General features: G+C 43.8%; 45 protein-coding genes and 1 pseudogene (2 of these 46 running past the window's edge). 22 read left to right on the top strand and 24 right to left on the bottom strand.

The annotated features are described in order from the left end of the window. From C5745_RS10150 to C5745_RS10110, 9 genes are all read right to left on the bottom strand, one after another. Positions 1-1,021, bottom strand: the 5' end (the start) of a protein-coding gene (locus C5745_RS10150) for a SusC/RagA family TonB-linked outer membrane protein (RefSeq protein WP_165793067.1). The gene continues 2,294 nt to the left of window position 1, outside the view; the window shows 1,021 of its 3,315 coding nt (coding positions 1-1,021); it begins with the start codon at positions 1,019-1,021; the stop codon falls past the left edge of the window. A 245-nt stretch (positions 1,022-1,266) separates the two neighbouring features. Next, complete coding sequence (locus tag C5745_RS10145) at positions 1,267-2,268, bottom strand: FecR family protein (RefSeq protein ID WP_105716880.1); 1,002 nt, start codon at positions 2,266-2,268, stop codon at positions 1,267-1,269. A gap of 57 nt (positions 2,269-2,325) precedes the next feature. Further along, positions 2,326-2,937: an RNA polymerase sigma factor gene (locus C5745_RS10140; RefSeq protein WP_105716879.1), complete on the bottom strand. Its 612-nt coding sequence runs from the start codon at positions 2,935-2,937 to the stop codon at positions 2,326-2,328. 257 nt (positions 2,938-3,194) lie between these two features. Further along, positions 3,195-4,334, bottom strand: a complete 1,140-nt coding sequence (locus tag C5745_RS10135) for a glycoside hydrolase family 88/105 protein (protein ID WP_105716878.1) — start codon at positions 4,332-4,334, stop codon at positions 3,195-3,197. Positions 4,335-4,420: 86 nt separating this feature from the next. After that, positions 4,421-5,716 carry a discoidin domain-containing protein gene (locus C5745_RS10130; protein ID WP_105716877.1) on the bottom strand — a complete coding sequence of 432 codons (1,296 nt, stop codon included), beginning with the start codon at positions 5,714-5,716 and terminating at the stop codon, positions 4,421-4,423. Between the two features lie 20 nt (positions 5,717-5,736). After that, a complete protein-coding gene (locus tag C5745_RS10125) occupies positions 5,737-7,326 on the bottom strand; it encodes a glycoside hydrolase family 76 protein (RefSeq protein ID WP_165793066.1) in 1,590 nt (529 codons plus the stop codon). Positions 7,327-7,372: 46 nt separating this feature from the next. Continuing rightward, positions 7,373-9,160, bottom strand: a complete 1,788-nt coding sequence (locus C5745_RS10120; protein ID WP_105716875.1) for a RagB/SusD family nutrient uptake outer membrane protein — start codon at positions 9,158-9,160, stop codon at positions 7,373-7,375. A gap of 11 nt (positions 9,161-9,171) precedes the next feature. Next, positions 9,172-12,309 (bottom strand): SusC/RagA family TonB-linked outer membrane protein, encoded by a 3,138-nt coding sequence (locus tag C5745_RS10115; protein ID WP_105716874.1) that lies wholly within the window; start codon positions 12,307-12,309, stop codon positions 9,172-9,174. Between the two features lie 148 nt (positions 12,310-12,457). Further along, complete coding sequence (locus C5745_RS10110) at positions 12,458-14,419, bottom strand: glycoside hydrolase family 97 protein (RefSeq protein WP_105716873.1); 1,962 nt, start codon at positions 14,417-14,419, stop codon at positions 12,458-12,460. A gap of 218 nt (positions 14,420-14,637) precedes the next feature. Between C5745_RS10110 and C5745_RS10105 the strand changes: the two genes are divergently transcribed. Then, positions 14,638-18,732 carry a hybrid sensor histidine kinase/response regulator transcription factor gene (locus C5745_RS10105; RefSeq protein WP_105716872.1) on the top strand — a complete coding sequence of 1,365 codons (4,095 nt, stop codon included), beginning with the start codon at positions 14,638-14,640 and terminating at the stop codon, positions 18,730-18,732. A gap of 86 nt (positions 18,733-18,818) precedes the next feature. Here C5745_RS10105 and C5745_RS20235 read toward each other — a convergent pair whose 3' ends face one another. From C5745_RS20235 to C5745_RS20480, 5 genes are all read right to left on the bottom strand, one after another. Beyond that, positions 18,819-18,983 (bottom strand): hypothetical protein, encoded by a 165-nt coding sequence (locus C5745_RS20235; protein WP_165793065.1) that lies wholly within the window; start codon positions 18,981-18,983, stop codon positions 18,819-18,821. Continuing rightward, on the bottom strand, positions 18,976-19,170 hold the full coding sequence (locus tag C5745_RS10100) for a hypothetical protein (RefSeq protein WP_105716871.1): 195 nt from the start codon (positions 19,168-19,170) through the stop codon (positions 18,976-18,978). Before C5745_RS10100 ends, C5745_RS20235 begins: the two co-directional genes overlap by 8 nt. After that, positions 19,167-19,580: a DUF5675 family protein gene (locus C5745_RS10095; protein WP_105716870.1), complete on the bottom strand. Its 414-nt coding sequence runs from the start codon at positions 19,578-19,580 to the stop codon at positions 19,167-19,169. The genes C5745_RS10100 and C5745_RS10095 overlap by 4 nt, the downstream gene beginning before the upstream one ends. Before the next feature lies 1 nt (position 19,581). Continuing rightward, positions 19,582-20,205: a fibronectin type III domain-containing protein gene (locus C5745_RS10090; RefSeq protein WP_105716869.1), complete on the bottom strand. Its 624-nt coding sequence runs from the start codon at positions 20,203-20,205 to the stop codon at positions 19,582-19,584. 301 nt (positions 20,206-20,506) lie between these two features. Beyond that, positions 20,507-20,746: a hypothetical protein gene (locus C5745_RS20480; RefSeq protein ID WP_105716868.1), complete on the bottom strand. Its 240-nt coding sequence runs from the start codon at positions 20,744-20,746 to the stop codon at positions 20,507-20,509. A 132-nt stretch (positions 20,747-20,878) separates the two neighbouring features. On the opposite strand from C5745_RS20480, the gene C5745_RS10080 reads away from it, so the two are divergent. The 8 genes and pseudogenes from C5745_RS10080 to C5745_RS20810 form a co-directional block, all read left to right on the top strand. Next, positions 20,879-21,478 carry an RNA polymerase sigma factor gene (locus C5745_RS10080; RefSeq protein ID WP_105716867.1) on the top strand — a complete coding sequence of 200 codons (600 nt, stop codon included), beginning with the start codon at positions 20,879-20,881 and terminating at the stop codon, positions 21,476-21,478. A 94-nt stretch (positions 21,479-21,572) separates the two neighbouring features. Beyond that, complete coding sequence (locus C5745_RS10075) at positions 21,573-22,817, top strand: FecR family protein (protein WP_105716866.1); 1,245 nt, start codon at positions 21,573-21,575, stop codon at positions 22,815-22,817. 157 nt (positions 22,818-22,974) lie between these two features. Next, the gene (locus C5745_RS10070; RefSeq protein ID WP_165793063.1) at positions 22,975-26,595 is read left to right on the top strand and encodes a SusC/RagA family TonB-linked outer membrane protein; all 3,621 of its coding nucleotides are present in this window, start codon (positions 22,975-22,977) and stop codon (positions 26,593-26,595) included. Positions 26,596-26,605: 10 nt separating this feature from the next. Then, complete coding sequence (locus C5745_RS10065; RefSeq protein WP_105716864.1) at positions 26,606-27,979, top strand: RagB/SusD family nutrient uptake outer membrane protein; 1,374 nt, start codon at positions 26,606-26,608, stop codon at positions 27,977-27,979. Between the two features lie 120 nt (positions 27,980-28,099). Next, on the top strand, positions 28,100-29,044 hold the full coding sequence (locus C5745_RS10060; protein ID WP_105716863.1) for an ABC transporter ATP-binding protein: 945 nt from the start codon (positions 28,100-28,102) through the stop codon (positions 29,042-29,044). Between the two features lie 15 nt (positions 29,045-29,059). Next, positions 29,060-31,357: a Gldg family protein gene (locus tag C5745_RS10055; RefSeq protein WP_105716862.1), complete on the top strand. Its 2,298-nt coding sequence runs from the start codon at positions 29,060-29,062 to the stop codon at positions 31,355-31,357. 2 nt (positions 31,358-31,359) lie between these two features. Next, complete coding sequence (locus C5745_RS10050) at positions 31,360-32,700, top strand: MutS-related protein (RefSeq protein ID WP_105716929.1); 1,341 nt, start codon at positions 31,360-31,362, stop codon at positions 32,698-32,700. Next, positions 32,697-32,894: pseudogene (locus C5745_RS20810) on the top strand (MutS-related protein); the annotation flags it as partial. The gene C5745_RS10050 and the pseudogene C5745_RS20810, both read left to right, overlap by 4 nt. A gap of 9 nt (positions 32,895-32,903) precedes the next feature. Here C5745_RS20810 and C5745_RS20620 read toward each other — a convergent pair. Beyond that, positions 32,904-33,098 carry a hypothetical protein gene (locus tag C5745_RS20620; protein ID WP_243403305.1) on the bottom strand — a complete coding sequence of 65 codons (195 nt, stop codon included), beginning with the start codon at positions 33,096-33,098 and terminating at the stop codon, positions 32,904-32,906. Positions 33,099-33,137: 39 nt separating this feature from the next. On the opposite strand from C5745_RS20620, the gene C5745_RS10045 reads away from it, so the two are divergent. Continuing rightward, positions 33,138-34,043: a MutS-related protein gene (locus C5745_RS10045; RefSeq protein ID WP_243403304.1), complete on the top strand. Its 906-nt coding sequence runs from the start codon at positions 33,138-33,140 to the stop codon at positions 34,041-34,043. A gap of 2 nt (positions 34,044-34,045) precedes the next feature. Further along, positions 34,046-36,880: a M16 family metallopeptidase gene (locus C5745_RS10040; protein ID WP_105716860.1), complete on the top strand. Its 2,835-nt coding sequence runs from the start codon at positions 34,046-34,048 to the stop codon at positions 36,878-36,880. A 108-nt stretch (positions 36,881-36,988) separates the two neighbouring features. Here C5745_RS10040 and C5745_RS10035 read toward each other — a convergent pair whose 3' ends face one another. Together C5745_RS10035 and C5745_RS10030 are read right to left on the bottom strand one after the other, a co-directional pair. Continuing rightward, on the bottom strand, positions 36,989-37,291 hold the full coding sequence (locus C5745_RS10035; RefSeq protein ID WP_105716859.1) for a hypothetical protein: 303 nt from the start codon (positions 37,289-37,291) through the stop codon (positions 36,989-36,991). A gap of 105 nt (positions 37,292-37,396) precedes the next feature. Next, positions 37,397-38,350 carry a hypothetical protein gene (locus C5745_RS10030; protein ID WP_105716858.1) on the bottom strand — a complete coding sequence of 318 codons (954 nt, stop codon included), beginning with the start codon at positions 38,348-38,350 and terminating at the stop codon, positions 37,397-37,399. A gap of 223 nt (positions 38,351-38,573) precedes the next feature. On the opposite strand from C5745_RS10030, the gene C5745_RS10025 reads away from it, so the two are divergent. After that, entirely contained in the window at positions 38,574-38,966 is a 393-nt protein-coding gene (locus C5745_RS10025; RefSeq protein WP_105716857.1) for a hypothetical protein, read from the top strand. A gap of 95 nt (positions 38,967-39,061) precedes the next feature. Continuing rightward, a complete protein-coding gene (locus C5745_RS10020; RefSeq protein WP_105716856.1) occupies positions 39,062-40,054 on the top strand; it encodes an AraC family transcriptional regulator in 993 nt (330 codons plus the stop codon). A gap of 34 nt (positions 40,055-40,088) precedes the next feature. Here the strand turns inward: C5745_RS10020 and C5745_RS10015 are convergent, their stop codons facing one another. Next, positions 40,089-40,700, bottom strand: coding sequence for a hypothetical protein (locus C5745_RS10015; protein ID WP_207795769.1), 612 nt, complete (start codon positions 40,698-40,700; stop codon positions 40,089-40,091). Positions 40,701-41,114: 414 nt separating this feature from the next. Between C5745_RS10015 and C5745_RS10010 the strand changes: the two genes are divergently transcribed. Next, a complete protein-coding gene (locus C5745_RS10010) occupies positions 41,115-41,516 on the top strand; it encodes a hypothetical protein (RefSeq protein ID WP_105716854.1) in 402 nt (133 codons plus the stop codon). An 80-nt stretch (positions 41,517-41,596) separates the two neighbouring features. Here the strand turns inward: C5745_RS10010 and C5745_RS10005 are convergent, their stop codons facing one another. The 3 genes from C5745_RS10005 to C5745_RS09995 are packed head-to-tail and all read right to left on the bottom strand — an operon-like array spanning position 41,597 to position 47,684. Next, positions 41,597-42,928 carry a RagB/SusD family nutrient uptake outer membrane protein gene (locus C5745_RS10005; protein WP_105716853.1) on the bottom strand — a complete coding sequence of 444 codons (1,332 nt, stop codon included), beginning with the start codon at positions 42,926-42,928 and terminating at the stop codon, positions 41,597-41,599. A 5-nt stretch (positions 42,929-42,933) separates the two neighbouring features. Then, positions 42,934-46,116: a SusC/RagA family TonB-linked outer membrane protein gene (locus tag C5745_RS10000; protein WP_105716852.1), complete on the bottom strand. Its 3,183-nt coding sequence runs from the start codon at positions 46,114-46,116 to the stop codon at positions 42,934-42,936. A gap of 2 nt (positions 46,117-46,118) precedes the next feature. Further along, the gene (locus tag C5745_RS09995; RefSeq protein ID WP_105716851.1) at positions 46,119-47,684 is read right to left on the bottom strand and encodes a TlpA family protein disulfide reductase; all 1,566 of its coding nucleotides are present in this window, start codon (positions 47,682-47,684) and stop codon (positions 46,119-46,121) included. 28 nt (positions 47,685-47,712) lie between these two features. Between C5745_RS09995 and C5745_RS09990 the strand changes: the two genes are divergently transcribed. The 7 genes from C5745_RS09990 to C5745_RS09960 all read left to right on the top strand — a co-directional run bounded on the left by C5745_RS09990 (position 47,713) and on the right by C5745_RS09960 (position 53,355). Continuing rightward, entirely contained in the window at positions 47,713-48,024 is a 312-nt protein-coding gene (locus C5745_RS09990) for a hypothetical protein (protein ID WP_105716850.1), read from the top strand. Between the two features lie 530 nt (positions 48,025-48,554). Then, a complete protein-coding gene (locus tag C5745_RS09985) occupies positions 48,555-49,076 on the top strand; it encodes a helix-turn-helix domain-containing protein (protein WP_105716849.1) in 522 nt (173 codons plus the stop codon). A gap of 167 nt (positions 49,077-49,243) precedes the next feature. Beyond that, positions 49,244-49,813, top strand: coding sequence for a hypothetical protein (locus C5745_RS09980; protein ID WP_133166336.1), 570 nt, complete (start codon positions 49,244-49,246; stop codon positions 49,811-49,813). After that, positions 49,800-51,146, top strand: coding sequence for a DGQHR domain-containing protein (locus C5745_RS09975; protein ID WP_105716847.1), 1,347 nt, complete (start codon positions 49,800-49,802; stop codon positions 51,144-51,146). The genes C5745_RS09980 and C5745_RS09975 overlap by 14 nt, the downstream gene beginning before the upstream one ends. A 73-nt stretch (positions 51,147-51,219) precedes the next feature. Continuing rightward, the gene (locus C5745_RS09970; RefSeq protein WP_105716846.1) at positions 51,220-52,656 is read left to right on the top strand and encodes a DEAD/DEAH box helicase family protein; all 1,437 of its coding nucleotides are present in this window, start codon (positions 51,220-51,222) and stop codon (positions 52,654-52,656) included. Then, positions 52,653-52,865 carry a hypothetical protein gene (locus tag C5745_RS09965; RefSeq protein ID WP_105716845.1) on the top strand — a complete coding sequence of 71 codons (213 nt, stop codon included), beginning with the start codon at positions 52,653-52,655 and terminating at the stop codon, positions 52,863-52,865. Before C5745_RS09970 ends, C5745_RS09965 begins: the two co-directional genes overlap by 4 nt. A 28-nt stretch (positions 52,866-52,893) precedes the next feature. After that, positions 52,894-53,355 carry an AAA family ATPase gene (locus C5745_RS09960; RefSeq protein WP_165793062.1) on the top strand — a complete coding sequence of 154 codons (462 nt, stop codon included), beginning with the start codon at positions 52,894-52,896 and terminating at the stop codon, positions 53,353-53,355. A gap of 40 nt (positions 53,356-53,395) precedes the next feature. On the opposite strand, the gene C5745_RS09955 is transcribed toward C5745_RS09960, so the two are convergent. After that, positions 53,396-54,199, bottom strand: a complete 804-nt coding sequence (locus C5745_RS09955) for an IS3 family transposase (protein WP_207795768.1) — start codon at positions 54,197-54,199, stop codon at positions 53,396-53,398. A gap of 20 nt (positions 54,200-54,219) precedes the next feature. Beyond that, the gene (locus C5745_RS20475; RefSeq protein WP_207795767.1) at positions 54,220-54,486 is read right to left on the bottom strand and encodes a transposase; all 267 of its coding nucleotides are present in this window, start codon (positions 54,484-54,486) and stop codon (positions 54,220-54,222) included. 159 nt (positions 54,487-54,645) lie between these two features. Between C5745_RS20475 and C5745_RS20470 the strand changes: the two genes are divergently transcribed. Continuing rightward, positions 54,646-54,822, top strand: coding sequence for a hypothetical protein (locus tag C5745_RS20470; RefSeq protein WP_207795766.1), 177 nt, complete (start codon positions 54,646-54,648; stop codon positions 54,820-54,822). 403 nt (positions 54,823-55,225) lie between these two features. On the opposite strand, the gene C5745_RS09945 is transcribed toward C5745_RS20470, so the two are convergent. Then, positions 55,226-57,671 carry the 3' portion of a hypothetical protein gene (locus C5745_RS09945; RefSeq protein ID WP_105716842.1) on the bottom strand. 356 nt of this gene lie beyond the right edge of the window, so only the last 2,446 of its 2,802 coding nucleotides appear in the window; the start codon falls outside the window, past its right edge; the stop codon is at positions 55,226-55,228.

The raw sequence follows: 57,671 nt of genomic DNA, 5'->3' as shown, positions 1-57,671 counted from the left end.
CCGGCACTACTGTCGGTGCCGCAAGTCCTTCGTTGTAATTGAATTGGATCTTGGGCTTGCCGGACGTTCCCTTCTTAGTCGTTACCAAGATAACCCCGTTTGCGGCCCTCGCTCCGTAAATAGCTGCCGAGGCATCTTTCAGCACCGTGATGTTTTCAATATCCTGTGGGTTGAGACGTTCCCATTCCCGATTGGGCACTCCATCGACTACAACCAGGGGCGAATTATTGCCCAATGTGTTATTTCCACGGATCGATATACCCGAGCTGCTGCCCGGCTCGCCCGACGGTGTCAACGCTACCAGTCCCGGGATACGCCCCGCAATGGCATCAGACGGGTTTATTGCCGGAGCAGCGACAACCTTTTGGCTTTCCAAGGTACTGACAGACCCCGTGACGAGTGCGCGTTGCTGCGTGCCGTAGCCCACCACCACCACCTGATCCAGCTCACTTCCTTCGAGCGACATCGTGATATCCATCGTTAAGGTTCTTCCCTCCTGAACCACGACACTCTTACGCTGCGTGCCGTAGGCGATATACGAGATTTCCAGCGTATAGTTTCCGGGCGGGACGCTCATCGAGAACTTACCGTCCACATCTGTTCCGGTATTCTGGTTGGTCTCTACAACTTTCAGCGTTGCGCCTATCAGCACTTCCCCGCTAACGTCTTTGACCTGCCCGAGGATACGTCCGGGTCGCTGTTTCTTCTTCAGCACGATGAAACTGGATTTTTCCTCAAAGGTGACCTCGGTGCCCTTAAATGCATCCTGTAAGATCTGCCCGACAGGGCCTGCATCTCCCTTATGGACAAGCTTCGCAGGAATACCAGCCAGGTTCAGTGCCTCCCTATCGTAGACAAACCTGATTTTTTGGCTTTCCAGATCCCTTATGATCTCTGATGCATTTCGAACTTCCCTTGCAATCCGGACACGTTTTTCGAGAAACTGGGCATTCGAAGTCTTTGCATAGAGCGTTCCAAACACCGCAGTAGTCATACAAAACACAATCGTAGATAATCTCATGACTTTCCTAAGATTCGTTGATATTTTTAACGTCATTATTATATTCTATAACCTGATTCCAATCTGGACAAACAAGTGTATATTTGTATTTGGAATCAGTAATTGTTTCACTACAAATTACTTTATACATGCTGGAGACACGCTTCCAACGTTTTCCAGCTACCTCATTCCTGCCGGTAGCGCATCGCAACTGCCTACCGGTTTTTTTATTATTGATTCCTGGGCACATATGCCCCCGCACTTGTCTAGAACATGATCACCTGCCCTCCTTCCTTTCTAATCTGGTTATTGTTCACCGAACTTACGGCCTCGACGATGTCGTCGAAAGGCACCTTCCGGTCTATCATCAGCGTATAGCGCTGTTTCTCAATCGCCTTATTTCCGGCAGTCAGCGTCACGCCATAGCTATTTTTCAGCACCAATGCGAGTTCCACGAACGATGCCTGATCCAGGAAGGTGATTCCCTCCCTCCACGAGCTACTTTGCTCCTGCTCCGTCCTGCCCAGATCAAGCCGATGATCTTCCTTGCCGATCTTGATGAATTCTCCGGCGCCCAAAATATATACTTGATTTCCGTGCTGTACAGAGACCTGCACCTTTCCGCTCGAAACGGATATCAGTTCGTACGGCAGTTCGTTATACGCTTTTACCGCAAAGCTGGTCCCCAGCACCTTGGTAGTAGCGAAACCCGAGTTCACCACAAAGGGCTTTAACGTATCCCGTTTCACATCAAAGTGTACCTCGCCATAGTCGAGGTAAATTTTCCGTTCGGCCGATTTATGGAAGGCCTTCTCAAACCGCACCTTCGTGCCGCCGTTCAGCCACAGCACGGTACTGTCTGCCAGCGTGACCTGTTTGACCTGCCCTTGCCCCGCCTCTACCACGACCTCCTCGACAACCTGCTGCCGGGTGTCGCCTGGACTCGGCATATTCCACTGACGGGCCAGGTAGAAAGCAAAAAAGACGCCTACCAGCACCGCAGCGACTCTCGCTAGCCGGACAAGCTGCCGCGGCCACCGGCGACCGTTGGCTGTCTCCTGCTGATCTTCCGCAGGCTGGGTAGAATCTATCGCATTCAGAATCTGTTGATGGATGCTGTTTCTAATTTCTTTCTGTTGATGGGTATTCCAATCGGGAAGTTTGTCTTCAAACGCTTGATACCATTTGTTTATCAACCTGACCTCCTGGTCAGTTGCGTTACCAGCGCGATATTTGCGCAATAATTCCTGAAATTCCTTACTAGTCACTTATGCTTCTTTTACTACTAAGACCAAAAAAAGCCGTGAAACTACTTCAAGAAAAGGTTAATTGTATATTAAAATTTCATTAAGGGCATACAGGAATAAAATCACATATTGGGGGTGGTGATTTTCAAATCTTCGTGGAAGATTGTCTTTCAGTCTTCGCCTTGCTTCCGTAAGTAGGTTGTTTACGGTTTGGTCAGCAAGATTCAATGATTGGGCGATCATGGGTATACTTTGATTATCCAACCGGAGCAGAAAAGTTTCCCGCATATTCTTCGGCATTTTGGCCAGCTCTTCTTCCAGAATTCCTTCCGTCTCCTCGTAAGAGAGTCCTAATTCAGGCCGGTCAACCACGGATTCCATGATAAGGAAAGCTCGCTCTAAAGCACTTTTCAATACGTTTTCAGATTGGAAATAATCCATTATTCGATTTTTCAGGACCGCATTTAGATATGCGGGTACTGTCCCTGCAATGGTTATCGATTGCCGTCCCTCCCAGAGCTTTACAAAGACGTCCTGTACCATATCCTTCGCTACATCTTCGTCTTCTACGCGTCGCCATGCCTGTGCATATAACTTGTGCCAGGTCGACAGATATATACGATCGAAGGCTTTCCGATTACTTTGCGTCTTAACTTCTATCCACCAGTTCTTTACTTGCGCCTGATCCATGACTTTTAAATATCGTCCAAATTTAGGGGTATAATATTAACACAATATTAAATCGTGCCAAAGATAGCATGACAGGATTATGATACGGCAAGAAATCCAAATGCAAAAACTCCCGAGGCTTACACCCCGGGAGCTCAAACAAAAAAAAATACAAAAGAAACTTACCAATTACGTCGTCGCCTTCGCCGCCGGCCTTCCAGCAAACGGCTGGTGAGTTTACTCACCGCAGAACAGTTCCAACTACATAACCAGTCGTCCTATTGCTTTTCCTCCGGCAACAGCGCACTTGCACACCACAGCAGCGCCGCTTGTCCGTGAAAATCACCGACCAATCTTCTACGATTAAGATAATGTTCCTTTGTAGAACCGATATTAGTGCCGATACAAACATCTCTTAGATCGCCATTGTCGTTAATATATGGCATGAGCGCCAGCCAAGCCTTTCGCACCACAGGTACATATTCATGCCTGTCGAGCCACCCTTCTTTTACACCAACAATCATAGCATACGTAAACATGGCCGATCCCGAGGTTTCTGTCCAGGAACCTTCAGGCTCGTCGACAAGTTGTCCCCAGAGTCCCTCCTTATTCACATAAGATTTTAGCGTACGCATCATATGTTGATAGCTAGACAGTATACGCGGATAGTGTTTATTATCTTTAGGAAGGTTCTTCAGCAGTTCCGTCATACCTGCAGCCATCCAGCCGTTACCTCTTCCCCAAAAAAATGGTGCCTGTTTGGCATGGTAAAATAGACCGTTCGGTTTTTGGATAGAATCCAGGTATACCGTCATTTCATAGGCCGCACGATCGATGTACTTCCTATCCTTTGTTGCAAGGTATGCATGGCTTTGAATTGCAGTGATCATATACATATCGTCTATCCAGAATCTGGTCTGCCAGCTGAGTCCCCTATCCAATAATGCGCAGTGTTTAATACTATCGCTTGCAGACGATTTAGGGAGCTGCCACTGCCGATCAGCGAAATCGATTCCGATATGGTAATAAAGCGGATTGTCGGTTAGCATATAGAGTCGCAATGGAATAACGCCAAAAACCGTATTATCAACGTGATTGGGCTTCTGCATGAGTTCCTTTCTCTTTCCCAAAAGTGGAAAGAACCGTTTTTCCAGATCCATCAGCAACGCTGTGTTGTTCGTTTTTTCGCTGAACACCAGCGCTCCTAACCAGGTGCAGGTCTCTGGATATACAATGTAAGGTGGCTCGCCGGGGATCTCGTCAAAATGTCTGTAATCGCTGGCCAGATAATTTTTTACAAGCTTCTCGCCTATCAACACGGGGTCTGCATAAGCGGGTAAATCGTCCCATACGCCATTTTGTGCATAAGTCTGTATACTCAAAAACAGTATACATATTTTTAGAATTGTCCTTTTCATACTATCTATTCGCTACGTCATAAGGCCATTGGCAAAAAGTGCCAATGGCCTATATTACTCATTTATTTTAATATGCAATCCACATACTATTCACTCGCGCCGTATACGCGCATACGATTAATACTTGCATTATCGCCTCTGTTGCTTTCGGTTACCGTGATACGGATGTAACGAACTTTCTGCTTCGCAAAAGCTACAAAACGCTTATCGTCCGATGCCGGTGCAGATCCCCAGTTTAGCTCACCCACGTGCGTAAAAGTACCGCCATTTTGGCTCACTTCAATGAAGCCTTTGCGCAAATCCGTATTTGTTGTTCTCCTGTTAATCATGATTTCGGTAATCATCTGTTCTGCTTTCATATCCACTAGAATCCAGTGTGGTAGCTTTTCCGAACCACCTTCCCATTTGCTGTGCCAAAAAGGTGAAGCTCCATCAACCAAGATTGCTCCCGGTGTGCCCTGTGATTGATTGAAAGAAGATGCAGTAACGGTCCATCCCGTGTAACTAAGTTCCGCTTCGATGAAGAAGGTCACGGTAGACTGTACTGGATTAGCATCTTTGGATGAAATAGTAATCTCCACCTCACCCCGGCCTTTTGCCGTTACGACACCCCCCTCGTCTACCGTCGCAATATCGGGGCGGTTACTTTCATAACGGAGTTCGACCCCGGCTGCTATAGCTGGCAATATGGTTAGTTCTCTCCTTAATTGATACGTGCCTCCCATTGGTACAATGCTCAACCGATTAGTCGGCGCAACGATCTCAGATACGGTCAGATCCAGCACCTTCACTTTAACGGTCGTATGAATTTCTGGATTATGCACTGCCCGAACGGTTAAATTAGCCTCACCATTTAAACGATGCCCCAACGCCCTGCCGGCTTCACTTATAGTAAATACACTGGCGTCATCTGTGTGAAATGTTACCAACGGCGTGCTATTTTCGGGCAGCAAATTGATCATCACCTTCTGTTCCAGGTTATACCCTACGATAAGATAGCCGTCTACCATTCCGTCTACTTCAATGGTTTCAATGGATGGTCTTTCGATCGTAATTGTCCGTTGATCACTTAACCTACTACCGTCCTGGGTCTTCACGATCAAATCTGCTTCGCCCATGTTCTTGGGTGTGATTAATCCTTTTGCCGACACGGTAAATATTTCCTCATCGCTCGATTTGTAGGTAATCCCACCTCTTTCCGCATTTGCAGGAGCCACAGCAGCTTCTACTTGAAATGTTTCGTTCAATGGGATACTCAAGCCGTCGTTGTCGATATTCTGGATCAGGATATCGTTCACTTTTATTTCATCCTCCTTGGAGCAGCTCCAAAAGATGCATAGTAGGGCTAGTATGGCCACGCTATTTTTGATCAAATGTATCATAATTCGGTATATTAATAATTTTACAATTTTTTTGCTTCAAAATCTCCAAGCCTCGCCAGCATCTCGACGCAGGCACCCTGATACAGGATTCCCGATTCCGGTCGCGGAGCGGTTGCTTTAAAATCATTGTTCAGTAAATTTGTCTGTGCATCCCTTACTGGAGACATCCAGGCATGTTGCATTATTTTTCGGTAAGCCTGTACGTACTTTTCATCCTTGTCTACGCGGCACAATTCGATGTAACCCCTCAACAGAATTGCATTGAACCACACATTGTTATCCGTCCACATCACGATTTCCTCACCAAGCGCGCTGGAATGGTAAGGTTTGAACCAGTGTTTGTAAGCTGCTTCAGCCGTTTCGCGGGCATCCGTCAGGTATTGGTTGTCGCCCGTAATCTCATATAACAATACAGCGGCCTGTACAGGCTGCCCTGCGTTATAGGTGAATTTTGTTTTGTCTACGATTACCGCTGATCCCGGATTGTCCGGATCGGACAGCTTGATGTTGTCCCAATACAACTTATCTTCTGGATCTTGAAGCCGATCTTTCACCCAATGGTAGAATTCCTTTGCACGATCGAGGTATACCTGCTCGTTGGTCGCCTGATAAAGCTTTGCTCCCAGTACTGCCGCAGGTGCGGTCGAACAGGTATTTTTTCCTTTGTCGCCTTCCTTCCAGTGTACCCCTCCGCCCATCAGATCGTTGGTTCCCGACAGCACAAAATTCCAGACGAGTTTTGCACGATCGAGGTATTTGGTATCCTTGGTCAGCATGTACAGATCGACCATATCTAATCCGATCCACACATTATCGTCGTAGAATCGCTCATCGCCGCCACCCGGAAATACAGCATATCCCTCAGGACCGCCCTGTCTTTGATTTCGGAATTTATCAATCGACGTAAGTAGCCTATTGTCATAGAGCGTTGCATACTTTGCCTTAAGCGCCTGGTCGTGTTCTCCCATAACTTTGAGTGCCGTATATCCTGAAAATGCCGCTCCCTGGCCCCACACCGTAGAGGCTCCGTCCCAAAACGTATTTCGTCGTGGATAGTATTCGCCCCAGATATCCAGTGGCATGCCGTCCAGAAAATGAGTAACCAACGCATCCATCATCTGATCTGCAGCCGTCATCAGCATATCCCCCTGTTGGTCCTGGGTTACTTCGAGTTTTAAGGTAAATGGTTGCTTTGCAAGAGCGCCATTGATACCCGTACTCGCCTGCACGGTCCATTTGATATCGACCGGGTTGCCTACCGTAGCGCCCACCGCCCTTGCCAGCGAGTCCAACGTCATACGAGGTACGGTCAGCACAGTCGCGGATCCCAGTTTATCGGGGCGGCGGCTCATGATTGGCTGCGAAAAATCGCCCGAAGCCTTATCAAATACAACGGTATAAAAGGCTAATGTGCCATTCGAGACGGTGGCTTCAGACCACTTGAATTGAAGTCCATCACCGTTCTCGGCGAGCGTTACCGTACTCCCGTCGACCGGAGCACGCAAATCTACCCCTTGTACCCGGCCTTCACCGAGTCCACCTTGTTCTTTTTTCTCGCAGGCCACAAAATATATTGCGGATGCCACGGCGAGCGTATATATAGCTATCATATTTTTCATTATAGTTGCTTTCGTTATTTGCTATAGTCGAATGTAGTTACCACCCTGGATTTTCAACGAGATTTCTATTTTTATTCAGCTCATCCTGTACAATATTCCACAGGTACTGCTTGTCTTTCCATTGACGGGTTTCAAAAACAGTGCGTTGATGGAATCCGGCAGATGTTGTCGCTTCGATATTCATCCCATAGAAATCGCCTCCGTCGGTTTGAGCAGCTATCTTCCAGCGATGTGTATCAAAGTACCGTAAATTTTCAAAGCACAGTTCAACACGGCGCTCTTGCTGTATGGCCTGCCGCATGGCATCCTTATCCCCCGGTACCGGCACCATTCCATCTGCTGAACCGTATTGCGGGATTCCCGCTCTTTCGCGGATCATGTTCAGGTATTTTACAATGTCCGGATGTTCTGGATCATATTCGTTCAAAGCCTCTACATAATTCAGATAAACTTCAGCCAATCTGAGCTGTACTTCCAAACGCCCTTGGATACGATCGGGCTCCAGTGTCGTACTCGGATGCACCAGTTTTCTGGCGCCATATCCTGTCCTGGAATAGTTACGACCGTTATAGAGACCGCTATTTCCGCCACTGTACATCTGTACGGTTACTGGCTGGTTATTACTTCCCCTGTCGTTGTTTATCCATTTGCTGAGGTTGAAAGTAATGGCCACGTAAAAGCGCGGTTCACGGCCGACATACATATTCGAGGTGCCGGGTGCGTAATATCTTGTATCCTGCGCCGTTGTGCCCGTTTCGCTGTATCCCGAGGCTGGATCAGTTATCGGTCGTCCGTTGGACATAAAAAAGGCATCCACGAGTTGCTGCGTTGGTCCGAAGGCCGACCATCCGCCGACATTTCGTGGCGAGCCCATTTTGTCCGGCCCAAAATTATCCGATACACGGGCCATGATTACTTCTGAATTCCAATCCGTCAGATGCACGTTCTTTAGGGATTCATACGGCTTAATGGCGCCGCCTGCATCCCGTTCCACATAAAGACTATACTGACCGAAATCAATCATATCTTTCGCGGCATCAGCTGCCAGCTTCCATTTATTGGCATCATATTGCTGGCTGACCAGTACCGTACCATCCAGGTTTTTAAAGTCTGCATAATCGGTATTCCCATTAAATAGCGGGCTGGCAGCATATAATAGTACACGCGATTTAAAAGCAAGTGCCATTCCGCGGTTTATTCTCCCCCATTCCCGTGTGTTTACCGGGGTCATTGGCAAGTCAGGGATAGCCGTATTGATCTCGTTGACGACATAATCGACACATTCGTCATACGTATTTCGCGGGAGGCTGATTTCCTCAATGGTTGCATCCGGTGCAAGCAATTCTTCAGGCATAAGGATCACCGGGCCATACTGCATCATTAGATTGGCGTAGAAGTAAGCACGGAGGAAGCGGGCTTCGGCCTTCCATTTCGTCTTTTCAGCGTCTGGAACCTCTGGATTTACGTCTACATTCTGAATAAAAAATGTAGCCGAGCGAATGCCCTGATAGTAGTGGCCCCACCTGTTGAAGGCGCTAGTATTACGGTCCCAGTTTCCAATATTCAGCTGGAAGGGTGCCATATCGTTGTAAGTCACATCAATGTCGTCCGACAAGCTTTCGAAACTGTTGTCAAAGCGCCAGTCCATCTGTGCGCGAATCCGATTGTATATATTCGCCAAATACTGCTCGGTTGTCGTACGGCGTTTAAAAATATCTCCAATCTGCAGGCGGTCATCGGGTACCTGATCAAAGAAATCCTTATCGCATGAACTGCATATCAGTATCAGCAACAGCCCTATATATGTTTTTATTTTTGTGTTCATAATTAGCAGAATTAAAAAGTAATGTTCAGACCTAAGCTATACGTCTTAATATTTGGATATCGATCGCCTGCGCCACTACCCAGCTCCGGATCAAACATTTTAAACGGACTAAAGGTCAACAGGTTGTAACCGATGAAATAGATACGTGCGTTCTCCACGCCCCAACTACTAAAAGAACCCTTCGGTATCGTATAGCCAAAGTCCAAAGTCTTCATCCGTAAAAAGCGACCATTTTGAATCCAGTGGCTGCTTGAGGCCGTGTAGTTCTGGTTAATATCACCATAAGAAAGACGGGGATAAAATGCATCCTGCCGTTGGTCGTCTTCCGTCCAGCGGTCGTGAATATTGTTAAACAAACTTCCACGGGCAGATCCAGCACGGAAAGGCATGAAAGTGGTCGAAAGGGAAAATTCTACTTTATCCACTCCTTGGAAAAAAGCCCCTAAAGAGAACCCCTTGTAAGCTGCCGTAAGACCAAAACCGTATAAAATCTGAGGTACATGATCCAGTCCGATGGCGGTTTGGTCATTCGCATCAATTACGCCATCGCCATTAAGATCCCTGAATTTTAAGTCGCCCGCCTGTATGATGCCTGCGGTACGTGCAACCGTCGGATCTTCGATCTCTTCCTGCGTATAGAAACCATCCGCAATATAGCCAAAGCGCTGAAAAAGACGATGTCCACGTTTCTCCATCCATGGATACGGTTTAGCGGGTTCGTCGTTTTCGATCAGCTTGTTCGAGTTGTACGTAAATGTACCTCGGAAGGTAGCGCCCCACTCGCCCCATTGCTTACTGAAGTTGGCGGTGATGTCGATACCTTTGTTTTCTGCGATTCCCAGGTTACCCAGCGGGTTAGAACGTAGACCTACCGAGGCGGGGACTGATGCGCGGGTCAGGAAAATATTTTCCCTACGACGCTTGAACACATCCACCATCACTTCCAACGCATTATCAAAGGTTTTAAGTTCAAGACCAATATTGGTATTCTTCTCCGTTTCCCAAGTTACTGTCGAGGCATAATCGCCAATATCTAATCCGCCAATGTTATTGTCTCTGTTTTGGCCGTAACTGTATCCACCCGTATTGGCTACCGTGGCAATATAGGCAAATCGCCTTCCACTAATGTCACCACTACCCACTAAACCATACGATGCCCTAACCTTCAACAATTGAATCACCTGATCCATATTACCCCAGAACTTTTCGTTCGAGGGCACCCATCCCACAGCATACGATGGGAAAATTCCATATCTGGTTTCGGGTGCAAAATTTTCCGATCCGTTATATCCGAAGCTTACTTCCGCGAGGTATTTATCCTGATAGGCATAACTTCCCCTACCCACAATCCCACGGCTACGGTATGGAATTGATCCAATCAGATCGCCAGCTGTGGCACTGATCCGGTCTGATTGGTTATATAAGAATAAGCCGTTAACCGAGTGTCCACCAAAGTCGCGGCTATAATTAATAGCCGATTCCAGGTAAAATTGTCTTTGTCCGCCGTTATTACGACTAAAATCAAGGTAATCTTTACCGGATCCACCATCTGTCCGTTCATAGACGAGTTCACCATTCTCATCGCGCGTCTGCGCATAGTACGTATAAGGTATTTTGGATCGATTTAATCTATTTGTATTCTGTGCATCGAAAGAATATAGGACACGAGCCGAAAGTCCTTCAGTAATAAAATCCAGTTTCTGTTTGACATGGATGTCCGACATCATCTGATTCTCATAAGTCGTCACGTATCCCCGATTGGTCAACAATCCATATGGGTTGTTCAAACCACCACCGGTAGATACAAAAGGTTCTGAACCATCCGGGTATTTTACCGGATATAAGATCGGATATAAGTTAAAGACCGATGAGAAGATGGCATTTGTCCCTGTACCTGGATAATTTCCGTTCGATATCCAGCCTTTTACCCCCAGATCAACCGTGGTCGTTTTCGTCGCATGTACGGTTAAAGCCGAAGTAAAGTTATACCGTTTAAAAGCAATCTCTGAATTATACTGCGATAGGCCATCGGTTTTAAACAGGCCTTTTTCATCGTAGTAGCCTGCCGATACATAATAGTTCATTCGCGGTGCACCACCCCGGATACTGAGGTTGGCCTTGCGGTTGTTCCCGAACCGGTTAAATATTTCCTTAAACCAGTCTACATCCGGGTAGAGCATCGGATCCTCCTGGGAAAGTGTTTTGCGTATCCGGTCTTCCGAGTAGATCGGCGAATTTCCTCTCGTCACATTAGCCTCGTTAGCCATCTGCATATAGGTCACGCCATCGACCATATCGGGCACACGCGTAAATTCGGTTATACCCTGGTAATAATCTACTTCTATTCGCGGTTTATCCAGCGCCATTCCCTTCTTTGTGGTAATCAGTATTACCCCATTGGCACCGCGTACACCATATACCGATGTTGAAGAAGCATCCTTTAGAATATTAAATGATTCAATATCGTTGGGGTCAATGTTACTGAAGCTCCGTTCTACCCCATCAACCAATACAAGCGGACTAGAGTTGTTCAAGGTATTGAAACCCCTGATCCACAGTTGGGCACCATCCAGACCAGGCTCGGCACTACGCTGCATCCCGACCACACCAGATACCCGCCCGGCGAGCACCGTACTGATGTTGGCAACAGGTTGTTTCAGCTCTGTTACGTTTAGGTTTGATTGGGCACCTAAGGTCTGTATTTTCTTCTGTGTACCATATCCCACGACCACTACCTCTTCAAGGTCGTCAGAAACCTCTTCAAGCTGTACGTCAATGCGAGTCCGATTTTGTAGCGGCTGTTCGACTTCCTTAAATCCCACAAAAGTAAATCGAACGGTTTTAGCCTCTTCGGGAATGCGAAAGTCATATTCCCCGTTTCTATCCGTTTGTGTCGATATGGAAAAATCGGCGATGGAAACCGTAACACCTACCAGCGGTGTACCATCTGGGCCTGTCACCTTACCTGACAGGGTACGCTGCTGCACCGAAGCCCTTATAATATTGGCTTTTGCAGCTGATAAAGGGGACGTTCCAGCCACGGTCGGACTTAGGTTAATGGCCGACAGCAGTAACATCGCACATAGAGGCGTACTTACCTGCATCCCCCGTTTGATGCTTCGAATTTTGGTAAATTCCTTTTTCTTCATTGGTTATAGTTTATTTGTTAATTGGTAATCATTTCTCCTGTATGTAACAGGTTTACATCGGCAATAATTTGCTGATCATAAATAGCGTTATCATAATTTTCTTTGTGATCACATATTTTTAGTTTTATAGGGTTATAATTTGTTTAATCTATTCGGTTAAGGGTTCTATAACGGCAGCAAAGCCACCGCTTTTAGCCAGCTTTATTTCGATCGATGAATGGACAGTCACCTCAGCCACTTCTTTCCTATAATCCATTGCCTGTTCAACTGCATTAATCCCGTCTTTGAAGCTGGTCATTTTATATGTTTTCCCAGCAGTCAGGAAGGTTAGTTTTTGTTGAAAATTGCGCCAGTCCTCTTCACTGTTTGTCATGCCACCGATGTACCACTTCTCCCCTTTACGCTTTGCGACAATAACATATTCGCCTACTTTTGCGTTCAATGCAACCGTCTCGTCCCAAGTTGTAGGTACTTTGGTGATGAAGTCCGTACATTCCGCGTTACGATAATACTGCGTAGGATTATCAGCTAGCATCTGTATACCGCTTTCGAAAATTACAAACAGGCTCATTTGATATGCGCGGGTGCCGATGCTTGCCGAGTTCGGCCGCTCACTTCTATATACATTAGGTTGCATACTGATCATGGCGCCTGGCGTATAATCCATTGGACCGACCGCATTACGAATGAAAGGCAAGTACACACTATTGTCGGGATAACAGCCTCCCATTTGCTCCATACCGCGCACCCCTTCGTAAGAGATTACATTGGGGTATTTATATTCCAGTCCGGCAGGCTTAAAGGAGCCGTGAAAATCTACCAGCAGGTTGTGTTTGGCCGCTTCCTTCGCGATACGCTCGTAATAGTTAACCATCCATTGATCGCTCCGGTCCATAAAATCGATTTTTACCCCCTTCACACCCCATGAAGCAAACTGTTCAAACAGGCCCAAGTTCTTCTCAACGGTCAACCACGTTAACCATAAAAATACACCCACATTTCTTTCCTTACCATATTTGATGATCTCATGTACATCTACGTCTGGATTCGGCGTATAGGGATCTCTTGTGCTTTTCGCCCATCCTTCGTCCATGATAATGTACTGCATACCAAATTTATGCGCGAAATCGATAAAATATTTATACGTATCCAAATTATAACCCGATACAAAGTCCACATCCGGGCCATAAGGTTTTGCGCCGTTCCACCATTCCCAGCTAGCTTGGCCCGGTTTAATCCATGAAGCGTCAGCGAGTACATTTTTCGTTGCTAACCTATACGTCATGGTGTTGGTAATGATCTCGGTGTCCTGCTTCGAGACCACAAAGTAACGCCATGGGAAGCTGCGCCGGCCCGTCGTTCTTGCGATGTAATCCGCTTCTGCCAGGATCTTCACGCTACGATCGCCATCCTCGCCGAACCTCACCGGTACTTTAGGAAAAGTCGCGGTGATTCCATTCCGACCGCTGCTTTTCACAAACATGCAGGGATAATCACTGAGATCTGATTCTGAAACCAATATTTTATACGGCTTCTTTGTGTCGATAAGCATAGGGAGTACGGCCATCCTGCCATTAGGTTTCCACTCCGTGCTATTGATGTGGGTATAGATTTCTTCGTAGGCTGTTTTGAAACCACCTGGTTGCTGTACATGCAATAGATTTTCGGATGTGAAGTTGATATCCATCTCCTCCGATACGACATTGATACTGTCCCTAATATCGGTAATGATCCGATAAGCAATACCATCGTCGTAAGCGCGGAACTCGACGGCATACTGATCCTTAAAACGAAGTACAAGCTGATTATATACATTATCAATAGTAGAAAACTTTAACGGAACGATAGGCTTCAATTGCTCTTTGATCTGTTGCTCCTTTTTACTTATTAATTTGGGTCGATCCCCGAGTACCCTATTATCGAGCTCTAGCCCGAGCGAGTTGTCATGCAACAGGGTATCGTTCTTACATAGTACGGAATAATAAATCTTATCCGTCAGTTTAATCTCCGTGGTCACATCACCATTAGGAGAGGTCAGTTTAATCCCTTTCTGCGCGTTCGCGGTCGTCATGGTCGCAGCTAGCAGGAATACACAAGCAATCTTCTTCATTAAGTTATTATTTCTATTTTAAAAGTGTGTTCGTTCAATACAATATGGTCTACTATTGCTTTTTATAAGGGCAGATCAATTGGTATACAGATTTATAACTTCACAAAAGTAATCGTCGGTTATAGAAACGCAGGCCCTATTTACGCCAAAAAGGTACACTGAATAACCAGATGCAAAATAGTATACCTTTTTGACGGAATAAGACACCATTCCCTTACGTGTCATATATCATCGCATCGGTGAAAGTTGTATCTTTAGGCCAACGCATCTATACTTATAAACTGCTACTAGTCATTATAATGAAGATTATTGGTCAATTAAGATACTTTTCGGTTTCCCTTATTCTCCTATTAGCATGGTCGGCTGCTGTCGCACAGCAGCAAAATAGACCTAACATTTATTTACCCAATAATGCGGTATTATATACCTATCAGGATCACCTGGGATATATGTGGTTCGGTACCTATGATGGGTTATCGTTCTATAACGGAACAGAAATTATTACGTATAGGCATGAGCCGTCCAATCCGCTGTCTTTGTGCAGCAATATCATCTATAAAATTACCGCTGCCGACAAAAATCACATCTGGATTTCCACGACGATGGGATTGAACAAACTATCTTTGTTAACCCGCAAAATAACAGCTTCGTACCCCTCCTTACCTAAACTGGTACATATTGAATCAGACGCTGGTGGCGACTCCTGGATGATACCAAGTGATCACCTATTGCTTCACTATAAATCATCAGGGGATGGCAGCGTCGATAGCATCATCCTCGCTAATAAAGACCTGAGTTTGCTCAATATCAATAGATTGTTTATCGTCGACTCCGCCTTATTGATATTAAAAAACGATGGCCATCTATTTTCCAAAAATATAGCAGAGATCAGCGGAAAGGAAAAAATTAGTGGTCAGGAAGTACAAATACACAAGCGCCGGATCGTGAAAGCATGCCTATCCGGTAACGATCTTTACTTCGTAGACGACCAATTTGATGTGTTCCAGTACGATTTGCTCACCTCCCGCACACATCATCTAAATAATATCAAATCCCTGATCCATGAAGACTATGGCTTTATTGCACAAATTGAATACTATGATAAATCCGTTTATGTCGCGTTAAAAAACTCTGGCGTATTGAAGGTTGGCCGCGGCAATGGAGATCTAAGTGTCTGGATACGGCCGGGAGTTTCGGTCTTCTGTCTTCTTACAGATCGGTATCAGGACCTATTATGGATTGGTACAGATGGGCAGGGCGTACAGCAGCACAGTGCTTCGGCGCCGTTATTCGGACAATTGAACTTATCCATCACCGACATTACCAACAAACCAGTCAGAGCAATATTAACGGATTCACTTGGCAATATATGGGTAGGCACCAATGGTGACGGCTTGATACAGTTTAAATACACCCATTCAAGCAATAGCATCACAGTAGGCGAACAGCCTGTTGCCCGCTTTAACAAACGTGAGGGTCTGCTATCATCGCAGATCTTCGGTATGGCCAAAAGTAAGTACCATGATCTGTTTTGGATCGGGACCGAGAAGGGCTTGTTTTACTACAGTTACCGAGACCATACTATACGGGAGGCCGTACTTCCCAACAGTAAGCCGTTATTGGAGAGCATACACACTATACTGGAGACCAGTGATCGGAAACTATGGCTCGCCTCGACCCGTTTCGGTCTGGTCGAAGTAAATATAACGGAAATAGGCGGTGCAATACAGGTTCGGTCGGCCCAAAATCACCTCCTTAGAGGAGAAAGCTTTGCCGGAAACGAAATCCAGTCCATGGTGTACGGCGATCCGTCGAAGCTTGTTGTTGGCTTGCGGGGCGGCCGAGGCGTCGCCGAATTCGACATGGATACACATACGTACAATTTCTTACCCGTTATTGACCCCGAAAATGGCCTGGCCATCACTGATGTGCTAACCGTGTGGCGCGACCCAAACCATTCGTATTACCTGGGATCAAGCTCCGGAATGACAGCATTTAATCTGCATCGTGCTGCCGTTTCAGATATTAAACATTATAATAAGAAAAATGGTCTTGTAAATGATATGATACACGGTATCCTTGGCGATGAGATGGGGTATTTATGGTTAAGTTCTAGCAGAGGTTTAATCAAGTACAACCCGCACAATGAGCTGTTTCATAATTATATTGCACCTACACTCGAAATTAATGAATTCTCGGATGATGCCTACTGGAAATGCCCTTACACCGGCACGTTATACTTTGGCGCCGTAAATGGCTTTACATGGGTAAACCCCAAGCAGTTGTTGCAGCAAGAATCTACCCATCCGAGTAAATTTCACTTTTTTGATATCAAGATTAAAGGCGAAAGCCACCCGCTGTCTGTCTTTTCACGCAGCGCGGGCAAGGGCATTGAAATCCCGGCTTCCGTTCCCTCCTTTAGCCTTTCATTCACCGTGCTCGACTACCTGAATAAAGACTATGCATATAGCTATAAATTAGACAATTATCACGACGATTGGATCGCTATCACCAACAGCAACCAGATCGATTTCACGAATTTACCAGCTGGCCGATACACATTAAAAGTACGTTACAAAAATGATGTCGCGCCGGACAGCGAACGCACTGAAAGCCTTTATATCGTTAAGTTACCGCCCTGGTATCTGTCGACCAGTGCTATTGTTATATATATTATCTTACTTGCAGCAATAGGTCTCTATCTTTATACGCTTTCAAGGCGCATCGCATTAAAAAAGCGAGAAGAAGCACAGCGGGAGATGGAGAAGAATCAACGCAAAGAACTCTTAGAGTCGAAGCTCGCATTTTTCACCAATATGACGCATGAGTTTTATACGCCCCTAACCCTCATCAAGGGAATCTGCGAAGTCCTGAAAGAAGGCGTTCCGCGTTCCGAATCAGCATACCAGGAGCACCTGAACACACTAACATCAAATACTGTTGCGTTGGAGGGTTTGATTCGGGAATTGCTGGATATACACGATCCTGAAAAGGCTACCCCTACTTATCACATCCAAAAAGATGTACAACTTACGCCTTTAGCGATGCAATATCTCAAGTCCTTTCGTTTAATTGCTGAAAAAGCCCATATAAACTATGTCGAGTCTATTGAGCCGGATCTCATATGGAATACAGATACAGCCTTCTTTCAGCGGATACTAAATAATTTGGTCTCGAATGCTTTTAAATATGTAGGTGAAAACGGTACCGTCAGAATTGATCTAAACCGGAAAGGGGATATATTGGAGCTATCAGTGTACAACAGCGGTAAAGGAATTGCAGCGTCCGAGCTTTCGAACATCTTCGAGCCTTATCACATTCTCCAAAACGACGACGCCAACGGGTATATGCAGTTAACAGGTCGCACCGGTTTAGGCTTGTCCATCTGCCGTTCGATGGTCGAGCTATTGGAAGGCCACATTGTAGTGGAGAGCGAGGTCGATCAGTACACCCTTTTCCGCGTAGTACTTCCCTACATCGCAGCTGCGGATGCTGAAGAGACTATCCCAAGTGAACGGGCAGACACCACGCTGATCGTAAGAGCAGAAAATGTACGTCCTACCCTTTTGCTGGTGGACGACAATCCGGATATCATATCCATGATATCCAGTTATCTCGCTAGTGAGTTTGCTATTCTAACTGCCCACGGTGCACAGCAGGCCCTTGAGATACTAACAACGGAAAGCGTGTCATTGATTGTCACGGATATTATGATGCCTGATAAAGACGGCATACAGCTCATTGAGGAAATAAGGAATACAAAGTCTTATAAACATATTCCCATCGTTGTTTTATCTGCTAAAGCCACGGAGAAACAACAAGAAGCTGGTATACAATCGGGTGCAGACGTTTACTTAACCAAACCCTTTTCGCTCTCCTTGTTGCGTTCACATATTGATCGGCTTGTCAAAAAGAACGAAGTCATGCGTGATTATTTCTACTCTCCCGAAAGCGCCTATGAGACCACCATGAACAATATCGTTCACCGCGATGATAAGAAACTCATATCAACACTTATTGCGATCATAGATGAGCATATTGAAAACCCGGCACTAAGTCCGGCATATATTGCTGAAATAATGAATACGAGTCCGCGCAGTCTATATCGAAAAGTGAAAAATATTACTTCACTATCCCTGATGGATTTTATTAAAGACTATAGGTTCCTAACTGCCGAGCGACTGTTAGTATCTACCAACCTATCGGTACAAGAAATTATGTATAAGAGTGGCATGTCTAACAAGTCCTATTTCTACCGTGAATTCGTGAAACGAAATAAGGTTACGCCAAAGGAATTCAGAAAATTGCGTTAACCGATACGATATCTAATCGGAACTTATGACAAAAAAACTCCCGAGGTTCACACCCCGGGAGTTTTCCACAACATTAAAAAAACAAGTTATCGTCGCCTTCGCCGCCGGCCTTCCAGCAACCGGCTGGTGAGGTAACTCACCGCAGCGCCTATCACGGCGATCAATGCGCTGTGCAATAAGTTTCCCCAATCAAAACTACTCCATAGCGAGCATACCGTCCCACCTAGCGTGCCAAACTGCACATTACTCATGAGCCTCATCGCTTCCCTCCTTTCCTTCGGCTTTTGGCTCAGTATCCTCCTCCTGCATCACCTGCTCGATGATACCTAATCCAACCGCGATGTACTTCAACACGCTCATCGCCTTCGCCGGGAGCTTGATGGGTGCCAGCAGCACCACCTGTACTGCCTGGCTGATTTTCCGGATGACCTTCTTCATCGCCCCTCCCGGATTAAAAGAAACACTTCATCTCCCCGATCCCACAGACTGTAGACCAAGGCCTTAAGTTTATCCAACGCTTTACGACTTTCGATACCTGTGCCCTCGCCGGTGAGCTCGGTGACAGGTGCGATGCAACCCAGCAACTGCTTCATAGCATTATTGGCCGCGTGGATCAAGATGGCTTCCCGCCCGAGGACAGCCGGAATACCGATCTGTTCGCCGTGCTTGGTATACTTCCGCTTTTCCAGCTTGTAGCATCCTTCCGGGATACAGCTCAGGCGCTGCAGATTGTTGCGCCAAGGGAGCTCGATCGTATGGCAGATCTTCTCGCCGTTGAAGTAAATCGTTCCGTTGGTTCCCTGTTCTCCGTAAGTCCGTCGGAGAACCAAGGTGCTCTTCAATGCCATATTATCTGACCACCATTGTTGCGTTATCACTCCAATCTCCGGTTCCCTGCGTGTTTAGTGCGCGCACCCGCACTTCATAGCGTTCGGCTGCCGTCAACGGTGCAATAATATTGGCACGCGATGAGCTTGTCGCGAAGCGCTCACTCCACTCATTTTCGCCCTGCAGGCGGTATTGATACTCATACATCAACACGTTGCGCTGTTTATCAAAGTCCAGCCTCACCTGCCCGGATTGCCTACCGTCGCTGAGTTTTACACCTTCCGTTTTCAGCGGTACCTGGACGGAACCGTTTGCTCCATTGGTGGGGAAGCCCGAACTCAACAAGGTCGATAAGTGCCCCTCTGCCACGCCATTTACGTAATACGCCAGCTGGCGCAGTGCTGCTTCCAAGGGCAGGCGACTTTCATTCTTGAGGGCTGTTTCCTCTGGTGAGCCGCGGCGCCTTGCAGCCGTTAGCTTCGCCGAGAAATCATCCAACAGTTCTTGTACCGCCGCCAATGCAGGCGTTGGTTGTTCGAAGTGTACATTGTCTGTCATAGCACCGATGATCGTTGCAGCGGTTACCATGAGCTCATCGTCTTTCATTCGTGTAAAGCCGATAAGCGCTTTAAATTTTGTAGCCATTTTTTATGCTTTTTATGTTCTCCTCGCGAGATCGAACAGTACAAACGTAAAAAGCAACTCAGCCTCGAATGAACTTTTGATAGGATTTGATAGAAATTGATAAGATTTGATAAAATTTAACCGAAAAAGGCCCCATTTTGTACATGTACATAGCGTCTACCGCATTGTAGTTGACGGCTATGTCACGGTACAAAACGCACAACGCAAGGCACATCGCCGAGAAGTCCGGCGAAAAATGCGTCCAGATACGGGACAGCGCGCACCGCTACCTGTAGTTGACCAACAAGTCATCCAACAAAACTCACAGGTAGCGTGCAGGCATCGTCAACGCATAGTACATCACGCGTATGTCCAGTGAAAACAGCAATAACACACAAGACATAACGGCTATGTCGTGGTACAAAACCGTTATATCACGTGCGTGCATCCACATGTATATGTACATAACGACACCGATTTCCTCCGAAAGAAAAGAACTATCTTTCCCAAAGTAGATAAAACGCGGCAAAGCTATTATCAATGACTCCGCAAACATCCCCATTACGAAGCCAATGTAGCGCGGCGGTAAAAATATCGTAACAAATACACAAAATTTTCAATAAAGAACTATATTTACTGCCACTTATATAAAAATAACGTAATCGATTCCAACCATTTTTCGTTTTATCAGCAAATGAACGGGATAAAAAATAGCGACTACAACAAACTTGCTGATGAAGTCCTCATCAATCTTATTCGTCAAGACGACGAAAAGGCCTTTGCTGTCCTGTACGAGCGTTACAGTGGGGCGTTATATGTACATGCCTATGGACTGATCCAAAACCGGGAGGATACTAAAGATCTCCTTCAACGCGTCTTCACGAAGATATGGGATATAAGAGACACCTTGCATAGCGAAATCAATCTTTCTGCCTATCTCTACCAAATGCTCAAAAATATGTTCATCAATAGCCTGGTGCATAACAAAGTTGTCGACAGATACCTCGACAATCTATCCAGGTATGCCAACACTTATGTAGCAGATACCGACTATCGCATACGTGAAAAACAATTGCAGGCCTGTATTCAATCTGAAATCCAGCAACTCCCTCCTAAAATGCGGGAAATATTTGAACTAAGCAGAACAGCGTATCTCACGCATCGCGAAATTGCTGAAAAATTAGGTATTAGCGAAAAAACCGTAAAAAACCAGATCACCAATGCGCTTAAACTTTTAAAGTCGAGGCTTCCTCACCTGATATTTTTGTTAGTTCTATTCCAAGCACGACCCTAGTTATAAAAACTCAGTTTTAAGTTTTTTTTAAAAAATTGTAAATTCTTATGGGACTATCACAACAGTTACCTGTTTATATAAATGAAACTTCAATATGAAAGACGCGAATAAAAATATCAAAATAGATGCAGCACTCTTCCAACGATACGCCGAGGGCCGTTGTACCCCGGAGGAAAAGGCGCTCATTGATTCGTGGTATATCGAACAAAAACGTCTTTCTCCTTCCTTCGACCTAGAAGAAGATATGTTGATACAAGATCTACACGAAGTGGGGATTCGTTTACAGCGGTATACGCAACATCACTCTAAGCCAAAAGAAAGGCCGATATCATGGCTTGCGGTAGCCGCCTCCGTAATGCTATTGGGTATTTCTGTTTACTATTTCACGTCCCACGAGAAAAATATCATACCGCAGCAACAGCCAGAGATCGTCCGCAGCGACACACTCGCCGTTCCCCGCTCGCATTCTGTTAGATACGCAAAAACCGATGTTGGCCCCGCCCGGAGTGGTGCCATACTTATTTTATCCAACGGCGAGAAAGTCAATCTGGATGAGCATCATGCGAACAACAAAAAAATCGATAAAAATCTAACTATTGATTTCAGTAAAAGCGGTCAAATAGCCTATCAAGGAGCCCCGTCCGACTATAGCACAAATGAAGTACAGACAAATACGATCGTCGTACCCAGAGGCCGCATTTATGACGTTATTTTAGCCGATGGTTCACGTGTCTCGCTGAATGCAGAAAGTAAACTTACCTTTCCAGTACATTTTAACGACATCAAAAATGACCTGTATCTCGAAGGAGAAGCCTATTTTGAAGTAAATAAAAAAGTTTCTGACGTTCAAGGTAAACGTCACTCCCGGGAATTCGTCGTACACACGGGAGAATCCGCGGTACACGTCCTGGGTACCAAATTTAACATCAAGGCATATCCGGCCGACAAGAGCAAAAGTTTTGTACTCGAAACTGGATCCATATCATTGTTAACACCAAGCAGTCCCACCGCATTATTAATCAAGCCGGGTCAAAGGGCAAGCCTGTCCAACGAATCAGACCTCCGTCTGGAAGAGGTTGACATCCGGAAGGAACTCTCCTGGAAAAATGCGGATTTTTATTTTGAGGACAATACCCTGCCAGAGATGTTAGATCAGATAGCGCGCTGGTATGATGTCGAGGTACAATATCTGGGGCCTGTTAATGAGCAGCGGTACATCAGTACCATCTCCCGCAATAAAACGCTTAAAGAAGTACTTGAAATTTTAGAGAGTACGACAGGACTAACTTTTGACATCCAACAAAAAGGAAAAGAAAGGAGGCTCATGGTTATCCCCTAAACAGACTTAAAGACACTGTTTATTAGAAAAAACTAGGAGCGTTGGCGCGCCCCTAGCGACTGACTTTCTGATAAGCTATCATTCGTTTTGTATCAAATTATGAATTACGTGCCATTTCCGTATACAGGATATGTTACGACAAAAAATCAGCAATCAAATGTACCAATATTTTTTAGCTAATGAAAGGCAAAAGGCTTTGAAACTAACCGTTGAGGCCAACCGCTTTTTTAAAAACACACGTAAATTACTCATGCGGTTTCAGTTATTCTGTCTCTTTTTTCTTGTCATGTTCCTGCAGACAGCGTTAGGCGTAAATGCTCAACCAAAATTGAGCCTAAACGTACGCCAAGCGTCTCTAGAAGATGTTTTACAACACATCCGCCAACAAAGCGGTTTAGATTACGTCATCCAGCCAGACCACATCAAGGCATTCACACCACTAACCCTGCAACTTAAAGACGTGGATATCAGCACGCTATTGGACTTATGTTTTCAGGGTCAGCCTTTAACCTATAAGGTAACAAACAACACCATCATTGTTACCGGTCAGCAACAGCGCAGAACCATTACCGGAGTTGTTACGAACGCCAATAAAGTTCCTTTAGCAGGCGCAAGTGTCCGGCTCAAGGGCACCTCAAACCAAACCAGAACCGACGAAAAAGGCGTATTTCGCCTGGAAAATATACCGAGAAACGCCGTCTTGGAGATACGCTATCTCGGATACGAGACCCGCCAGATCGATCTTAGCGCTACAGAGGCCCGGGAACTGGGGCCGATCTTTATCCTTAAACAGCATACCTCGGCCATTGAAGAAATTACGATTCAAGCCAATACGGGATATCAAAAATTAGACCCGGGCAAGGCTACTGGATCCATGGTTGTTATCGATGAGAAAAAGATTCAAGAAAGCCCTGCCTTAAGCCTAATGCAGCGGTTAGAAGGCCAAATTCCCGGCGTACAGTTTAATATGAAGACTAACGATCTTCTTGTGCGCTCAGCAAATTCATACTATGGAGCTCGTGGACCACTTATTGTCATCGACGGATTTCCAGCCATGGAGCAACGGTTAAGCACCAATCCAACAGGAGATGGAAGACTATACGCAACAAACCAGAGTGCCAGCATCTTAAATAATTTTAATCCAGATAATATAGCTAGCATTACGGTACTTAAAGACGCCGCGGCGACAGCCATTTGGGGATCTAGGGCAGCAAACGGTGTTATTGTCATCGAAACCAAAGCCGGCCGTGGTGGAAGAAACAGTGTCAATTTCTCCTCTACAATGGGTATCTCAGCACCCGCGGACATGGAAAAACTTAAAACCATGGATGCCGCCGAATATATCGATTTCGAAAAAGAACTATTCGACAATAACTTTTATTACGACCCCATTTCGGGCTGGCGTGCGCCCAATATATCCGATGCGCTGCATACCATGTTCAGTGCCCAACGTGGTGATATATCGTTAGAAGAGCGAGACAGGAATCTTAGTCAACTTAAAGAACAGAACAACCGTAGGCAGATTCGAGATCATCTCCTGCAATCAGCGCTGACACAGCAGTACAACTTATCCTTCAATGGTTCGGTAAATAACGCGAAATACTTTGCATCGGTTGTACATGATAACGACCGACCTATATACCGGGCAAACAATTCCAACAACACATCGCTAACCTTCAATTTGGAAAACAGTTATTTCAACAACAAATTGCGCATTAGCTTAGGTGTCAATCATATGTTACAAAAAAGCCAAGTCAACTCGGCGGCATTACGAGCTATTAGTCCAGGGAACTTCGGACTTAAACCATACGACATGCTGTTGGACGCGGCTGGAAATACGATCAGCCGCTATTACGAATTTACGCCCTCAGTCATGCAAGAGCGTTTTGAGAGCCAAGGATATTTACCATGGAGTTATAATCACATAGACGAACTTAAATACAACAATGACCAATACGATGATAATAAAACCCGTGTTACGGCATCGCTAAATTATCGCGCCTTCACTTGGTTAAACGCTGCATTATCGGGTAGTTACCAGCGCGGTCTGCGCAACATGGAAAGTTTACGTGACGAAGAGGGTTACGAAATGCGCAGTTTGATTAATCTCGGCACCACGATTGACGGTACAGGAAAGCTTATACATGGTGTGCCTGTGGGCGGCAAATTCGTAACATCGAATTACAAAGGAGACGATTATAGCCTTCGTTTTCAGTTGGATGGATCGAAAACATGGAACGCCATACACGACGTCAATGTTTTCGCCGGAACGGAAATCCGCCAGAATACCAGTATGGGTTACCTGCAAACGCGTTATGGATTCGATAAGGACACCTACCAGTCTGTCGTTATCAACCCCACTGTACCTTACAAAGACATCTATGGAGGAAATAAAACACTCAATATCCAAGATGCACCCGTCAATATCGACCGTATCCGCTACCTAAGTTACTACGCTAATGCAGGCTATACCTTGATGGATAAATATTATCTTACCGGAAGCATGCGTTTTGACGATGCAACGATCATCGGCGTGGAGCGTACCAAACGGGCAAAACCATTCTGGTCCGCAGGATTGCGGTGGGACCTACATAAAGAACATTTTATGGGCAGCCAACCTTGGATCAATAGTCTAAGTTTACGCTCCAGCATTGGTACCGGTGGATCTGTTCCAACAAACGGCACTGCTTTTACCCTATATTCTCCGTCAATTATCGATGCACTGACACAGCTTCCTACTGGATCAATAAGTATCCCTGGAAACCAAATGCTCGGCTGGGAAAATACGCGTACGTTTAATACGGGACTCGATCTGCGAACATTAAGGAATAGATTGGGCTTCACAATAGATGTATACAGCAAAAGATCCTACGGCATTATGGCCAGTGTACCTTATAACGCCACATACGGCTGGTCGAACCTTACATTCAACACGTCCAACATGAAAAGTAACGGCGTAGACATCATAATCGAGGGAAGCTTGATCCAAAAGGCCGAGTGGATCTGGAATAGTTCGTTCAACATCGCTTATAGTGATAATGAGGTCACTGATAGCCGTTTCCCGAGGACATCAAACACACCTTCCCCAGCTAGTTTACCAATCGATGGCTATCCAATCGATCAGATCTTTGCATACAGATGGGCAGGTTTAGATGATAAAGGGCGTTCGAGGATTTCTGACGCGAGCGGAAATATCCTGGATGCAGACGCTTCCACAGTCGATTTCGCCCCAGAAGATCTAGTCTATACGGGACGTTCCAGTGCACCTTATTTTGGAGGATGGACCAATAATGTTACTTATAAAAACCTGACATTTACCGCCCGCATTACCATGAATTTTGGTCACAAAGTCCGTTGGAAAGAAGTGAATTCCTCCCAATATCCTAATAATCCAGCCGGATTTACTGGCTTTCTTTCCAATAGCAAAGCTCTCGTGGATCGTTGGCGGAAACCCGGCGATGAGTTACGCACCGATATCCCCGGTATAATTAACACCAGTTTCAATAACATCAACCGTTTCGAATATGCGGACATAAATGTCTTGGATGCCAGCCATATCAGGCTTCAGCTCTTATCCTTGGATTACAACTTCCCACCACATCTGCTTAATGGGAATAAGACATTCCGTTCCTTGCGTCTGGGCGCGACGGCATCCAATATCGGCTTACTCTGGAAAAAAACCGATCGGGATATCGACCCCGAATATATGTTTGACGGCAACTATAGCAGTATGCCCCCCGTAACCAGTTATATGGTTCGTCTAATCGTTGGGTTTTAGAAAGAAAAACATGAAAACTACATTAAAAAAATTAACTTATATCATCTTATTGCTGTCGCTAAGTTCGTGTAGGGAGTATGTGGAAATTGACCTTGTTGGCAAAAGAGAACTGAAATACACGCAGGATTATCAGAACATGTTGAACAGTTCGACCAATGTCCTGCAATCGTATTATTATCCCATCATTGCGGGCGACGATATATACTCTACAGACGAAGCTTATCTCAACCGTTTAGGTTTGAACGACGCGAACGCTTATACCTGGAATGAATATATCGTCGGCGACAATGAAGAAGATCAAGACTGGGCGGGCATGTATAAGCAAATTTACTTATTTAACCTGATCAACGAAGAGGTCATGAACAGTTTAGAAGGCACAGAAAATCAGAAACGAAATGTTCTCGCACAGGCTAAAGTTCACCGTGCATTAAACTATTTCTATCTGGTTAATATGTATGCGAAGCAGTACAATGCCGCTACCGCGGCATCCGATCTTGGCGTTCCGTTGCTCACCAGGCCAGATCTCTATGCACCATTGGACAGGAAACCTGTGCAGCAAGTTTACGATCAAATTATTGAGGATCTGACTACAGCCATTCCTGATCTGCCGATAAAAGCAGAATGGAATGTCCTAGCTTCACAAGGAGCTGCTGAAGGTATTCTCGCCCGCGTATATTTACAAATGGGAGATTACGAAAAAGCATTGCAATATGCGAACTCCGTATTGGAAAAACAAAACGGGCTCGTTGATCTGCAAGCATATGTTTCGTCGTCTAATACCTATCCAAGTACACTGGACGATCCCGAAGAACTGTTTTTGAAAGGTAGCCGTATTTCATTCCCTACATTAGCGTTAAACCCCGATTTACTAGACTTATTTGCGGAAGGTGATTTGCGGGATTCCTTATTTACTGCAGAAGGAGACGCTTTTGGCACTTGGAATGCATTTGAAGGAAAAGGTTATTGGAAGCACCGCATTATAACAACGAATGCCACCGTTACAAACGGTCCAACCGTGCCAGAAATGATGCTGATCAAAGCAGAAGTTCTCGCACGTAATACCAATACATTTAAAGAAGCGCTACCGGTTTTGAACGAACTTCGTCAACATCGTTTTTTGGCAGAAGCTTACAAGCCGTTAGATATGGATAGTCAGCGCGATATACTGTACGAAGTAATCAACGAACGCCGTCGGGAACTCATGGCAAAAGGACTGCGCTGGTTTGACCAAAAACGACTGGCCAACGAAGGGTTCATCGGCACGAAAACACGTACTTTTAAGGGAGAGACCTACACCTTGGAGCCTAATAGCAACCGTTATGTTTTTCCTATAGCCAGTAAATACATTGTGCTAAATCCTGAAATAAAACAAAATCCGAGATAATAGCACTGCACACAGCAGAAGCTTAGGTGCGAACGGCCGGACGCTGACCGGCCGTTCGTTCTCCATGCAGCCTACGAACGTATAAGCTGCCTGTCTCGTACATTTAAAAAAATCAAAAAAATGACTACAAACAACGAACCGCCTATTATGCAGGTGATCGACCTTTCGCATAAATACAATATGCACTGGGCCGTAAAGGATATTAATCTGGAAGTGCGCCAGAATGGTATATATGGTCTTTTGGGTGCCAATGGAGCTGGAAAGTCAACGACCATGAACATTATGTGTGGCGTGCTCAACCAGAGCCACGGACAAGTACTGATCCGCGGAATAGACATGGCCACACAATCGGTGGAGGCCAAGCGGCATATCGGTTTCTTGCCCCAGCAGCCTCCGCTGTTACCGGAGCTCACGGTAGAAGAATACCTGATCCATACAGCAAATCTCCGTCTGATGTCCTCTGAAAAAATACCCGCGGCAGTGGACAACGTGCTAAACAAATGCAATATTTCTCATTTCCGAAAGCGCCTGCTAAAAAATCTCTCAGGAGGCTATCAACAACGCGTGGGTATTGCTCAGGCCATTATCCATGAGCCCGATTTCGTGGTGCTTGACGAGCCGACCAACGGATTGGATCCCAACCAGATACTGGACGTTCGCCATTTAATCCGCGAAATCGCCCAAGAGCGTACCGTTGTCCTGTCTACGCATATCCTACAGGAAGTACAGGCGCTATGCGATCATATCTGGATGATTCACGAAGGGCGGATGGTCTTCTCCGGGTCGATGGAAGAGTTTGACAACCAGGTAGCACCAAATAGTGTAGTGGTCGGTATGATATCGCCGCCGTCCGTCGATTATCTACAGGCCCTTCCCCATGTTGTCGACGTCGAGCCTATCGGTAACGTGCGGTTCCGTATCCGTTCGACAAACACGCAGGAGCTCATCCAACAATTAGTAGCATCCAGCGTAAAAGAAAAGTGGAACCTTATCGAAATCTTTTCGGAAAAAAGCTCCTTAGAAACCGTATTCGCTGAAATGACTAAAAAGAAGAGAAAAGCATAAACAACTCGCAAAGACATGAAAACAACTTTTAAAATAGCCAAAACAGAACTACAGGTTCTATTTTATTCTCCAGTTGCTTGGCTCATCCTCACGATATTCACTTTTCAGATCGGACTCCTTTTTACAAACAACTTCGATGGGCTCGTTCGCGTGCAATCCATGAATATCGCTCTCGTTAATGCCACGCAAAGCCTCTTTTCTTCAGTATGGGGCGGCATTTTCCCAAAAGTACAAAGCTACCTGTACCTTTATATGCCGCTTCTAACAATGAGCATCATGAGCCGCGAATACAGTAGCGGCTCGATCAAGTTGCTGTATTCTTCCCCCATTAGCAACAGCCAGATTATTCTTGGCAAATATCTCGCACTGCTGTTGTTCGGCCTCGTCCTGACACTGACCATTGGCGTCTTTGTGTTATTTACCTCCACGACGCTGGTCAACGCAGACATCTACCCTATGTTGGTTGGCCTTCTAGGCTTATTCCTTTTGCTATCGGCCTATAGTGCCGTCGGCCTTTTCATGTCGTCGCTCACAAGCTACAACATCGTTGCTGCAATCGGTACGCTGTGTATTTTTGCGGCCATGAATTTCGCCCGTGGCCTTTGGCAGGACATCCCGTTCGTTCGCGAGGTTACCTACTGGCTGGCTATAAACGGCAGAACCGATACGTTTATCGCCGGGATGGTTACAACAGAAGATTTTTTCTACTTCCTGTTCGTTGACATACTGTTTATATCGTTTTCGATATTCAGGCTGCAAGCTGTAAGGAAAACCCAGTCTACCGCCATCCATCTGTTTAAGTTCGGCGGTATGGTCATGATCGTATGCGTATTGGGCTATCTCACCACCCTTCCGGCCCTGAAAGGCTACTACGACAGCACGTATCAGAAACGAAATACATTAACTCCATCCAGCCAGGCCATCATGGCCCAACTCGATGGAGGTTTCAAGATTACCACCTATGTGAACATGCTGGACGCCAATAATTTTATCGGCCTCCCCTCTTCGTATAAGGATGATGTCAGCAGGTTTGAAAAGTACATACGTTTCAAACCCGAAACAAAGATGGAATACGTTTATTACTACCACAACACCGAAAACCCTGTTTTGGATCGCCAATTTCCTACACTTAATCCCGAGGAGCGGCTAGACACCCTACGGAAATTCAACAAATGGAATTTCGATATCCTTCCATACAACGCTATAAAAGACCAAGTAGATCTATCCGGAGAGGACTACCGTTTTGTACGGGTATTAGAGCGGGAGAATGGCAGAAAAACCTTCTTACGTGTATACAACGATATGGTGCGCGTACCAACAGAATCGGAAATCAGCGCGGCCATAAAACGACTGGTGGTCGACCAACTTCCTGTCGTGGGCTTTGTCACCGGCCACGGCGAACGTGACAGCAGATCGTCACAGGATCGCGGGTACAAAACCATCACCCAGGAAAAGACGTTCCGTTACTCGATGATCAACCAGGGTTTTGATTTCAAGGAAGTCGATCTATCCCAACCCATTCCGCAAGATATCAATATCCTGATCATTGCGGAGCCGCGGCAACCATACGGCGAAATAGAATTAGCTCATTTGAACCAGTACATTGAAAGCGGACGCAATATGCTTTTAGCAGGCGAACCAGGACAAGCCGAGATATTCAATAAAATAGCCAAACCACTTGGTGTTGCACTCGAGCCCGGCACACTGGTCAAAAACCAGGAGGCGTTACAACCCGATCTGTTGGCACTCAAACCCACTTCTGCCGGCGTTGACTTTTCCTTTTACCTGGCTCCGATGATCCGCAGGGAAGAGGTCATTACGATGCCAGGCACTGCAGGAATCGCGATTGACGACAGTTCGCCCTTTGACGCCACTGTCCTATTTGCTACAGACAGCGTCGGCACCTGGAACGAAATAGAGAGTAACAACTTTATCGATGCCAAGCCCGTCCTGCGTAAAGAAGCTAATGAGCGGGAAGGCAAACACCCCACGGTCGTCGCTCTATCTCGCCAACTGGGCGGCAGAGAACAAAAGATTCTTGTCACTGGCGACGCCGACTGGATCAGCAACAGCGAGTTGTTCGCGCAGCGTAATCAAATAACAGCCGCCAACTTCTCGTTAGTGAGCACGGCATTCTATTGGCTCAGTGATGGCGAAGTTCCTATCGACATGCGACTGCCGGATCCTATTGATACCGCGCTGCGTATTGGCGAAAGCTCATGGACATATTTTAACATATTATTCAAAATCATCATCCCGTTGAGTATGCTGGGCATCGGCATCATCATATGGATCAGAAGAAGAGGAAGGTAACCATGAGTTTATTAGTCGACAAACAAACATTAGACGATCTGAGTATCTTTGCTCAACGTGGCAAAGCCTCCGTATTTCAGCTTTTTAATAATACAGCCACCGTCGGCGGTTCCGAATTGCTTGAAGAGTGGTTTACCTATCCCCTTTCCGACGCCGCAGCCATCGAAAAGCGAACGGAAACAATAGGGTATTTTATCGACCACCCGACCACATTCCCGTTTGCATCCATCTGGTTTGACCAGGCACTGTTCTATTTGGATATGACCGATGAACGTAGCAGACTGCACGGTGGAAACAAGAGCTTCAAGGAACGTATACAATCGCTTCTGGGAGCAGACACCGAGTATAGAAAAATCGTATCAGGCATCAGCAGCTGCACGCAGATAATCCATCGTTGGAAAACACTGCTAGCAGACGCATCGACGGGCGCCGGCAGCCGCTATACCGAGCAACTAGCCCAGTTTGCAACAACCCTACGACAGACAGCCCTCGACGCCCTTCCATTAATAGATGAAAAGCAGCGGATAAAACGGGCGGACGTGATCCGGTACGACAATATTTTACGTTTCGAAGAAAAAGACGTCTTCCGCCGTCTACTTCGGGACATCTACATGTTCGACGTATACCTTACCGCAGCTCAGGCGGCACGTGAACATGGTTTTTCCATGCCGTCGGTATATCAGGGCGAAATGGAGGAAGTAAGTTTCGACCATGTTTTTCATCCCCTTATTGAAGGTGCAAAAAGCAATAGCATCCACATGGATAAGACGCATAACATCACGTTTCTTACCGGTGCCAACATGGCTGGTAAATCTACCTTCATGAAGTCTTTGGGTATTGCACTGTTCTTGGCGCATATGGGCTTTCCTGTTCCGGCCAGACAGCTTGTATTTTCGCCCCGAAACGGCCTTTATACTTCTATCAATCTGCCCGATAATATTCAAATGGGGTATAGCCATTTTTATGCCGAGGTGCTACGTGTCAAGAAGGTCGCCCAACAGCTTGCCGAGGGTAAAAAACTATTTATCATCTTCGACGAAATGTTCCGCGGCACCAATGTCAAAGACGCCTATGAGGGAACAGTAGAGATCGCATCCCGCCTGTACCAGCACCCCAGATGCCAGTTTGTTCTTTCCACGCACATTCTGGAAGCCGGCGAGCAACTCCGGCAGAGCCACCCCCATATCCAATACGTGTTTCTGCCCACCGTTATGAAAGACGGCGTACCGACGTATACCTATGCACTGCAGAAGGGTATCACGGAAGACAGGCACGGCATGGTCATCATCGAAAACGAAGGCATCATCGATTTGCTAACCCTCCAAAACCCGACACAGATATGAGCTTTATTACAGATACACAGACCCTGAAAGATCTGCATATTCTAGGAAAATACAGCCGAAACTCGGTCTTTTCGCTCTTCAATCAGACCAGCACATACGGTGGAGAACACTTGTTGGAGAGCATGTTTAAAACGCCCCTTACTGATCGATCAGCCATACAGCACCGAAGCGCGCTCATCGCATTCTTCCGGCAACAGGAAGCCCTATTCCGCATCGACCCGGCCGGCCTGGAGCTTGCACAAAACTTCGTGTCCGGCGTCACTAACCGATCTTACGCCAAAAGTATATACACTATTGCACGGTTTGCCTTCCTGCGAAAAATGGGACTGCGTAAAGAAAGTCAGCACTTCGAGGACAGCGTCCGTGCCGTGTTGCGGCTGGCGACGGATCTGCGTCAATATCTAGTCGATCTGCACGCTTCCGACACGCAAGGCTTGATGGAGGGTACGCCTCTGGGACAGGCTTGGCTACGCCAGACAACCGAACTGCCCCAGCTGCAAGAAGAGGTCGAGTGGCACGAGCAGGGCCTCCCGGTGGGGCTAGCGGTGAAATGCGACTACTACTTGCGCGGTAAATGGGCTGACCACCTGCAGAACGCGTTGGAGATCGTTTACTATATCGATTGCTATCAATCCATTGCGCAGGTGGCCAACGACCGCGGATTTGTAGCCGCTGTATCCCACCCCGCGGAAGAACAGGTCTTACATCTACGCAACGTATACCACCCTACCATTCCACATGCGATCGGAAACGACCTGCAGTATGACAAGGGCAAAAACCTTATATTTTTGACGGGCGCGAATATGGCGGGCAAATCCACCTACATGAAGAGTCTGGGTATTGCAGTCTATCTGGCCCATTTGGGATTTCCCGTTGCTGCTGAAGAGATGCATTTCTCGATAAAAGACGGACTCTACTCGTCCATCAATGTGGAGGACAACCTCAACCTCGGTCATAGCCATTATTACGCTGAAGTACTCCGCGTAAAAGAGATCGCCAAAGCCGTACACCAAGGCAAACGTCTTGTGGTCATTTTTGATGAACTCTTCAAAGGCACCAATGTCAAAGACGCTTTCGAAGCAACACTAGCCGTGACCCGTGCGTTCCAGCAACATTTTTCCTGCCAGTACCTCATTTCCACCCATATCGTCGAAGTTGGCGAGCAGCTAGGCAGGGAAACGCCAGAAACACAGTTCCTGTACCTGCCAACGGTCATGGACGGCCCCACACCAACCTATACCTACAAAGCAGAAAAGGGAATCAGCAGCGACAAACACGGTATGGTACTTATTCATAAAGAGCATGTGCTCGAACTATTAGAAAAAAGCAAAACAACAATTTAGACATGCGACATACAACTTTATTTTATGCACTACTCGCCCTTTCGGTAAGCACCAGCCAATTGGCCCGGGCCACCGAGAACCCGCAGGCGAACCAGGAACAGGCGCAGCCTGTCAACGAACAGATTCCGCTCCATCCCGGGGTCAAGGTCGGCAAGTTGGCCAACGGGTTCCAGTACTTTATACTGCGCAATACCGAACCGAAAGACCGGGTTCTCTTTTATCTGGCCAATAAAGTTGGCTCCATCCTGGAAACGGACAAACAACAAGGATTAGCCCATTTTCTGGAACACATGAATTTCAACGGCACGACGCATTTCCCTAAGAACGCGCTGGTCGATTACCTCCAAAAAGCCGGCATCCGCTTTGGGGCAGATCTGAACGCCTATACCGGTTTCGAAGAAACCGTTTACCAGCTTCCCCTGCCTACGTCCGATCCTGAGCTACTGGAACAAGGGTTGCTTATCATGCGCGACTGGGCGGCCGGCGCCCTGTTAGAGGACGAGGAGATCGATCAGGAGCGCGGTGTTATTCTCGAAGAGAAAAGGCAACGAGGCGGCCTGTCCCACCGCCTACAGGAAAAGACTTTTCCGATGCTTACCAATCAATCCCGTTATGCATACCGCATGCCTATCGGTACCGAAGAGGTATTGAAAAATTTTAAATACAAAGAGATACGTCAGTTTCATAAAGATTGGTACCGTCCGGAACTTCAGGCCCTCATCGTCGTGGGCGATATCAACGTGGCCGAAATGGAAGAGAAAATCGTCGCTCAGTTTTCGGGGTTAAAAAATCCGAAGAGAGCGCCGAAGCTAGTGAATTATCCGATTCCGCTGACCGGCAAAAACCAGTTTCTTGCGTTCACAGACGATGAAGTAACCCAAACATCATTACAGATCCTCTATAAGCAAGAAGCCGTAAAGACCGAACATGTAAGCGATTATAAGCGATCTCTGGCAAAAGATATCTTCATCCAGCTCGCCAACACCAGACTAAGCGAAAAGACACGTGATGCCCAAACGCCCTACCTGGCAGCCTCGCTCAGCAACGGAAAAATCGTCAGTAACCTAGAGAGCAGCGGCATCCAGATTATGCCAAAGCCAGACAGTTTACAGGCTAGTATCCACAGCGTATATAGCGTCTTAAAGCAGATCAGAACACAAGGTTTTACGGCCTCCGAAATTTCCCGCGTCAAGACAGACTATCGTACAAGCCTGGACAGAAGCCTAAAAGAATATGATAAGACGAGTTCGAAAGCGCACATGGACCAGATCCTGGCGTACTATCTGAAAGATGAACCAGCGCCTTCGTTCGAGTACCTCCATCCAGTTCTGACACAGGCCATCCAGGAAATTACGCCGCGCGAAATTCTTGCCTGTGCTGATGAATTTGAGCAGGACATCAACCGCGATATGATCCTTGTCCACACCAAAGACATGGAAAACGCCCCCACGGAGCAGCAGATCGACACCTGGATCGCGCATGCGCGCCAGCAAGATGTAACAACCTATGAGGAGGAACAGGTCGCCGACCAACTTCTGGGCCCGTTGCCTGCGCCTGGAGATATCGTAGAAGAGCATCAGGACAGCGCTATCGGTACGCAAACCCTTCTGCTTAGCAACGGGGCAAAAGTTGTCCTGAAACCGACCACGTTCAAAAATGACGAAATACAGATCACGTCCTTTAGTCCTGGCGGGTATTCGCAGTACGACCTACAGGATTACCAGTCGGCTGTCAACGCCACAAACATCGTCGTCAACAGCGGGCTCGGTCCGTTCAGCTCCTTACAGTTGTCAAGATACCTGAACGGCAAAAACGCATCCGCATCCCCATTTATCAACGAGATTGGGGAAGGGATCAAGGCGTATTCTACAAAAGAAGATCTAGGCACCGCGTTCGAGCTGATCTACGGCTACTTTACGGCCACACGTTTGGATAGCGCGTTCAATGAAGCCAACCTGGAGAAATCCAAGATTGCGCTAAAGAACCGCCATCTGCAACCTACTACCGTATTTACCGACAGCATCGCAGCGGTACTCTACGATAATGATCCTCGAAAAACGGCACCCACAGCAGCTAAGATCGATCAGATCAACCTCAACCGCTCCCTGGAAATTTTCCGTGAACGGTTTGCCGATGCCTCCGATTTTACATTCGTTATCGTCGGGAATTTTGACCGCGCACTTATCGATCCTTTTATCAAACAGTATCTGGCTACGCTGCCGAATCTAGCGCGCAAAGAAAAATTCCGTGACAACGGCGTATACCCGCCTGCAAAAGGCATCCAGCTCGATATTCGCCAGGGGAACGAAGACAAGTCGACCGTAGCTATGGCCTATCTAAGTGCATACGAAGACTACAGCGAATACAACAACCTGTTGATGGACGCACTATCCAGCACCCTTACAATAAAACTGACCGAACGACTTCGGGAAAAAGAAGGCGGTATCTATTCGATCAGTGTCTCACCATCCTTAGCCAAAAACCCTAGAAAACGTTTCGGTATGAATATCTCTTTCGTCACCGACCCAAAACTAGTTAATAAACTGGTTGATGCGGCGTTAGAAGAGATCGAGGCCATACGGATGAACGGTCCCAGCCAAGAGGATATCGACAAATACATCGCCGAAAAACTGCTCAGCAGCGATCAACAGCTGAAATACAATAACTTCTGGCTGTCCTATCTCCTGAGCAGCAGCATCGACAACCTCGATCCGGCCCGCATCTACAAGGAGAAAGAACTGATCAGAACGATTACCCCTGAAAAGGTACAGGCACTGGCACAGAAGTACCTAGAGCCGTCACAGCTCTTCAAGTTTGTCCTTTATCCAGCCGAATAAATCGAAATTAAGACTGTGTTTAGTTTAGTTTAGGAGGGTCTGCTAGTTTGCAGGCTCTCTTTTTTTTAGACACAGCTGACCTAACGACGCCGATCGCACCAACAGGCGTTATATCTTTCCGCTTCTCCTACTTTTCTTCAATGCTTCGATTAGATCTTCTTCAAAATACAAATCGCCACCGCTCAAACGCATTGGATCGAGTATTTCTTTTTTCAGATTACGGTTGTAGGTAGGTTCGGTCATATTCATCTTCTCCAGTACCTGTTCCTTTGTCCAGATGTGTCGTTCCTGCAGCGGCAAGCGCTGTTGCCGCTTGATATCGACAAGTTCGCGAAACAATTTGACAAGTTCACTCAGGAGGTTCTTGATTGCAGTTAGCAGTTCGATTACATGATTCAGTCCACTTTGCATAATTGGAAATATTAAAGAACAACAGCCGAACAGCCCTCCTCAAGGTCAACACATGACCAGCCCACTCCAGTTGAATAGGTTTATAAAATATGGGATATTAAAACGTTAACGCAAAGGAATGAAGCTATCCCAACCTTCATACTTCATTCCATCATTATCAGCCAAAAAATTCTCTACCGCGTCTTTCATCACCGGCCCAATTTTACACATCTTATCCAAATCTTCCGCAGGTATCTTTTGCACCATACGGCTATATATTGTCCTGGTCAATTCGACATGCGATCTTGGTTTCTCTATGGGATAAGCCACCAGCAGCATATTGATGCAGTAGTACTTCGATATCTTGATCATCCAACGGTCAAGCCCCCGCGCTTTCAATTCTTTCAGAATGTCGTCTGCCCGCAGCTTATCACCGTCGTTTAAGTATACATAATATTCTTTAGAATGTGTTTTTATCAACGCTATATCGAAAAAGCGAACCGAAAGACCGTCCGTATAGTCGAATACGGGCCCTAAGCCCTGCTGCTTCATTAAATGCTGAAACAGTGTATACAATCCCACCCGTTCATCTATATCTGGCGGCAGCACCTCTTTGATCTCTACCACCTTCTGCGGAAAGCTGTTTTCCAACGCATATTCGGGACGAAAAAGTAGCAAGCCGGTATAACCGCCAACCACTAGCACAAAAACAGGTAGGTAATCACGCATATAGGCAAATACGACTGCCTGCGTATTCGGTACAATGGATGCCACGCACCAGATAAACGCCATATGCACGATCACAACAGGAACAATTGCCCATAGGATATATCCCAGCTGATGTCTGTACGATAACGGAATGGTTTCCGTTTCCAGCCCGATGTTATGCTGCTTACGCAATAATCTGCCGTACTGCCTACCTATCCAGATCGCGTACGCCCAAAAACCAGCTATGGTGATGAGCAGCAACGGAATTAAGTTGTGGCTTTTTAAACGTGCAAGAATATCAGCGTCCCATACCTTCAGGTTGAACAGCAGCGCAATAACGAATGCATAGAGCAAAAAAACAGGCTTCTTCAAAATTTCTACGTTGGTTTACGAGTTATAATTCGAACCTAAGATAATAAATTTCCCTAAACAACGATGCCCTATGGGTAAATTTTTGTCAAAAAGACCGTTATCCATCGGCTTGCTATTTAAGATTAACCTTGATAAAAGCCTATTTCAGTCCTATTTGCTCCGATAATTCTTGTGATCAGTGCTGAAAACAACTTATTTGCCTGCTTCATCAAAACAAATTCTTATGAAATACACATTTGACAACTCCGGCGTTAGTCAGAAACAAGCGTCGGTCGTAGGACTTCCAGATGCCGAATTAGGCGCGGAGGTAACCTTCATCCGTACCGATTTTAAGGGGTGGATGCGCGAATCTTTTGACCTGCTGCCTCACCAGGATCAACAACTGGACATCATGCCTGCCGATTTCACCTTCCGGCTGGCCAACGCCATTGCCGACCATTTTGAGAAGCGCACCATGGTACAGTTTAACAAAGAGACCCGTGCAAATGAAAACAGTGATGACCTTAAAGAACTCATCTTATTTGGATTAGACGAGATTACCTTTACCCTTACCTCAACACCGAGCGTACTCGTTCCGGAACTGGCAATCTTTATCCGTTACAAACAAAACCTTTAATATCATCAGTATCAGCCTTTCCTTGGGAGCAAGCCGAACAGCGCTCCCAGGGGATATTAAAATCCTTTACCTTTCATTATCAATAAAATAACCTTATGAAAAAGAGCATGCATCTGGGCTTGCATGAATACTTTGAAGAAGTAGACTCACGAGCCGATTTAACCGAAATCAACCATAGTATACACATGCGAAATGCCGAAGAAACCTACTGGAAGAATCAACAAGAAGAAGCTGTGTTACAAGAATTTGATGGACATCAGGGGTACCTTTACTTTATCGATATACTCTTGGAAGATGAGCGGCACATTCCATTTGAAATAGATCATGCCGATCTGCATATCCTGTATGTGCTTTCGGATAGCGGTCCCATCAAGCTTTACAATCAAGATACCCACTTATTATCCAAAGTAGCCAACCATCGCGCCCAATACCTGTACTTACCTCCCGAAGATTACCATATTGCACTACCTCCTGGCAAGTCGACCATTTTTGGCTTCTACTTCCGCGCCTCGATTTTCCGTGACGGCAACGATACCAAGTATACGTTTCTGCACCCTCTACTAGATGCTTACCGCAGCCAGTCGCCTTTGCCGAAATGCAGCATCGATTTCCGCGTAGGCCCAATCACCCAGCTCTATATCGAGACCCTGTGCCGGAATCTAGTGGCCAAGCAATTGCACAACGAAAGTTTTATCTTGGAAAGATTGATCCGATTGATCGAACTTTCCAAGCAAAAGATACATGAAGAATATGATCACAAAGACATGCATAAACATCTGATTTACAAATTTATAAACCTCATAAAAGCACATGTAGATATGTATGGTCAGAATTTTAGCCTACCGGAAGTTGCAGAAAAAATGGGGTTTTCCGAATCGCACATGAGCCACATCCTCAAACGGCAGACCGGTATCCCGGCCAAGCAATATAAAGATCGCTTTGTGCTCGAACGCTGCCGTAGAGAACTACTCGCCTACGGGCAGGTGGGCGATGCTGCCGAACGATGTGGGTTCTCCAGTGTGGCTGCCTTTAGCAAGTTCTTTAAAAAGCATACAGGTGAAACGCCGGGTGCATTCCGAAACAGATAAAACAGCCCGAACCCAACTGTAAAAGCAGGCCTATTTAGTGCTGCGGTATATTCCGGTTCTTGATATGGTCTTTCCGGCGGTTATATAGAAAGAGAAAAAGATAGTGGAGATAGTCAAGTGGATCGATCAGGATCTTTACTACTGCATCGCGTTTGCTATCGTTACCATAGCCCGGTAGCAAATAATCAAACAACCGCAAGGAAACGACGACGCCTATATCGGTACGTAGCCAGCGCCATACTTTTTTTCGGTCTTGCCCCCTGCTGTAATCTTCTGGAGACTGTGGTGTATAGGGATTAGCGGCCAGGTTCTTGAGTATCTGCACGGGTATCTTAAAATGTGCCGTCGTATGGAAAGCTTCGCAGCGCCTGCAATAATACACGCGCCTCTCCTTTCGTTGGTCGTTATCTGGAAAAATACGATTAACCGCTACGATCTGTTGTGCACGCCCCAAGAGCAGGGGGCGCTTACCGCATGGCAACTGCTGGATCTCCTCCTCACTCAGTTCGGCTTTGCACACCATGCGCTTGGCTACTACCTCGCGTGCAGCATGCAACCTTCTGTATCCGGCAAGCAATCGAAGAACGACGGTATGTTCGCGTACGGCAAGAACCAACCCGAGTTGTGGCTCTCTCGGAAACATCATCCATACCCAATCTTTCTGCTTAATCGACATACTGTACCATGATCTTGATATCAACAATTGTTATAGCTGCACTAAGTTAACAAATTTATAGATAGATACATCAGCTGTCAAAAATGGACAACACCTTATCGCAAACATAGACAAACGTTGCCTCTGAAGTTGCCCTACTTTTGTATCAGACACTGGTTGATAATAGCCAGCGCTTGATATACAAGAAATGGAAACACGGAGCAGACATATCACCCCTATTTTACATAACGGCCCCACCGTTTGGCGGTGGCGTAAGTACGCGCCTTTCCCCCGCGGGGTGTGCTGATCAATGCCCCAGGCACTTGCAGGTGTCTATTCTTAGCGGTACGGGCATGCCCTCTAACAAATTATACAACCAAATTTTAAAATTTTAAGTTATTTGCTATGAAAGCATTAAAAATAAAATATCTAAAAGGTGCATTTACGGTATTTGCACTATGTTTAATCGGAACAGTATCTGCTGCTCCTAATGGAAATGGAGATGAGAAGGAGGAGAAGAAAAATACAACTTCCGATGAAATTAAAAAGACACAATCTTCAGAATGGTTTGTCTATAACGGTCCCAACCAAACCAGATTGGAAGTTGAAAAACCGGAAAACTATTCCCTTCACGACGACGAGGACAATCCTGAACCAACTTGTAGCACTGGAAACGAACTTTGTGCAGTAAACGCGACTGACAATGGTGGACAGCCATCTTTGCCAAGTACATTCGTTGATGACATAATGGCTGCAATTCAGGCCGGTGGCCAACCAAGTAATAGCAATATTAAGCTTAGGAATTAGTGAGCTAGTAGGCATTATTGTTAAGTTTGATGCCCTCATAAGTTTATATGCTTATGAGGGCATTAATTATAGACTCTTTTTTATCGATTATTCTGTGGAATTCCACCGTACGCTATTGCTTCTATCGGTATCAAAACCGCATAATTTAAACTACCTGGTTCGAGTATGTATATATTTTCCGCCAGTTGCCTACGGATACTTATCTCCTCTCCAAGAAGATTTAACCTTCGAATATCTTCCCATCTCCTATTGCGAAAAACCAATTCCTTCCTTCTTTCATCCATTACAAAATCGAGCAACTCGTTCTCTAATTTGCTTTCGAGTTCCATATCAAAACTATCGTATCGATGGCTAAGGAATAAGGTAAGTTTTTCCAACCCATCACTAACTTGTCCTGTACGAATAGCGGATTCTATGTAAATAAGGTACACCTCGGACGTTGAAAGCCCGGTAAAATGCGTATACAGATCCTGCGCATAACTCCCCCTAAAAGTAAAAGTTTCATTCTCTTCCTGAAAAAATAGTTCTTTCCGTTGGTCATTGCTACCATAAGAGGCATACAACGCATCATCCACGATACAATTGGTTGGTATAAGTAGCGTACTATAACTTGCGGTATGATGAATTACTTCCTTATTAAAAAGAGGAAATGGTGTTACCTCGGTTCCATTTAGTGCATTATAGTCCAGCAGATCAGCTTTATTTTGCAATACTTTTCCTGCATAAGTAAATGCATTTTCATAATCGCCTATCGCTAGATAAATCCTGGCAAGTAGACTTTGCGACGCGAGCTTTGTTGGTCGGGTAGGAAATTGAGACAAAGAAGGCAGTCTGTCCGTTGCTTCCAAAAGATCGGAGATTATCTTGTCGTAACATTCTTTCACAGGAGATCTATTGAAAGAAACATTTATATCTGCTGTCGTTCTTAAAGGTATCCCTAAATGGCTACCATCGACATCTATCGAGTAAGGTAAACTATATAATGTGAGGAGTTCAAAAAACGCCTGACTCCTATAAAACAAAGCTGTTCCAATTATTTCATCTGTTTCGACTCGACTCCATAGCTTCTCCATATCATCCATTGCTTCTAAAACAACGTTTGTATAATATACACGATGGTATAATACAGACCAAGACACATCGTCTTCTGCCGCAACATCCCAGATATACCTATTCCGATAAGCTAAATTAGAGATGGCATTCCAATTTTCAAATCTCATATAATAATTATCAGACATATCTTCCCCTTGCATGGTCATAGAATTTAGCACGTTTTCATTGCCCAACAATGCCCATATGTCATCTTTTGTAGTTATAGTCGCTAATTTTTGATCAGGCTTAACATCTAGATAGCGTTCGCATCCTAGGAAGAGAAAGCATATCGAGATTAGAATTATATTTTTTTTCATCATTTCTATTAGATTGACAGATTTATACCGAAGGAAAATGTTTTGGGCAGACCGATCTCATTTTGCGGTGTATCGGGATCTATCCCTTCCTTGTTTGCTCTCCACAGAAAGCCGAGATTGGTCAAATATGCGAATAGTTCCAAACTACCAGATCGAGGTCTTAATTTACTGATGGTGTAACCCAACCGTATATCCTTTAGCCTAACATGATCTCCCTTCACTACGTTAATTTCAGCCCCTTGATAAAAGTTATCTCTATAGGAATCGTTAGGATAAAGAAACGAATATACCGATGTGTGCTGTTCATCCCCGGGTTTTTGCCATCGTCTTTTATAATCACCATGAATTGGATTCCAGGTACCTATCTGTCCGTAATGTAAGGTTGGTTTCCTAAAAAAGAACTTAAAACGGAAACCCAAATTAATAGACGCATTGAAACCTTTGTAAGCAAAATCATTTCGAAGAGATCCGAACCACAAAGGTCTTGCTGATCCATGTAAATTTAAATCTTCATGTTCAAGTTGCTGAAGGATATTCCTCCAGTCGTCGCTAAGCTCACCATTTAAATACCCCAACGGATTACCGTTTTCGGGATCGAGACCTCCCCATTTATAACTAAAGACAGCATATGCCAATTCTCCTTCTATGCGGTTGATTTGCTGTATATAACTCATGACAGGTTCTACTTCCTGCATATATTTAGCAATAATGACTTTATTGTAGCTTAGCAGTAGCTGCGTATTCCACCGAAATTCCGTTATGAGGTTTCGGCTTCTTAACGAGAGGTCCATCCCTTTGCCATCAGTGTGTGCACTATTAATGTAGACGTTGGTTACACCAGTTGTGGGATCGATAGGTGACGACCCAATTAAGTCTAGAGATTTCTTTGTATAAATGTCCAACGATCCTGCCAGTCGATTTTTTAGTAAGGAAAGATCCAACCCAAAATTGAACGTTTGTACACGCTCCCAACGCAACTCGGGATTCGGGGGGTTGGCAATCATTGCGAAAGGCTGTCTTGTATTTGTTGTCAGATTACTTGCATAAGAAATTGTACTCAACGCTGCAACCGTCTTGTTCACATTCCCGCTGTACCCATAGGAAACCCGGAGTTTCAACTGTGATAATAGCAGTGAATTCCAGAACTTCTCATTATGGACATTCCATGCTCCTCCAACGGACCACAAAGGCGTCCATTTTCCATTTGTTTTGGCGCCGAAAATATTGGAGGCATCTCGCCTTCCGCTGAAATAAGCCACATATTTTTGATCATACGAATACGACAAATTCGTATAAAAAGACAGATATCGGTCACGGGAAGCATTCTGAAAGAAGGAATTATTACCAATTATTGACCTCCCCCCCAGATTGTCATAGGTTTGGTATCTATTAATTTGATCTATCGGACTGAACAAAAGTTTATCCTCATCATAACCATAAAAACGGCTGCCGTCTCCAGTATTGGTAACCTCCCTGATCTCTCCTCCTACCATGCCAGAAAGAGAATGCTTTGCACCAAGCAATCGATCGTAATTTAGCTGTCCCCGTGAGGAAAGAGTATGTTGTTCATTATTCGTCAAGTCGAGAATGGCGCCAAATGGGTATTGGTATTTTAAAGTCTCACCGGAAGCATCGGTATATAAATTAATTGTATTCCTTGTATAATAGGTCTGTTCATTATAAAGTCTCCTACCTTTGTTCCCTGAATATCCGAATTGCCCCTTTATATCCAAGCTCAATCCTTTCACGAGCTTAACATTTAAACCTAAGTCGGCCAATACCTCATTTGCCTTAGATGTCCTATCATTGTTTTCCAACTCGTCAATAGGACGATATTTCCAATCCAGGAGTCCAATATCTGGTAGATTGTCGAGATAACGCATACTATATCCGTAGTTTATGGGCAATGGACGATTTTCGTTATCGGCGAACTGCGCATATGGATAGATAGGGTTTCCGGCACCATACCCATCTTGGAATGTGGAAGTGCTAACGCGGTTATACATCAATTTAGTATTTAACAGGAATCGATCGCTCACCTTGATGTCATTTGCAATGTTCAAAGTCTGCCGCTCATAATTATTACCCTTTAAAGGTGGGACATTCTTATCATAACCGAGTGACACATAATAACTGGACCTATCTGTACCGCCGCTTAAGTTTAAAGCATAGCGCTGGTTTACAGGAGTAGTGTAAAAGTGTTCTAGATATTCCTTTCTTAGATCGATATTCTTTAATTGCGCTATTCGATCATCAAATTCATCATTATCCAAGCTACCTTCCTGCTGTAATCTCAACAATTCCACCACGGGTGAAAGCGCAGGCCTTCTGTTATTGTTGATCTGATTATTAAAATATCCCTGGTCGTATAAAAACATCTCCATATCAATAAAATCCGCACTCCCTGCCTGATTTAAACGTAGAAGATCGGGTCTCTCCGCTAAGGTAAGGTTAGAGGAAAACCCCCATCGCTGTCTATCGCCTGCTTTTCCGCGCTTCGTTGTAATAACAATAACACCATTACCTGCCTGGGCGCCCCAGATGGAGGTAGCAGCGGCATCCTTCAAAATAGTAACTGTTTCAATGTCAACTGGATTTATATTAGCAATGTCTCCTTCATATGGAAAATTGTCTAATACGATCAACGGTGTATTTACGCCATTAATACTGCTAATACCACGGACATCCACAATTCCATCGGTATGTGTGGGATTATTTATATTATACGTTCTTTTATCGAATGAAAGTGAGGTCGTCATATCCTCCAACCTATTGATAATGTTTGAATTCACGGAGCGGTTTATCTCCTGTTGATCAAGCGTTTCAAATGAACCTGTCATACGTTCGCGGGATAGTTTTTGATATCCCGTATTTATGACCACTTCTTCAATCGCATTCTCGTCGAAAGCTAGCAAGACCGACAATCGATCCAGCTTACGCATCCACAAGTACTCCTTCGTTCTATAACCGACATGACTTACTTTTATAGCTAGTGGCACAGCAAATGATGCGATATCTATATGCCCTTCACTTACCTCTACAGGCTCCTCATTGATAAATATATTAAAATTACGCAGAGGTCGATTGGTTGTGCTATCAACCACATCTACTTTTATATGTTCCGGTTTTTGTGCATATGCGCTATGTACAGCGACAATAACAACAACAATAAGTATCTTAAAGAATCTCATAATTAGCCCTTGTTAACAGTTAAAATAGTTAGTATTTCTGTCGTAGAATCGAAAGGGATGCCTTGATCACGCAGAAGGTCCAAAAGCTCTGGCGCTGATAAACCGGATAGATCACGATATGGCACGAATACTTGCCTCGCCAGGCTCTCTTCATATATAAACGGCACCGCATCCGGTTTGCTATTATAGGCATCGAGCACGTAGAAAACAGCCATATTGTTGGCGGATTCCTGTTGATGGGCACGCAGGTCTAAGTTCTTTCCAATCTCAAAAACCAAAACAGATCTTTCCGTCACGTTGGCTGACAACCCTGTAAACAGTTGTAAATCCTGTATTAACATTTGCTTTATAACAGCATCATCTAGGTCAATAGGGACGCATATTTCGTACGAAATGGCGTGTTTCTGCAACCACTCTAATTTATCGCCCATATCGTGATGAAAAGCAAATTCTTCGATCTCTAAATTGGCCTGTTGAAGACTTATCCTATTCAGTGGAAATGTAACGGGTATATCCAGTGCGAATCTGTATAGCTCAAGTAAAGAATGGTTATAGAAATAGATACGCTTCACGGCCTCGGCACTGTCAATCTCGGTACCTTGAACAGGCAACGCGTCATTGCGGTATCCAGACATAAACCTATATCCGATTGCCCGCTCCCTATCTATACGTTTAAGCAATGACTCCTTCTCGCTAAAATCGTTTTTGAAATATTTAAAATACGCTTGTTTGTTTTGAATAGCAGCTTCGAGCCCGTCTTGTTTCATAGATTCCAACCCTCCGATATGAAAGACCTTGCCATCCCTAACCATTACTACGTGCGGTACCGATCGATGTGGAAAGTAGGCTGACAATACATCGTCTTCAACTACGAGTGGTAGTTTTGTGTTTTTGACTATCTCATTCTTTGCTGAGAATTTCAATATATCTTCTCTGCTCTGATAGGTCACTGGGAGTATTGCAATCTCGTTTCCAAGCTCTTCCATCAACTGACCAGCATGATCCATTGCGGTTAAACAACTGCCACACCAGATATTCCAAAAGTCTAAAATCAGTACTTTATCCTTATATAATTCAAGCGATGAGTATTGCACGTTTTCGTCCTTAATCGACAAAACCGAAAGCCACGCTTTCCACAGTTCCTCCGGTATCGTATCCCCGATCTGCAACGGCTTGATTGCTGTTTGCCCTTCGGCAGTCCGCGATTCCGCGGACTGCGCCCAGGCGTCTGATAGATTAAACAACATGAAACAAAACCATACCAACACAAAAGGTATGGTTCTGTTCTTTATTGTTTCGGCTATATATAATACTATACGGGAAGTGAGCAGTAGCTTTCTCCCTCCTACTTGCTGTTTATTGGTATTACCGACGGGAATGAAATCCTCTTTCGGTGTTGCTGTTATAAAAGGTATATAACTGGTATAATAATCTGATGGCATAAATTCTTGATTTGTTAGTCGTTTTTTACTTCTACACGCTGATCTAGCGTGCGTGCTCGGGCGACTGCGCCGCAGAAACCTATCTGAGAAAAGCACATACTTTCCCCTTTCGCATAATTCTTTCATTTTTTCTTTTGTTTAAGGTGTAGCGAGCATGCAGGAAAAACCTGCACGCGCCAGCCACACGGATTTACAACTAAATCGAAAAAATGCGGATTACACGGTGTTCTACGATGGTTTTACAGTGCGCTTTGCATCGCCGCATTCTAGGGAAAAGAACCGACCAAAGAATATTATCGACAAACAATGTCCTTCTTTACGGGAAATTTATTTGGAAGGCAACAGAAAAGTCTTTAATTTTAAAGTGCAAACTAGAAACAAAGACCGATCATTGACCATTTCAAACGTTTGTTCTTATATCAAAGGTCGGTTGGCAGACGCGAAGTCTGGGGTAGCATTCCTATAAAAAGAGTACGCTTCCTGAGCACAGCGAAGCCCCTCTTTCATGAAGGTGGATTACACCTCTTTTCGCGATCTGTTTGTCTGGAACTTTATTCAGGCGAACGAATTATGTTCTGGTAAAGTTGTTTACGGGAAAACCGAAGACATCGATCCTTGATCGTGTCGATGTGGTTTTGTTTGGTTGTATCGTTTCTCGTTTTCATAATTATTTAAAGTTTACGATAACGAGTCCCGAAAGATAGAAAGTCTAATTAAAGAGAAGGCTCCCTATCTTCCACTGTCAACGGCGCACGGCGAAGAGCGCTTGACACAGCTTCCGATAGGGAGCCACCCCTCCTTTCGTACAAATGTACAAAAGTTTGGGGAAAAGCTATCCCTACGGTTCCGTGTCAATTGAAAATTTCGCCGTTTTCGTTGACGGAACTCTAACGTGAATAGGGGTGATAAAACCCCGTAAATCACACAACAAATATAGTGCATATTATTTTAAAATGCAAATCTATAACTAATTAGTGTAAAACAAAAAATACAGACTTGGATAAGAAAGAAGTTAAAAAGCGATCTAGTAGGATAAAATCACCTGAATATAGACAAGCCATTGGTGCAAAGCTTCGTGAGGCCAGACAAGAGAAAGGTTATTCTCTTAGTGACATTAAAGATATGACGACGATACCTCCCAAAACGACCCTCGAGATGGAGAAAGGTATAACCATCAATATTGATTATTACGTGGAGTACGCCAAAGCCGTCGAGTATGATTTCGATAATTTATCCGGTGTGGGAATAGAACTCATCCCCTCGCACCAGTTACCGAAGAAGAAACAAGAGAGAGTTTTCTTAACAAAAAAGATTCGTGAATATATCATCCTTCCTGATTTCCTAGGTGATGGTAAAACGACGGACCAGATACGGAAGCACATGATAAGTTTGAATTTGATTGACGAATCTTTAAAATCTACAGAAATTACAGGGGTGATGAAAAACTTCGTAATAGACGAGACTGTCAAGGTTTTAACTAAAATAGCTGGAAAGAACATCTATGCACTTCGAAAATAGATCTGACACATGTTTCACCTAAAAACTTTGATAAAAAAATATTCTCGAAGATTAGGTTGAATACTCAGCGACAGTATGAGGTGGCTTTAAAGAAGTTGAAAGAGAGAGATAATTGAATTATTACCAATTGATAAATAGAATTATGAAGTTAAATTAAAATGGACTTGATGTTTCGAAAAAAAGAAATTGCTTTTTTAAAAAGAATAGAGAATGAGAGTGTTGATGATATTGACCTATGGAACCTACCTAATTTGTTTGTTCCAATTGGCGTTATTTTACTTTCCGTTTTAAGTTTCATACTATTTAAACCTAATAGTGATATAACGTTTATCGCTCTTTTGAATTTATTTGTTAACGGAAGTCTACCAATGTTTGCTTTGAATAGAGTTGCTCCAATAAGTTTAAATCTATTCAAATACAATAAAGAACAAGAACTAAAAAAAAATACGAATACTTATAATATCCGCGTAAAAATAGGTATCGGATCAATAATTCTAATCTCACTTATAATATTGTACTACGTCTATCAAGTAATTAATAATCCATTCGGAAATACATATCTTATATTGTTTACACAATTCCCTGTGACGACTTTCATAATTTGGTATTCGCTACTCTTATCAAAATATTCATTCTTACTTCAAGATCATTTAGTAAATAGAACTATCGCTGACGATATAATTGAAGAAACAAATCAGAATAAAAAACACTTATCTGAGAAATATGGAGAAGAATAACCAAAACTCTACAGAGAGTATCGTAATCAACGCAAAGAAGGTTATCCAAAATAACCAAGAATTTTATTTAGGTATTTTTACAATTAAACAAATACTTTCGTTCACAAAGTATACTGAAAGACTTATTGTAAACTATGATGAAGAAAATAAGCCAATCTATAACGATCAGATTCAAAGAAAAGTTGACAACTCGCGGGTGGAAAAGATTGTAAATTTCCTGCTAGACGACCCCGATGCAATATTCCCAACAAACTTAGTAATTGCAATTCCTAATTCAGTTATAGAATTATTTGAAGAAGATGAAAATTTAAATGCTCATATCACTTTAAGCTCAAAGGTATCGTCCGAGTTAAAAAAAGAAAAAGGTGATGTTTATCTAACTATCATAGATGGACAACATAGAATAAATGGTATAGAAGCAGCCTTTGCACGACTCAAAAATGAAATTAGCGACCTAAGCAAAATCGTGCATTCTTCAAACAACAATGATTTGCTAAAAAAACTTGAATCAAAAACAAAACTTCTTAAAAATCTTCAAAATATTCAACTACCTGTCACATTTTTCATAGATCCTACTTTAGAATTTCAAGCAATGATTTTTTCGACAATAAACAGAACGCAAAAATCTGTGCCCCAGAGTCTTGTTTACAGTCTATTCGGGTTGACAAGTGAAGATTCTCCTCAAAAAACCGCATTACAGACAGTTCTTACATTAAATAGCTTCGATAAATCCCCGTTTTATAATCGTATTAAGCTTTATGGAGGAAAGTACTACAGGAATCAAAGCCCTCCATTAACTCAGGCTGGCATGGTCAAATCTATAATAGATTTAATTAGTGCGAATTTAACTGAATCAGAACGAGATAGGTTCAGACCTAGACAAGAGCTTAGAAAAGGTTGCAATGACGATCTTCCATTTCGAAAGTATTACGCAAATAACAAAGACAACTATATCTTAGATATTTTATTTTCATTCTTTAAGGCGGTCGAAGAAATGTTTGTGATTGATGAAATAAAAATTTGGGATCTACCAAAGCATAATACTACACCCGAAAACATTTTACATACAACCGTCGGCTATCAAGCACTAATTTCAATTCTAGTAGACATTTTAAAAGAAGTTAAGAATGATGACGAACGAGACAAAATATCTACATATAAAAAGTATCTAATAAAAGCTAAAAATTTGAGTTTTGCAGATGCTAGACGCTACCCATATACGGGACGCAGTAAACGAGTTTTATATTTTGATATTTCACTAAAAATTTGGCCTGCGACTGATCAAAATGACGAACGATTATCAAAGCTGACGGATTTGCTAAGAGAGAACTAAGTAAAGAATGTAATTTAATAATATCATTCAATCGACAATGAATTTCTTATTAGAAAGCTTAAAACATTAATCATTGAGACCATCTAAATTAAAAATCCCACAAGGGGTAAATATCCGAGATTACCAAAACACTGCCTATGAAAATTGGCTTTCAGACGATTGTTCTGGAATTTTTGCTATGGCTACTGGTACAGGAAAAACTATGACTTCTCTGTATTGTGCCTACAGTGAATATTTAAGAACACTCGATAGTGAGGGAAGCAATTATCATATCATTATCCTTGTGCCCACACAGCCGTTATTGGAACAATGGGCAAAAGAAACAAAGCTTTGGGGTTTTGATGCCCACTATCTAATTAGTTCAGAATATAGCTGGAAACAGGGGATTCAGGAATTACTAAATGACTTTACCTTCGGTCTAGACAGCGATTTTGTTATCATATCAACCTACCGTTCTTTGACTAATCCTGATTTTATCCGCATTTTAAACAATTTGCCCAAAGACACGATATTGATTGCCGATGAAGCCCATACACTCGGGCAAAAACAAATAAAATCAAACTTGAATAAAATCACTGGCTTAAAAAAAAGAATTGGATTGTCCGCTACCCCCAAACGTCAATACGATGAAGAAGGCAGCGAAGCAATGGAAGCATTCTTTCAGGATAAATCCCCCTATTGCTTTAGTCTTTTTATGGACAAAGCTATAAAACTTGGCTTTTTATGCAAGTATGAATATTACCCGGTTGTCGTGGAACTCAACACTGAGGAAATGAAAGAATACATTCAACTTTCCAAAAAACTTGCTCAGCACATAGCTAGAAATGGGGAAAATGATAATGGAAACTCACAGGCAGAACTTTTGCTTTTAAGGAGAAAGCGCATCATAAACAAAGCAGTCAATAAGCTTGGAGCACTATCAGGGATTATAAATAAAGTAAAGAAAAGAGAGCCCTTGCAGTATTGTTTTACTTATGCACCTGCTGGTGACTATCAGAATGAATACGAACAAGATAACGTGCGTATGATCCGACAGATGCAAAAAATATTTCATGAAGAATCTCCTGAAACCAAAACTCATGCTTATTTGGGAGAAACTGAAAATAGAGAACAAGTCCTTGAAAATTATTCAAAAGGAGAAATAGATGTATTGTTGGCAATAAACTGCCTAGATGAGGGTATTGATATTCCCAGGACTTCAATAGGCATTTTTACCGCTAGCACCGGAAACCCAAGGCAATTTATTCAAAGGCGTGGTCGGTTGTTAAGAAACCACAAAGACAAATCAAGAGCACTGATATATGATATGGTTGTTATCCCCATGGTACTATCACATGAAGACAAATCTTTTTTTAAAATTGAAAGGAACTTGGTTAAAACTGAGCTAACACGTGTGGGCTATTTTGCTAAGCTATCTGAAAATTTTTATGATGCTAAGGAAGCTCTAGCGCCAATATGTAACTATTACGAACTTGATTTAGACACTATTATAACAGAATTAGAAGAATGACAGCAGATGAAATTTTCAAAGTAATGTTAGAGAACCCTGTACTTTTGGAAAAATACGGGTTAACTAAAGAGGAATTGGAAAACATGAGTTTGTCCAAACCTTCTCAGCATGATATTATAGAGGTTATCAAGATGATTGTAATCGGCATTGAAAATCAACAGCCGGAATCGAGTATAAATTCTCAAATTAAAACCCATTTCAATATATAACATGCCAAGTATTATAAATTCTATATCTATGTCTAATTTCTTCAATTACTATGGAGAATATGAGGACAACATTTACGAGTTCAATTCTGGCCTCAATGTTATTGTTGCTGACAATGGGGCTGGAAAGACAAAATTATTTAGTGCTTTTTGCTGGGTACTCAAAGATGAGGTTATAAATTCTGACGCTACTGGGGACAAGAACATATCCGTTGACAATTACAAGGCATACATGATTTCCGATAAGGCTAAAAATGAAACCTTGACAAATAATGAAGTGAAATGTGGAGTACGAATCAATTTTTCAGAAGACCACTATGAATACGAAATAGAAAAATATTTTTGGGCAAAACGTATCAATGATAGTAGCCCAACAAATCCCGAAAATTGGTTTTGCCATTCAATAGAAACAAAGATCTCTAAAAAAGATTTAATATTACTGTGTAACCCTCCCTATTTTCGGACTGGCATCCAGGCGAGTTTTCAAATATAAAAATAGTTGTTGTTATTAGGTCAATCTTTTTAAAGTTGACCTAATGACAACATGCCGCCGGCAGGGCGCGGTATTCCATTGGCGTCTTGCCCCCCAGTGCCTCATGGGGCCTGTTGTAATTATAGTCCTGCATCCATTCCTCTGCAAGAATCTGTACCTGCATGGTATCTTCGAACAGATAGGCGTCCAATATATTTTCCCTGAATGTGCGGTTGAACCGCTCGATATAGCCGTTCTGCATAGGCCTACCCGGTTGGATAAATTGTATTTCTATTTCTTGGCCGGCACACCAATCCCGGAATTCCCTGCTGATAAACTCCGGCCCATTATCAGTACGAAAACGTGAAGGTTTGCCCTGCTCTTTGATGATCCGTTCCAATAATTCGGTCACTTTGCTTGCCGGCATACTATGTGCAACTTCTACGGCAATAGCCTGTCTGTTATAATCATCGATAATGTTCAGTGTCCTAAACTTCCGCTTATTGGTCAACACATCACTCATAAAATCCAATGACCATGTTTTAAGGGGCGAATCCGGTATCAGCAGGGGCTCTTTTATTCGGGCAGGGACACGCTTACGCACTTTTCTGCGACGGTTCATACCCAACAACAGGTACACCCGGCGCACACGCTTATAATTCCATTTCAGGCCTTCCCGCCGGATGCGTGAATAATAAAGATCCTGACCCTCGGTGGGGTATTGCACGGCAAGTTCCCGAAGCTTTTCAATCGTTTCTCCGTCGTCTCTTTTCTTGATATAATAATACATGGACTTAGGCAGACAGATCACTTTGCAAGCCCTGCTGATACTCACGTGATGCCTCGAGATCACATAAGCAGCCATGTCCTTGCGTTGGCAGGGCTTCAGAACTTTTTTGAGAGTACGTCCTTCAGGATTTTGTGATCAAGGGCCAGGTCCGCGTACATCTGCTTCAGCCGACGGTTCTCCTCTTCCAACTCTTTCATGCGCCGTAGCTCTTGGCTATCCATGCCGGAGTACTTCTTTTTCCAGTTGTAAAAAGTAGCCTGGTGAACACCCAGTTCTCGACAGATATCCGCTGTGGATTTACCTGACTCGTGTTGTTTGATCGCCGAAACGATCTGGCTTTCGCTGATTCTTGTCTTTTTCATCGTTCTGTGGTTAAAGTTACGAATTTTCGCTTTTCAACCAGTCCGATTTTTAGGGAGGGTTACAAGGTAACTATACCTAAATGGGACAAGTATAATTTAGGGACTAAATATACCAATATAAAAAAACCTCTTGAAATTACTCAAGAGGTTTTTGCATTTATGGATCAATGCCTCGTCAATAATATCATTAAGCGCGTCAACATAGGTTTTCAGCTCCTGAACTTCCACTCCAAATTGACGTTCAATCATGATATCAACAATACCAGTACCATCGAACAAAGCCATCGGAATGCCCAGCGTGCTCGTTATGGGCCTCCTTTTTGGCGTCGACAGTAAAAGTAGATGTTGTAAAAAACAAAGCCTGCTGATAACGCGTAACATATTTATTATTGCCAATTATGCTGCATTCCTTATTGCCAAAAGTTGTGTATTCTGATTTACCGATTACAAAAGGTCTATTTTCCCGCTTGAAAACTTCTTTAATAGCGTCGTTGATGGTTGGTTTTGGCATTACTAAAAATAGTAAATAATTTTCAACTGCAAAATAACGAGCCAGATATTATAATCAGAATAATAACACCTAGTAAGCGAACAGTCCCCTCTCGATCTCATTGATCAGGAAATCGCTACCGGTAATATTATTTTTAGCATTACAGTGTCAATGGCTGAATTACCGTTCGACGGGGCGGTAATTCAGCCATTTTGCTTATTGCAAATCTAACACCTTCTATTCTCAAAACTAATCATCCTCATTATTATCCCAAAATGCATTTTCGATTTCAAAATACAAATCCCCTCTACTTATATCCATTATATTTTTCTCTTTGAGCCACAGAGATAACCAAGCAAAGGGGTCCAATATATCATGTATAACTTCACTCTCGTGTAAACCACATAAGAACTTTATCTCTTCTAGCTTTTCAGCATTATTTTTATCGCTTTCCAACTCATTCGAAATAATTGCAATCTTCGCAAAGAAATATGGCAATGACCATTCAGAAATATGTTTCTTGTCAAGCGTTCGAACGAGACTATGTGCCCAATCGGTTAACATCAATGAATGCTCTGAAAGAGCAACAACTCCAATTATTCTCCATAGTTTGCTCTCTAAATAAAAATTAATTTTATCTGTAACTGCAATTTCATATTGAATGTCATCTAATCCCATTAATAGGATGTCCTTGGTCAAGAAAGAATAGTCTAAATCCGGATTCGAAATCCTTATCCTTCCTATTTCTGACAATGAATTACCAATGTACTGTTGCTGTCCATATTTAGTAAATCCCTCCAGTGCCTCTCGATAATATTCCAGTGATTTGTCAAATAGTCCAGCATCTGCGTAGCAATTCCCAATATGATGGGAATTACAGAACATATTTGTATAGTCTTTTATCTCCCGTTGTATATTATATCCTTTCACGTAATATTCTAAAGCTGTTTTGCTATCATTTAAATATCTCTCATAGGTCCGTCCTATTTCTGATAGCATATTTCCAATATTACCTTTGGGTGCTCGATCGTCTGGGTTTATTTTCAAATTAATTTCACATATTGAGATTGCCTCCTGAAATTTTTCAATTGCAGTCCTAGCATTTGTTTCTCTTAAAATTTCACCTTCAATAAACCGAACTGTAGAAAATCTCTCTCCACTTAACGCTTCACATCTTTGCATTTCTAAAAGTACACTTCTAGTTTCCTCTTTATTTCCAATTCTCCAGTTTAATATCGCAACTTGATTTAAGTCATCAATAGCTAAGTCAAATTCTTCGAGTTCTAAATGAGCCTTTGCCCCCTGTTTGTTTATTTCTATCCCGTATGAAATCTTACCTCTAGTAAATAGATATTTGTAAAGTCCGGCAGATAGTCCTGTTATGATCCTCAAATATTTTTCTCTATCACTACGTTTTCTGCACTCATCACAATACGAAGCATGAACAGCTTTCTTGAAAGCAAACAGATAATTGGGAAGTTCTATTTCATAATGAACAATACCATATTCTACTTCATCAGAAAGCATATATGTACTATACAAAGTGATTGCTTCAAAGACTAGATTTTGGAACGCCTCCAATTGTATAGCATGTAGTAATTCTTTTGAATTGTTCCATGTTTTCTTTCTAACAAAAAAACGAATCGGATTAAGAATTATCGATCGCTCAAGTCCTAAATAATCTTCATCAAAATCAACCAAATTGTATTGTGAAAGAAATGCAATCGACATTTTTATTTCCGTCTTGGATTTAAAAATAGAGTCTTTACGAATCAAAATTTCTAAAAAGGGTATTTTGCATCCAGCAGGAAACAATGAAAGGTACATTAACAACCACCTCTGTTTCTCATCTAAAGTTTTATATACTAAATCAAAACAAACTTCCAACGAAGTTGATTTCTTATGTTCTTTGTGATTTGGGTCTTGAATAAACGATACTCCAGCTTCATTGATAGATTTCCATACATCTTCCGGTGATCTTATCATATAAATCAATCCCGCAACAAGAATTAAGGTTAAAGGATGACCATCTGAAAATGAAATTATTTCCGAGATATTTTTATCATCAATTTTTATGCTTGAGTTTTTTTTTGATAAAAGAGTAAAACTATCTTTTTCATTTAATCCGTCTGATAGCTTAAGGACTCCGAGATTTACGTCAAATCCTAGAGAATTGAATTGTGTTGTAAAAATAATTTTAGCATTATCTGCATAATCATTTAATTGCTTCAAAAGCTGTGTCACTTTATCTTGAAAATTACTCCACAAGGTTTCTATTCCATCAAAAACTAAAATTGCGTCCTCACTATTGATAACGTCTAACAATTGATCAAAATCACTTACTTGAAATCGATTAAATAATTCAACAATAAAATCCTGAAATCCTGAGAAGGTTTCAATATTAAACCAGTTAACTTTTAGTTTTTCTCTTTCAATAAACTTGAGGAGTAATTGAGTTTTTCCCATTCCTCCAACACCTTCAATACAAATTAAACGATTTTGGGAATAGAGTTCAGATAACTTCGTCAATTCAAATTCTCTACCACTGAAGTCTTCTATTAATTTAGGTAATCTATGATTTGAAACGTCGATATTAAAAGACGTGTTTTCAACTTTTAATTTCTCGATTAATCGCTCTTTTAATTTGATAATTTCTTCTTTAGAAATTATTCCATCATCATACTTGGTATGACAA

The sequence above is a fragment of the Sphingobacterium haloxyli genome (assembly GCF_002980525.1).
GTDB lineage: Bacteria > Bacteroidota > Bacteroidia > Sphingobacteriales > Sphingobacteriaceae > Sphingobacterium > Sphingobacterium haloxyli.
Note: the sequence above shows the minus strand (reverse complement) of the source record. Positions and strands in the feature narration are given on the sequence as shown.

Bases quoted from the DNA above. Each gene is read 5' to 3' on its own strand.
- C5745_RS10140 (WP_105716879.1), bottom strand. From the start codon at position 2,937: ATGGATCAGGCGCAAGTAAAGAACTGGTGGATAGAAGTTAAGACGCAA.
- C5745_RS10135 (WP_105716878.1), bottom strand. From the start codon at position 4,334: ATGAAAAGGACAATTCTAAAAATATGTATACTGTTTTTGAGTATACAG.
- C5745_RS10130 (WP_105716877.1), bottom strand. From the start codon at position 5,716: ATGATACATTTGATCAAAAATAGCGTGGCCATACTAGCCCTACTATGC.
- C5745_RS10125 (WP_165793066.1), bottom strand. From the start codon at position 7,326: ATGATAGCTATATATACGCTCGCCGTGGCATCCGCAATATATTTTGTG.
- C5745_RS10120 (WP_105716875.1), bottom strand. From the start codon at position 9,160: ATGAACACAAAAATAAAAACATATATAGGGCTGTTGCTGATACTGATA.
- C5745_RS10115 (WP_105716874.1), bottom strand. From the start codon at position 12,309: ATGAAGAAAAAGGAATTTACCAAAATTCGAAGCATCAAACGGGGGATG.
- C5745_RS10110 (WP_105716873.1), bottom strand. From the start codon at position 14,419: ATGAAGAAGATTGCTTGTGTATTCCTGCTAGCTGCGACCATGACGACC.
- C5745_RS20235 (WP_165793065.1), bottom strand. From the start codon at position 18,983: ATGAGTAATGTGCAGTTTGGCACGCTAGGTGGGACGGTATGCTCGCTA.
- C5745_RS10100 (WP_105716871.1), bottom strand. From the start codon at position 19,170: ATGAAGAAGGTCATCCGGAAAATCAGCCAGGCAGTACAGGTGGTGCTG.
- C5745_RS10095 (WP_105716870.1), bottom strand. From the start codon at position 19,580: ATGGCATTGAAGAGCACCTTGGTTCTCCGACGGACTTACGGAGAACAG.
- C5745_RS10090 (WP_105716869.1), bottom strand. From the start codon at position 20,205: ATGGCTACAAAATTTAAAGCGCTTATCGGCTTTACACGAATGAAAGAC.
- C5745_RS20480 (WP_105716868.1), bottom strand. From the start codon at position 20,746: ATGGGGATGTTTGCGGAGTCATTGATAATAGCTTTGCCGCGTTTTATC.
- C5745_RS10080 (WP_105716867.1), top strand. From the start codon at position 20,879: ATGAACGGGATAAAAAATAGCGACTACAACAAACTTGCTGATGAAGTC.
- C5745_RS10075 (WP_105716866.1), top strand. From the start codon at position 21,573: ATGAAAGACGCGAATAAAAATATCAAAATAGATGCAGCACTCTTCCAA.
- C5745_RS10070 (WP_165793063.1), top strand. From the start codon at position 22,975: ATGTACCAATATTTTTTAGCTAATGAAAGGCAAAAGGCTTTGAAACTA.
- C5745_RS10065 (WP_105716864.1), top strand. From the start codon at position 26,606: ATGAAAACTACATTAAAAAAATTAACTTATATCATCTTATTGCTGTCG.
- C5745_RS10060 (WP_105716863.1), top strand. From the start codon at position 28,100: ATGACTACAAACAACGAACCGCCTATTATGCAGGTGATCGACCTTTCG.
- C5745_RS10055 (WP_105716862.1), top strand. From the start codon at position 29,060: ATGAAAACAACTTTTAAAATAGCCAAAACAGAACTACAGGTTCTATTT.
- C5745_RS10050 (WP_105716929.1), top strand. From the start codon at position 31,360: ATGAGTTTATTAGTCGACAAACAAACATTAGACGATCTGAGTATCTTT.
- C5745_RS10045 (WP_243403304.1), top strand. From the start codon at position 33,138: ATGGAGGGTACGCCTCTGGGACAGGCTTGGCTACGCCAGACAACCGAA.
- C5745_RS10040 (WP_105716860.1), top strand. From the start codon at position 34,046: ATGCGACATACAACTTTATTTTATGCACTACTCGCCCTTTCGGTAAGC.
- C5745_RS10035 (WP_105716859.1), bottom strand. From the start codon at position 37,291: ATGCAAAGTGGACTGAATCATGTAATCGAACTGCTAACTGCAATCAAG.
- C5745_RS10025 (WP_105716857.1), top strand. From the start codon at position 38,574: ATGAAATACACATTTGACAACTCCGGCGTTAGTCAGAAACAAGCGTCG.
- C5745_RS10020 (WP_105716856.1), top strand. From the start codon at position 39,062: ATGAAAAAGAGCATGCATCTGGGCTTGCATGAATACTTTGAAGAAGTA.
- C5745_RS10015 (WP_207795769.1), bottom strand. From the start codon at position 40,700: ATGATGTTTCCGAGAGAGCCACAACTCGGGTTGGTTCTTGCCGTACGC.
- C5745_RS10010 (WP_105716854.1), top strand. From the start codon at position 41,115: ATGAAAGCATTAAAAATAAAATATCTAAAAGGTGCATTTACGGTATTT.
- C5745_RS10005 (WP_105716853.1), bottom strand. From the start codon at position 42,928: ATGATGAAAAAAAATATAATTCTAATCTCGATATGCTTTCTCTTCCTA.
- C5745_RS10000 (WP_105716852.1), bottom strand. From the start codon at position 46,116: ATGAGATTCTTTAAGATACTTATTGTTGTTGTTATTGTCGCTGTACAT.
- C5745_RS09995 (WP_105716851.1), bottom strand. From the start codon at position 47,684: ATGAAAGAATTATGCGAAAGGGGAAAGTATGTGCTTTTCTCAGATAGG.
- C5745_RS09990 (WP_105716850.1), top strand. From the start codon at position 47,713: ATGCAGGAAAAACCTGCACGCGCCAGCCACACGGATTTACAACTAAAT.
- C5745_RS09980 (WP_133166336.1), top strand. From the start codon at position 49,244: ATGTTTCGAAAAAAAGAAATTGCTTTTTTAAAAAGAATAGAGAATGAG.
- C5745_RS09975 (WP_105716847.1), top strand. From the start codon at position 49,800: ATGGAGAAGAATAACCAAAACTCTACAGAGAGTATCGTAATCAACGCA.
- C5745_RS09965 (WP_105716845.1), top strand. From the start codon at position 52,653: ATGACAGCAGATGAAATTTTCAAAGTAATGTTAGAGAACCCTGTACTT.
- C5745_RS09960 (WP_165793062.1), top strand. From the start codon at position 52,894: ATGTCTAATTTCTTCAATTACTATGGAGAATATGAGGACAACATTTAC.
- C5745_RS09955 (WP_207795768.1), bottom strand. From the start codon at position 54,199: ATGGCTGCTTATGTGATCTCGAGGCATCACGTGAGTATCAGCAGGGCT.
- C5745_RS20475 (WP_207795767.1), bottom strand. From the start codon at position 54,486: ATGAAAAAGACAAGAATCAGCGAAAGCCAGATCGTTTCGGCGATCAAA.
- C5745_RS20470 (WP_207795766.1), top strand. From the start codon at position 54,646: ATGGATCAATGCCTCGTCAATAATATCATTAAGCGCGTCAACATAGGT.